This window comes from Stutzerimonas nosocomialis, from assembly GCF_005876855.1.
GTDB classification, from domain to species: domain Bacteria; phylum Pseudomonadota; class Gammaproteobacteria; order Pseudomonadales; family Pseudomonadaceae; genus Stutzerimonas; species Stutzerimonas nosocomialis.
This window is the reverse complement of the sequence record NZ_QLAE01000031.1, coordinates 1-56635: the sequence shown is the minus strand read 5'-3', so window position 1 is coordinate 56635 and position 56635 is coordinate 1. Positions and strand designations below refer to the sequence as shown.

Below are 56635 nucleotides of genomic sequence, written 5' to 3'. Positions count from 1 at the left end.
CGCATCGGCGATGTTCTGTTCGTAACCAGCGGCGGTCACCACCGTGGTCGGCTGCAGCTCGAGCGGTTGTTGTGCGTGAGCCGGTGCGCTCATCCAGGTTGCGATCGCGATGGCGCCAGCCAGCTGGTTCCGATTGAAAATCACCATGTACTGCACTCTCCTCGATTCCTTCGTAATCCGCGGCTCCGGCCGCTTCGCCAGTGCGAATGCTAAGAATTCTCATTCGAGTGTAAAGATCATTTACAAAACATACACATTCGCCTGACACAGGCCGGCGCAGGCGGGCCGTGCTTCCGCGACACGGGCGCCGCCAGGCGCAGGCAACCTTTGGAGGAAGCGATTCGCGGTCGTCGAAGCGTTGGTCGCTGGCAGCGCGCTGCGTCGTGCCTGCGCGGTGGCGCGCGGGCCCCGTTTACAAGGGGCGGGGGAATGCGCCGGAAGCCTCGGCGCGCGTCGAGAACGTGACAAGCGCAGCGTCCTCGCGCAGCATCCAGCAGACCGGCCGGGCGTCTGCCCGGCGATCGCTACTGACATGACGGAGGATTCCATGCGTGCCCTGTCGTTCGTTCTGCTTCTCGCTGCACTGCTGCCGGTCGGCTCGCGGGCCGATGAGCCGACGCAGCTGATCCAGTCGGTCAACGCCTATCGCGCGCAGGTGCAGCGATGCGCCGATGACGCGAGCGTGGCGTTGCCCGCCCTGACAGCCGACTCACGACTGAAGCTGTCGGTGCAGGGTGCCGGCGACCTGCAGCAGTCGCTGACCCGTTCCGGCTACCCGCTGGTCAACGTGCGCGCCATCAGCCTGTCGGGCCCGCGCGATGCCGAGGCGGCGATGGCGGCGCTGCGTGAGAGTTTCTGCCAGGTACTGCTCGATCCGCAGTTCGTCGACATCGGTGTGAGTCGGGAAGGACGCGACTGGCGCATCGTGCTGGCGCGGCCGATGCTCAGCGGCGGCCTGGGCGACTGGCAGGCCGAAGGGCAACGACTGCTTGCGCTGATCAACGCCGCACGCGCCGAGCCGCGCCGGTGCGGCGCCCAGGCGTTCGCCGCGGCGGGGCCGCTCGCCTGGGAGCCGGTGCTCGGCGGCGTCGCCGAATCCCACAGCCGGGCCATGGCCAACGGCAACTTCTTCGACCATCTCGACGGTGGTGGGCGAACCCCCGGCGACCGCGCCGAACTCGCCGGCTATTCGGGGCAGCAGGTGGGCGAAACCATCGCCGCCGCGCAGGACACCCCGCAGCAGGTGCTCGAGGCCTGGCTGACCATCCCGAGCCACTGCGCCACCCTGATGAACCCGCACTTCAGCGACCTGGGCGCCGCCTACGCGGTCGATCCGCAAAGCGATGCGGGCATCTACTGGACGGCGCTGTTCGGCGGCGGCTGAACTAGGCAGCGATCCCGTTAGCCGAGCGTCAGCCGTGGGTGCAGGCGCCGCGGTTCATCGGGGTTCGCTTCAGTGGTCCGAGATCGCATCGTCGGGTCGTAGCTCCTGCAGCGCTTGTCGAGCTACCTGAATCGCCGCGCTGATCGCCAGCACCCCCATGAAGGTCGCCACGATCAGATCCGGCCAGCCGCTACCGGTGCCGAGCACACCCAATGCCGCCAGCATCACCGCAAGATTGCCGAGTGCGTCGTTGCGGCTGCACAGCCAGACGCTGCGCATGTTGCTGTCGCCCTCGCGGAATGCGTAGAGCAGTCCGGCTACGAGCAGATTGGCGAGCAGTGCCACTATCCCGATCACACCCATTGTCGGCGCATGCGGCACGCTGCCGTCGACGAAGTTGGAGATCGCCATAACCAGGATGAACGTGCCGAACGCCGCCATCGTCAGGGCCTTGAGCAGTGAGGCTCGTGCCCTTACAACCACACCCAGCCCGAGTACCCAGAGGCTTACGCCGTAGTTGGCGGCGTCACCGAAGAAATCCAGCGAATCGGCCAGCAGCGATACCGATTCGGCGCGCAGCCCGGCACCGATCTCGACAACAAACATCGCCAGGTTGATGGCCAGCGCGATCCAGAGAAGGCGCCGGTAGCGCCCAGTGGCGGCTGCGCTCGCACAACCGTGATTGCAACAGTTTCCTGCCATGACGCATGTCCCGATGAACAAGATGCGGCTACGCTAAACCCTGTAGCGACTACAGGGTCAAGCGATGACATTGACGATCGGAAAGCTGAGCAGGACTACCGGTGTGAACGTGGAAACCATCCGCTATTACGAGCGCATCGGCCTGCTCACGACCGCTATGCGCACCGAATCTGGCTACCGCACCTTCGGCGAGCGCGAAGTGGCGCGGCTGCGTTTCATCAAGCGCGGGCGCGAGCTGGGCTTTTCCCTCGACGAGGTCCGCACGCTGGCGGAGCTGGCCGACCAACCCGGCCAGCCCTGCGCCGACGTCGACCGCCTGGTGGCGCAGCACCTTGTCGAGGTGCGCCAGCGCATCGCCGACCTGCAACGGCTGGAGTTCGAGCTGGAGCGGTTGGTCGGCTGCACCGAGTCGTCGGTCAAGGAGTGCCGCATCGTCGAGGCGCTGAGTGGCGGAGCCGTCGTTGGCGACTGTCGGGCCTGACCGGCCGCAGCAGCCGCAGCCGGAGCAGTGGCCTGGCTGACCCGGTCATTGCTCACTTCAGCGACCTGGGCGTCGCCTACGCGGTCGGCCCGCAGAGCGATGCGGGCATCTACTGGACGGCGCTGTTCGGCGGTTCCTGAAGTCGCCTCACTGCGCCGGCTTGGCCAGCCAGGCGTCGGCGATGCGCTGGTACTCGCCGGTGGCCTTGGTCAGGTGCAGCCACTGGTCCACGTAGGCCTTGAAGGCGCTGTCGTCGCGCGGCAGCAGAAAGGCCTTCTCGCTGTACTGCAGCGGCTTGTCCGGGTTCACCGCGCACAGGGTCGGGTAGTTGCGCTGCTGGTACAGCGCCTCGGAGGCGTCGGTGATCATCACGTCCGCCTTGTTCTCGGCGACGTGACGGAAGATCACCGTGTTGTCGTGATACAGCTCCAGCTGGGCCTTGGGCAGCTCGCGGTGGACGAACGCCTCGTTGGTGCCGCCCGGCGGCTCGATCAGCCGCACCGAGGGCTGGTTGAGCTGGGCGATGGTCTGGTATTTGTCCACGTCGTCGCAGCGGACGAAGGGGATCTTGCCGTCGACCGTGATGGGGTCGCTGAAGAAGGCTTTCTTCTGCCGTTCCAGTGAAATGGAAACGCCGCCGACGGCCATGTCGCACTTGCCGGCGAGGAAGTCGGGCATCAGCGTCTTCCAGGTGGTCGGCACCCACTGCACCTTCACGCCCAGGCTCCTGGCCAGCGATTCGGCCAGCGCGATGTCGATGCCTTCGTAGCCGCCGTCCTCGCGCAGGAAGGTGTAGGGCTTGTAGTCGCCGGTGGTGCAGACGCTCAGCGTTCCGCGTTGCTGGGCCGCATCGAGCAGCGAGGCAGAAGGGGCGGCGAACGCGGCCCCGCTGGCCAGCAACAGGCCGGCCGAGATCAGAGATTTCATCGGGATTCCTTGCAGGGCAACGCCATGGCGTACCGTGGTTATTGTTCTTGGGCGGCGAGCGAGCCGCCGACAGAACGTACCGGACGCCGCCACGCCTCACAAGCCGCAGGGATGCGGGGGAATGAACGGGCGTGCGCAGGTGCCGGAGCAAAAGATCGCGGTCAAGACCGCTCCCACGAAGCGAGGCGTTGCCGGCTTGCGAGTGCTGTCAGTTGCGTAGGGTGGATGGCGCTCTTTCCATCCACCGTCCCGTCGAATGGTGGATCGGTGAAGCGTGATCCACCCTACGAAACTTGGTGCCCGGTCTGGCGATCACGCCGACCCAGCACAAAGGGACAGCCGGGCCGTCCCGCCATCAGCTCGGCTAGACGAACGTAGCCCCTCGCGCGTTGACGAACAGCGAGTAGAGTGCGTGGCTGCTTGCCATGAACAACCGGTTGCCCTGGGCTCCGCCGAAGCACAGGTTGGCGCAGCGCTCCGGCAGGTGGATATGGCCGATGGCTTTGCCTTGCGGATCGAACACCCGCACGCCATCGAGCCCGTCGGGGTTGGCCTCCGGCGAGCCGGAGCTGCCCCAGCCGCACCAGAGATTTCCGCCCTCATCGCATTTGATGCCATCGAGCGCACCGTGACCGGTGGCTTCGACGTGCTGGGTGCGCTCACCCAGCGTGCCGTCGTCGTTGACCGGGTAGGCCCAGATCAGCCGGTTGGGTCTGGCGCGCCCTTCAACCACGTACAACCGCTTCTCGTCAGGCGAGAAGCACAGGCCGTTAGGGCCGGCGATACCCTCGATCACCCGGGTGACCGAAAGGGTTTCCCCATCGATGCGATACACCGCATCGGGTAGCTCGGTTTCGATCTTGAAGCCTTCGTAATCGTTGCCGGCCTGAAAGGGTGGGTCAGTGAACCAAATCGAGCCGTCACGCTTGACCACGATGTCGTTCGGCGAGTTGAAGCGTTTGCCCTCGAAGTTGTCGGCCAGCACCGTGATTCGCCCGTTGTGCTCGGTACGTGTGATGCGGCGGCCCAGTTCGTGGGTGGTCGAACCTTCGCAGGCAATCAGGCGGCCCTGCCGATCCCGAGTCAAGCCGTTGGAGAAATTGGACTGCTCCCGGTAGACGCCCAGCGTCTGGCTGATTTCGTCCCAGCGCACGATGCGGTTGTTGGGAATGTCGCTTAGCAGCAGATAGCGTCCGTCACCCACCCACACCGGACCTTCGGCCCAGCGCAAGCCGTCGGCCAGTTTCTCGATGCTGGCGTTGAACAACCTCAGTTGCATGAAGCTTTCGTCCAGCACCTCGACCGAAGGGTCCGGATAACGTCGGCTAAGCAGTTCGGCGGACTGGGCGACGCGGGGCAGGAGGGTGCTGCTGGCCAGAAGGGCGGCCGAGTAGTTCAGAGACAGCTTGAGGAAGCGACGACGCGAATCCTGGGAAGGTTGTTGTTCTGACGTCATGGTGGGTCCTTGTTCTTATGAGCCGTATACGCACGGTGAGAGCAAGCGTAGTAGAGGTATGATGACTTGCAAAAACGCGACAGCACGTCTTCGTGCTGGACCTGCGGTATGGCGCGTGCTCCGAGGGTTTCAGGCGGTCGGGAGTGATTTGAAGGCCCACGAGCTTTCTCGGGTCATACGATGACGACGTAGGAGCGGGGACTTAACGCTACGAGGTTGGGCGGGCTGAGCGGTTCTCCACGAACACGCAAGCGCTGGACACCCAGCGCCTTGCCCACGGTACGATTCGCGACCCAGGCCTCGTTACGGCTGAGAGAGACGATCGTGAAAAAGAAGAAACCCGTGGATCCCGTCCGCCAGCAGCAGAAGAACCTTGCCCATCGCATCGGCTGGGCGATCGCCCTGGCCGGAATCCTGTGTGGCTTCGCCTTGCTGGCGGTGAAGCCGGCTTGACCGGCGCGCAATGAAGGTCGCGCGATGCGAGCGCGTGGTCATCGTCGGGATTGCGTTGTAAGGTGCGAAGCTTCCTTCGCCAGCCAGCAAACCGATGAGAACCGACAGCCGCCTCTCCCGAATGCTCCACGTCCTGTTGCACATGGCGCGTGATGAGCGGCCCGTGACCTCGGAGCAGATCGGCCAGATGCTGGGCACGAACGCCGCCGTGGTACGGCGCACCATGGCGGGCCTGCGCAAGGCGGGCTACGTCCGTGCGGACAAGGGCTACAACGGCGGCTGGACCCTGTCGGCCGACCTGAACCAGGTCACCTTGCTGGACATCTTCCATGCCGTCGGAGGGCCGAGGATATTCGCCATCGGAGCGGACCGGGACAACCCCGATTGCCTGGTCGAGCAGGTGGTCAACGGCGTGCTCGCCGATGCGTTGCAGGAAGCCGAGGCGTTGCTGCTACGCAGGCTCGGGGCGTCGACGCTCGCTGACCTGTCGAAGCAGTTCAACGCACTGTACGGCCGCTGCCAACCGGCGCCATCCGGCATCGGCTCTCACTAGCATCCTTATCCGACAAAGCACCCGTAACGTCCTTTCGTAGTGCTCGCCTGTTAGTGTAACTTCAAAAGGTACATTAATCGGGAGGGCGATATCATGGCGTATGACGCAATCATCATCGGAGGCAGTTACGCAGGTTTGTCGGCAGGGCTGCCGTTGGCCCGGGCCCGCCGAAAGGTGCTGGTGATGGATGCGGGCCAGCGCCGCAACCGCTTCGCCGGCGCCTCGCATGGCTTCCTGACGCAGGATGGCGTGCCACCCGGCGAGATCGCCGTCAAAGGCCGTGCCCAGCTCATGGAGTACGGTTCGGTGGATTGGGTCTCGACCGAGGCGGTGAAAGCCGAACGGGATGCGGACGGCTTTCGGATCACCGACAGAAGTGGCAAGCAACACAGCGCGCGCGTGCTGATTCTGGCAACGGGAATCGTGGATGTACTCCCAGACATACCCGGTGTGGCAGAGCGCTGGGGCGCCAGCGTGTTCCATTGCCCTTATTGCCATGGTTACGAACTTCACCAGGGCCGCATCGGCGTGCTGGCGACGTCACCCCTGTCGATGCACCAGGCCCTGATGCTGCCGGACTGGGGCGCCACCACCTTGCTCTTGAACGAGGCCTTCGAGCCCGACGAGGACGAGTTGGCCCAGCTCGCTGCACGGGGCGTCGTGCTCGAGCGCACCCCGGTGTCTCGCCTGGACGGCGATCCGCTCGAGGTGCTGCTTCAGGACGGTCGCCGGCTGAGCTTCGCCGGGCTGTTCCTCGCGCCGCGGATGCGCCTTCCCGAACTGGTGGGGCAGCTGGGGTGCGAAACCGAAGAAGGGCCGCTGGGCCTGTTCATCAGCACCGATCCCACCAAGGCGACATCGGTGCCGGGCCTGTTCGCCTGCGGTGATGCCGCACGCGCCGCAGGTTCGGTGCCGCTGGCCGTGGGGGATGGTGCGATGGCGGGCGTGGCGGCTCATCGCGCACTGATGTTTGGGCAGTAAACGCCGGGTTCGACAGGGAAACGGCCCGGTTGCGGAGCTATCAACGGCTCGTATTTTTGCTGCGGTTCACAGTTTGGATGGTCGTCTACGACGAAGGTCGAATTTGCAAGCTTTCAGAAAGCTACATGCAGTGCAATGCGTGGCCATGATGGTGCCGGGATGGCAATCCCCGCGCCAAGCCACTTTCGTACCTGAGAGGATTCACCGTTGATCAAGAAGACCTTCCGTGCACTGTTGTTGGGCTGCAGCCTGTTGAGCGCCACCTGCTGGGCCGAACTCTCCCCGTTGGAGGTCATGAACATGGCCGGCCTGCAGCGCAGCCTCGGGCAGATCGTGGCCAAGGATTACCTGATGATCGGCTCCGGCGTGAAGGTCGACGAGGCCATCGAGCAGCGGGACAAAAGCCTGGCGCTGTTCGAGAACCACCACGCCCAGCTCAAGGCCGTTGCGCCGAACGACGCGATCCGGGCAGCGCTGGATGCGGTGGACCAGCTCTGGGCCGACTACCACGCCCTGGCGTCCGCGACCCCGGACAAGGCCCAGGCACCGGTGGTGTTGGCCAAAGCCGAAGAGCTGGTCAAGCAGTGCCAGGCGGTGACCGACCTGTTCGAGCAGCACAACGGTGACGCGGCTTCCCATGCGATCAACCGAAGTGGCTGGAACCGCGTGCTGACCCAGCGCACGGCGATGTTCTACATGGCCCGCGCCTGGGGTGTCGAGGCGCCCGGTCTGGATGCCAAGTTCGAGGCCTCGGTCAAGGAGTTCGACGCCATCATGGCGGAGCTGCAGGCAGACGGTGCGCCCAACGCCGAAATCGCCGAAGCCCTGCGCAAGGCCGAAGCCCGCTGGCAGTTCGCGAGCCGCGCCTTCGCCTCCGAAGAGTTCGTGCCCACCATCGTCGCGGTCAATGCCGAGTCGATGTTCCGCCAGCTCAACGAAATGACCCGCCTCTACGCCGGCCTGCGCGAATACAAGCTCTGATCGGCCACCGATGCGCCTGCTGCCTTCTAAGGTCGCAGGTGCACCGGCGTTGTCGGGTCGAGATCCCGCAGCGGCACGGCCTGTTCCTTTCACGGCGAATCGGGCATGGCCATTTTCGGGCCAAGCCGCCGCTCCGCTTTGCCAGAGTTCCCCCGCCGGCCTTGCAGGCCGCCACCTCAATGCGCTCAGTCGCGCCCGGCCAGTCCTGCCGAGCAGGCGCATCTCCCCCCTGACGGACCGGCCGCCGCACCCGCACACGACTGGCAGCCATTTCTCGTCGAGGCCGAAAGCCGGAAGTAGGGCGCGGGCATGTTGCTGCTGAAATGCGGAAGCAGCCAGTGGCTGATCCAGTGCATCAGGCGCTCGGCCCTGGGCGAGCCGCTCTGGAACGCCAGGTGATGGGCGTTGCGTACGTCGATCCAGATCGTTGGCCGTGGCTGGTTGCCGAAGGCGATGCCCTCGATCCGGCAATGGTCATGCAGCGCGCCGAGGTCGTCCGGATAGCCGAGCACCTGCGCCACGGCCGGACCCTCGATCAGCACCACGCCATCGGGACGATGCAGCACGGGAATGAGGTGGCCGTCGAACCTCAGGTGGCGAAGGGCGGACATGGTTTATCTCTCCGTGGTTCGGCAGTTCTGGCTCGCCTGCGAGAGGCCAGCCAGCGCTCCGGCTGATCCCGGCAGCGTCTCCTGGCAGGAAAGGCGGGACGCGCGTGCCGCGATCCCTGTCGAGAGGCTGTCATTCGATTGATGAAATCATGAATTTCATTTTTAATGCAACATAATGTTCAATCAAGCATGGAAGCGGAATTTAACGTCCGCCTCCATGAACGAAAAAACCGAATTTGCCCAGCGTCTGCGCAGCGCCATGCTCGCTGCCGGCTACCCCGATCGTCCTGCCGTCCTTGAACGGGAGTTCAACTCCCGTTACTGGGGACGGTCGGTCACCTTCCAGGCCGTTTCACGCTGGCTGGGCGGCAAATCCATTCCTTCCCAGGACAAGCTGCAAGTGATCGCTCAATGGCTGAAGGTGGAACCCCAGGCGCTGCGTTACGGCGAACAGGCCGTATCGGCCATCCGCGAGCAGCGGGGGCGGTGGGAGGACCCGGCGTTCTACCCTGAGCGCGAGGCCGTCGAGGCGTTCCTGGCGCTGCCGGCCGAACAGCGCAAGGTCGTCCGGGACGTGATCAAGGCCTTCGCCAAGGCCAGCCAGGTGCGCGGTTCGGCCGACAAGAAGAACTGATCCCGGCGCATCCGGCGAGCGCCGACGGCGGGCCTTTCGTAAAGCGCCGGCGTTCCCATCGCTTCGTCGCGGCACCATCGAGCGCCGCATCATCTTGCAGAGACCCCGCGATACGCGGCTGTACGGTCGCACTCGCCGGTGACTGTGCCTGTTCCGCTCGCGCTCGCGCTTCGACAATGGGGATTGGCTTTCACGGACGGAATTCCCATGCACATCGCCATCCTCACCTTCGAAGGCTTCAACGAACTGGATTCGCTGATCGCCTTCGGCATCCTCAACCGCATCAAACGACCGGGTTGGCGCGTGTCCCTGGCCTCGCCCGGCGAAACGATCGTTTCCATGAATGGCGCGCTGTTGCTGCGCCAGCTCCCGCTCGAAGAGATCGACGGATGCGAGGCCGTGCTCGTCGGCAGCGGCAGCAAGACCCGCGAGATCGCCGAAGACGCCTCGATCATGCAGGTACTCGCCCGGCTCGACCCGGCCCGGCAACTGATCGGCGCGCAATGTTCGGGCACGCTGCTGCTGGCCAAGCTGGGACTGCTCGAAGGCATCCCTGCCTGCACCGACCTGCTCACCAGGCCCTGGGTGATGGAGGCGGGCGTCGAGGTGCGGGAGCAGCCGTTCTTCGCCCGGGGCAACCTGGCGACGGCAGGCGGCTGCCTGGCCTCGAGCTACCTGGCGGCCTGGCTGCTGGTGCGACTGCTGGGACGCGAGGCGGCCGCCGAGGCGCTGCACTATGTCGCGCCGGTGGGGGAGAAGGAGGCCTTCGTCGAGCGGGCGCTGGGGCACGTGGCGCCGTTCATTCCCTGAACCAGGGCGACGGCCGCGTTCAGAGCATCGCGAGCAGGCCCGCCAGCAGAGCGCCGGCCAGCGGCAGGCCGAGCGCCAGGCGAGGTGCGTAGGGCAGCAGCAGGAGCAGGGCCAGGCCGCCGAGGGAGATCAGCCCGAACCAGGCGACCACTGCCATGCCGCCCGGCCAGGCGAAGGTGGCGGCATGGATGGACAGGCCGAGCAGGCCGCCGCCCAGCGGTGTACAGAGGCGTCGGCAGAAGGCCGGCAGGCGCGGGCTGGCGAGCTGTTTCCAGTGCCGCTCCATGCCCAGGCAGAGACCGAGCATGCCGGCATAGGCCAGCGCCAGGCTGGCGATCAGTGCAAGGCTCATCTCAGCGGGCCTCCGCCACGGGGTTGGTCGAGGAGCGTGCCGGGCGCGCCTGCCGCGGCTGGCCAACTTTCCAGCAGGTCCAGGCCAGCAGCGCGCCGAGCGCCACTACGCTCGCCTCCAGCCACAGATGGTTGCCCCGGACGGGACCGGCCAGGTTCAGCAGCGGCAGGCCGATGCACAGCGCCGCCGCCAGGCCGAGCTGTTCGCGCCAGGCCTGCAGCCAGGGGCGGACGATGGCGTGGCCGAGGGTTGCCAGCCAGACCAGGAAGAACACCCGCACCTCCCAGTCGCCGCGCTGTGCCAGCTCCACCGGCAACAGGCGATTGGCCCAGAGCAACGCCACGCAGGCCACTGCCAGTCCCGCCACTACGGAAACGTTGAGGCGTTCGACGACGCGGTACAGCAGGGCGCCGAAGATGCCTTCGGACTCATGCCGGCGGCGGCGCTTGACGGTGAACAGCACCAGCCCGGTGGCGATCATCGCGCAACTGACCAGGCTGCAGAGGAAATACAGCCAGCGCATCGGGTAGCCACCGAACTGGGCGAAGTGCAGACCGGCCATGACCCGCTGGGTCAACTGGCTGGGACCGCTCTGGGCCGGCATGCGCAACACGGCGCCGGTGACGCCGTCGAACTGCATGCTCTGGCCCTTGGTCAGTTCGATGCGGTTGCCGAGCACCGGGCGCGCCTCGATGCGCGCGTCGTGGCGGCCGGGGTTGCGGATCGACAGCCCGGCGACCGGCCCGATGACGCGCTCGGCTTCGGCCAGCAGCAGGCCGAGCGCGGTCAGTGGCACCGGCTCGCCCGTCGGCCTGGCGCGTTCGTCACCCGTGCGTTCGCCGCGCCCGGCCGGCCGCTCGGCGGAAGCGTGCTGCGCTCCGGCGTGCTCGCCTGCCCGCTCGGCCCGCTGTTCGACCGGCGCGCCGCGCAGCTCGCGGAACAGCGCCTCGCGGTCGCCCTCGAACAGCGCGTCCATCGCCGCCGGCATGTAGACGAGGTAGAAGATCACCAGGCCGGTGTAGGTGATCATCAAGTGGAACGGCACCAACAGCACGCCGGTGGCGTTGTGCGCATCGAGCCAGGAGCGTTGACCCTTGGCCGGACGGAAGGTGAAGAACTCCTTGAAGATCTTCTTGTGGATGACGATGCCGCTGATCAACGCCACCAGCATCGCCATCGCAGCCAGGCCGACGATCCAGATGCCGATGTTGCGCGGCATGTGAAGGGTGAAGTGGAAGCGGAAGAAGAAGCCGCCGCCGGCCGTTTCCCGCACTTGGAGGGGTTCGCCCGTGTGCGGATCGAGGGGCTGGCCGCCGCCGCGGCGCTGTTCGCCGGCGGAGACGCTCAGGTTCGGTGAACGCTCGGTGGGCAGGCCGATGTTCCAGGCGCCGGCCTCGGGGTGCCGCGCCGCCAGGTAATCGAGGGCGCGCTGGGCCGCCTCGGCCTGGTCGACGAGCCGGGTCGGCAGCTCCGGGCGCATCCAGCCGTCGATCTCCTTGTCGAACACCGCCAGGGTGCCGGTGAGGAAGATCGCGAACAGCAGCCAGCCGAAGACCAGTCCGCCCCAGGTGTGCAGCCAGGACAGCGATTGGGTGAGGGTTTTTCGTTTCATCCCAGCGTCTCCAGCAGTTGCGGCCAGAAGCCGATGATCGCCAACGGCAAGGCCAACGCCAGCCCTGCCCAGGCCCGCCGGGCGCTGCGGCAGCCGAAGGCCCAGAGAATGGCCAGGGTGTAGATCAGAAAGGCCGGCAGGGTCGCGACCACGACCGCATCGGCTTTCCCCAGCGGCAACAGGCGCGCCAGCGCCGCGGTGAAGGCATAGGTGAACAGATAGCCGCCGAGCAGGGCGGCCAGGATGCGGGAAACCACCGGCCAGGGTGGGGTGGTGGCTTTCATCGGGTGTTCTCGTCGGTTGTCAGGCGTAACGTCGGCAGGAGGCCGGCGGCACCGGGACCATGGCGCTCCTGCTGCAATGTGAACCCCGCGCGCGCGCGCGCGCCGTACGGCCGACGTGTCGGGTGCGCTCACGACCCGCGCGGGTCGGTGCAAATAGTATTAATTATCATTTGTTAGTAAAGATCATTTACAAACTATACATCGTGGGCGAGACATCACCGTGCGAGGCGCCAACGCGGGGCGTGGCAGGCTGTCGGGCCTGCTGCGAAAGGACGTGTGATCGTGGTGAGCTGTGAGGAAACCGAAACCGGAAATAGAGCGCTGGGCAAGGCGGTGAGCGACCGCCTGCCCCAACCTTCACTTATCCGACCTCACGATCGCCCGGACGAATGTGGAAGGGATCTGCACCGTTCGTTCGTCGTCGGTGCGGAACACCAGGTGCTCGCCCAGTGACCAGACCACGTGGATGTCGGTCAGCGCGCAGCCATCGTCCAGCGGTAGCTGCTCGGCTGCTATCGCGTCGCAGTAGCTTCGCTCCAGCAGAAGCGTCTGCGCGCGATAATGGCCGAGCCCCAGCGCGCCCACCGTTTTCTCCGGAAGCGTGGTGAGCGCTCCGCTGTAACCGGCAATGGCCAGCGCGAAAAAGGCGGCAAAGTGCAGGGCGACATTCCAGCCGGCAATGAAAATGAACGAACACATCGCGGCGATGAACGACAGCACGATCATGACCAGCCCATACACCAGCCACTTCCACGCACCGATGTCGAACCCTTCGATGATCGGCGCGCTTTGGATCAGGACGACGGTGACGAACCCACCCACGATCATGACCGCCACGTCCGTCGTCCACAGGTAGCGGATAAAGCTGAACCTGGGCAACCCGAAGGCAGCTTGGACGATCAGCCCGACGAGCAGGCACGTCAACACCGGAACCAGCATGACCGAAAGGGCGAACAGCTTCGGCGCCAGGAGCAGCACGGTCACCAGTCCTGTCGTGCAAGCCAGATAGGGCAGCCAGTACACCAGGCAGCCTAGCTTGAGGACCCACCAGCCCCGCTCGTGATCGAGGTATGGGCGCGAATACCGGAGCTCGTCCTTGATCGCCTTGTGGTCGAGAAACTGGCTGAAGATCCAGGCGCCGGGCAGGAACAACGGCACCACCAGCACACCGATCACCACGAAGCCGATGGCGGCTGCGGCCAGCAGCAGTGAGGTGAACTGGAACAGGTCGAAACTCGGGTAGAAGCGGTTACGGTAGAAGTACAAGACGAATATGGCAAAGCCGAACAGCGGTGGCGCCACCTTGGCCACCAGCCAGAGGTGGCGGCGAAACAGGCCGTTCGAGCCTTCGATCGCCAGATCGATCCATGCCGTGTCTTCAGTAGCCGGGCGGTCGAGCCATTTCTTTTGCATTCAACGTCCGTGTCTTTCGTCTGAGGGGGAAGAGGTTTTTCGCAGGTAACGAAGCGCCAGGATCGAGGCGACAAACACTGCTAGCTGCGGTTTGATCAGCGTCCTCTTGGTCGATCTCCGATCGGCCTCCTGGGTGTCTCGGTGGTCGTAGATCTTGTTGTTGGAATAAAGCGCAATTGCCCGATAGTGGGCAGGCTCTGCCCTGGGCGTGCTGAGTTTGGTTTTCTTCGTGATCCAGAGGCCGCTTCCGTAGCGTGTTCTTTTCAGGCGCTGGATCGTCCTGTCGTCATTGTCGGGGCGGATGAGCGAAGGTGTGTCTTTGAGCTTGATGTAGTAAATCACCGTGCTGCTCTTGCCTGTCCTGACGCGCTTTTTTATCAACCCATCGTAGATGCCGAACATCTCATCGGTCGGCGCGGGAGGCGCAAGCAGCCTATAGCCGCTATGGCACGCGGGCAGCAAAGCGCCCAGGCATACGCAGATCATGGCGTGGTACAGCGTGTCAGCCATCTTGGGCTGTTTCGACGGTTCAGGTTTCATCGGTCAGCGGGTCAGTCCTAAGGGCATCAGGGCGTTGCGTGTGGGCAGGGGGCAATCGCAGGCCGCTGCGATCGTCCCCGCGCACCCGGCCTCACAGCTCCTTGGCGAATCGTCCGACGGCGCTGACCACCTGCTTGGCGGCATCCTGGATCTCGACGATGACGGCGCCGGCCTGGTTGGCGAGGTCCAGCCCCTGCACGGCCTGCTCGCGGCTGGCGAACATGTTGTGCACGGCCTCGTCCGCCAGCGCCTGGTTCTGCTGCACCACGGTGACGATCTCGTCGGTGGCCGCGCTCGTCCTGCCGGCCAACTGGCGGACCTCATCGGCCACCACCGCGAAGCCGCGGCCCTGCTCGCCGGCCCGCGCGGCCTCGATGGCGGCGTTGAGCGCCAGCAGGTTGGTCTGCGCCGCGATGCCACCGATGGTCTGCACGATCGAGCTGATCAGCAGCGACTGCTTGCCGAGGGCTTCGATCCCGTCGGTGGCCGACTGCACCTGGTCCGCGATCTTCTGCATGGTGACCAGGGTTTCCTTCACCACGCTGGCGCCGCGTTCGGCGCTGACGTCGGTCTGCAGCGAGATGTCGTAGGCGATGCCGGCCGCTTCCCGCACTTCCGCTTCGCGTACTACCTGATCGGACACGACGGTGGCGAACTTGACCACCTTGCAGAGCTTGCCTTCGGTGTCGTGCACCGGGTTGTAGGTCGCTTCGAGCCACACCTCGCGGCCGTGGCGGTCAATGCGCTTGAAGCGGTCGGCGACGTATTCGCCGCGGTTGAGCTTCTGCCAGAACGCCTTGTAGCCCGCCGTGGCGGCGTCGGCGGCTGGGCAGAACAGGCTGTGGTGCTTGCCTTCGATTTCGACGAGCGAGTAGCCCATGGTGCGCAGGAACTGGTCGTTGGCCGTGACGACGGTGCCGTCGAGGTTGAACTGGATGACGGCCGTCGAGCGGAGCAGGGCTGCGATGAAGGCCTCGTTCTCCTTCGCCCGGTAGACCGCTTCGCTGACGTCGGTGGCGAAGCCCTGGATGTGCGAGAGCTTGCCGTCCGGCCCCGCGATCGGATACCAGTGGATCTTCAGCCAGGCGAGGCTGCCGTCGGCACGCAGGTAACGGTAGTTGTCGCTCACCGCCTCGAGCTTGGCCACCGCGGCGTGGAAGGCGTGGAAACACGGCAGCGTCTTCACGTAGGGGGGAACGATCTCCCCGAGATGCCGCCCCTGCAACTGGTCGCGGGAATAACCCAGGGTCCGCGCGAAGCGATCGTTGAAGGCGGTGATCCTGATCCCCGGGTCCAGCGTGAGCGAGAGCATGTCGCCGTTCATCTTGCTCATGAGCTGGCGCAGGGTGGCCAGCTCCGCGTCCTTGGCGTCGAGTTCCTTCTTTAAACGGCTATTAAACATTCCTGGCGTCCCTATCATGCTGGCGATGCGGGTCATATCGGCCGCCCGCCGTTGCGCTTGAGCGGCGCTGATCGGAACCTTGCCGGGCGCTTCGGAGCGAGGGCAGGGCAGGCATAAAGGTCGTGGTCATCCGCCGGGTCGGGAAGCCGTCGCCCTTCGTCCGCGGGCGCCCGGGCTACTGGTCGCAAGGCCGATACTTTCTGCAGGCGGGGCGAGCTATGATGCGCGCCCGCCAACGCCGCACTTGAACATCTCCAGGTCACCATGCCCGGCAACGCCCTCTATACCGACCTGTCGGGTTACTACGATCTGATGTGCGCCGATATCGACTATCGCGCCCAGAGCCGCTGTGTCCAGCGGCTGCAGCAGCTGTTCGGCAATGCCGGAACCAGGCACCTCGATCTCGCCTGTGGCACCGGGCCGCACGTGCGGCACTTCATCGATGCCGGCTATGAAAGCGGCGGGCTCGACATCAACCAGCCCATGCTGGACAAGGCGGCCATCCGCTGCCCGGAAGCGCAGTTTTCCGTGCAGGACATGTGCGGCTTCAGCGTCGATCGGCCGCTCGACCTGATCACCTGCTTCCTCTATTCGATCCACTACAGCGCCGGGATCGAGCGATTGCAGGCCTGCATCGCCAGCGTGCATCGCGCCTTGGCCCCGGGCGGGCTCTTCTGCTTCAACGCCGTCGACAAGAACCGGATCGACAACGACTCGTTCGTCTCGCACAGCGCCCGGCACCCGGATGGCCTGTTCAGCTTCAGCTCCGCCTGGAGCTACGTCGGGCATGGCGAGCGGCAGTCGTTGAAGCTGCGCATCGAGAAAACGGCGGCAGGCGAATGCCAAACCTGGCACGACGAACACCCCATGGTGGCCGTCAGTTTCGTCGAGCTGGTGGCGCTGCTCGAGCCGCACTTCGAGGTGCAGGTGCTCGAGCACGATTACGAGCGGATCCTGCCCTGGAACCAGACGTCCGGGAACGCGATTTTTGCCTGCGTGAAGCGTTGACCCGAGGGGCGGGGGCGCCTCCTTCGTGCCGTTTCCATCGAGCGCTTCGAAATACGGCACTTTACCGGCCACGCAGGCCACTTCCGCATGGGGGTAACGCGCGACCATCGCCTCGACCATGGCCCGGCCGATGCCCTGGCGCCGATGGCTGGCCTGCACCGCCAGATAGACCAGCGCGCAGGCGTCGGGGTCATCCACATAGGGCAGATACAGCGCGAAGCCGAGCAGGCGCGCCGGGTCGTCGGCCTCCAGCGCCATGATCAGCTCGGGCTTGCCCGCCTGCGCGCCATCCATGCTGTCCAGATAACGATGCACCTCCAGTCCCACCACGTACTGATACAGCTGGTACAGCGGGTTGCTCGGCGTGAGCGATACCGGGCTGATGTCGCCGAGGTAGTCCACCACCCTCTGCAACACCTGGATTTTCATCGACTCCGGCGGCGGGGTGTTCAGGTGGACGAGGGTGAACATGGGCGGGGCTCCGGATCGGTGCGGCAAAGCGGGCATTGTACGCGGGATGGGTATCGGGCGCGGAAGAGAGGCTCGGTAGGCCGATCTTCCTCAGTGCGCGCTGTCTGTGGCATGGGACGCTTTGTTGAGGGTGGCGGGCGGAGCGGTCAGTAACGCATCTCCAGGGTGATCTCGGCAGGCTGGTCGGCCGTCACCTCGAAGGCGCTGTCTTCGAACGAGGGCGGGCCCATGACCTTGGGATTGTTCGACAGCCCGTAGCCTTCCGTGGGGATCATGCCGAAGCGCCGGTCCAGCTCGCCGTTGTCGTTCTCGTCATGGTAGGCCAGCACCGCGTAGCGCCCGGGCGGCACGTCGCTGAACACCAGCGTCACCACTCCCTTCTCGGCCTTGGCCTTCTGCGCGGCGAAGGCCTGGTTCTCCTTGCGGAAGGTCTTCGGGTCGGCATACACCGCCACGGCCACCTGACCGTTGTCATGCTGAAGTCCGCTGAGCGTGACCTCAAGCTCCTGTGCGTAAACCGTGGGTGCTGCGAGAAGGGCAAGGGCGAGCCCCAGGGTGGGAAGTGCTTTCATGTCGTGCTCTCGAATTCGGGATAGCGAGTCGCCGGGCGGATAGTCCGCCATGGCGGTGTATGGAGGTCGATGGCCGACATACTCAGGGAACGGGCGAAGCGTTGTCCACGGGAGAGCGTGGGATCGGTCAACGCGTTGAGTCGGCTAGTTCGGTGAGCTGATGGCCTGAGAATGTATGACAAAACCAGAGCGGCCTGGGTATTGCGGTTCGTGCCCTTAAGGCCTGCGGCCTGTGGCGCAGGGAAAGCGTGGCGATCGTGCAGACTGCCGTGCAGGAATAAGCCTGCTCTTTTTGTTCGCTCTACTCTCGGTAAGTTTGAGCAGGCCAACACCTTAGAGCGTCCCCACGCGAAGCATGGGGGCGTGCATAGCCATTACAGCGCGTCAAATAACAAGTTCCGCGATGTTGGGTTACGCTTTTGATTGGATCTTCTTGGCTGATTTATTTGCATGCCATCCAAATGAGAGGCTGAGCATTAAATAATAGAACAAGGTGACTACGGTTATTATGACGAGTCCCGTCAACGTAAAGAGCGCGGGAAGGATTGTGGTTATTTCAGTAAGCGCTTGTGGGCCTAGTGCAACGGAAATTAATATCGCAAACCCAGCAGCCGATATGGTAAATGATGATATTAGACAGCCTATTGTTAACTTATTTTTTTCTGCGTTATTTGGGGCTCTTTTGTTGGTTGTTACAAATTTGTTTGAGGTGATAATGGACGCTCCCATAAGCATCGCTATGTTTGCTCCGGAGCCGAGGTCAATGTCGAAACCGTGCGCAAGCACGTTAAAAAATAGCATTAATAAGGCGTTTAGTAATGCAAACAATCCTACATATTTGGTGACTGATACTTCGTTTTTCGATGCCATGGTGACTTCCTTGTATTTGCATTGTTAAATTGATAAGTGAGCAAAAAAATCAGCTCTTGTAAGTCCTTGCGAAGCGACCGCTGAGTGTGGTGATGGCGGTGTGTCGCAGTCAGTCCGCCGTTAGCTTTAGCAGGCCGACTGCCACAAGGAGCCAAGTCATACCGGCCAAGCATAGCCACCAGGCCATGACCATGCGGCGTTTGATGAAGCGGGGCAAGCTGCGAACCTCGCTCTCCAAAAGGTCTCCTCGGTTTATGTGGCCTTTCGGAAACAATGCTACAGCTGCCAAACTGCTGGTTAGAATAAAGCGGGAGCAAAGGTCGCTATTACCCCAAAGCATTTTCTGTCGTAGCACATATTTGCTGTTCGGGAACGTGTGGAGAATCGTGTCGAGATGTCGGTATGTCATGCCAAGAATCATGAGCATGCCGGAGAAGCCAATTGCGAAAGGGGCCAGCATAAAAGCGAATGCCCACCAAGAGTTCCAGAACTCAGTCATGGCTTAGTCTGCCCGTACAAGAATTCTCCCATCCACTCACCACCTGCTGCACCACCGGCACCGCCAGCAACCGAAGCCCCGCCAACCACTATCAGACCGCAGGCAACACCGCCTAGTCCGGCTGTTGCTACTCCAAGAGCGACACAAATCGAACCCGCAGCAGGACTAGCAATCGCCACAGCTAGCGCCCCACCACCCAGCGCCCCGGCAAAGCTCCCCGTCTCGGTAAATCGAATCTTCTGACACGCCTGAGTTTCGCCTGCCTGACAAACCTCTTTGACCTTCAACGTAGAGGCCGTACCGCCCAGAGCAATACCGATATGGCCACCATACTTGAGGTACTTGGCTGCTTTGGCGATTTCGTCCATGTGGGTGGCGTAGCCAGGAATCTGGCCGGGTGTGCCGCCTCTGCTCCAGTGATGCACCAGGCTTCGGGTGGATATGCCGAGGTCTTGGCGCAGCGCAGGGTAGCTGCCCAGGCCAAGTTGCTTACCCAGGAAGGTCGCTTTCAGCTGATTATCGAGCTGGCGGTACAGCTGCTGGCGCGAAGCGAAGAACTGCTGACTTTGCAGATGTCCATGGGTGGCGAACTCACGTTGATGCAGGAATTCGATGTCACGCAGCGTGCTTTCGATCTGCTTCAAACCTTTGCCAAGCATAGCGGTGCCGATCCCGAGCGATTCGCCGGCGCCGCCCACCATCAGGGCGATTTCGGCCTGATGCTTCATCATGAAATCGGCCTCGCCCTCGCTCAGCGGTTCCAAAGCCGTACGCACCTCGGCGGCGGCCACCATCAGGTCGGCTTCTTCGCGCGAACAGGCGGTAGGGTTGATCAGGTTGCCCAGAACGAACATTTCCCCGGCTTTGAAGCCCTTCGCAAAGGTGGGGTTTAGCGCCTTGATGCGGCTGACCAAATGATTATGGGGCGTATCGGCAAACAACTTGGCGAGCACCTGCTCACCAGGCATGCTGCGAGGCACGACGTAGAAACCGGGCGGCAGAGCCTCGGGGAGCTTGAGGATGCCAGGCGGCGGCCAGTCGGAAAGCTCCTGCGTGGCTTCGGCCTTCTGCTCCCACGCAGCGAAGGAGGCGCCGCCGTTGCCTCGCTCGGTCTTCGGCAGCTGCGCCTGACGGCCCCATCCCCGGTCAGGCATCCAACTGGAGTCGCGGTTGCCGGCATTGTCCGCCTTCCAGCCGGTGTCCATGTCCCAGCCTTGATCGAACGGGTAGGCCGGGTCCTTAAGGTTGTCCATTCCCATGAAAATCTCCCTGTAGTGCTGAATCGGGTCGCAGTCTATCCGTTCAAGGCGGCGTTCGATCAGCGCCTGTTCACGGCTCGGTGAAGGGCGGGCGATGTGTTCAGGGCGGGTTTCCCAAGCCAAAAGCCCATCTCTATCAAACGCGCTAGGTTCCGGTTTGCCCTGTTGCGCCGCCCGCAAGGACGGCGCAAAGGCGTCATCTCACCGTCCGGCCTATGTCGAAGGCCTCGACGACATCCCGCATTCGTATCCACCAGTCGTCCTGCCAGTCCAGGATTTGCAGTTGGCGGCCGAAGAGGTGCACGCAGCTCGATTTCGGGTTGCAGAGCTGGGGCAGGAGGCGGTGGGTGAGCCACGCGCTAAAGCGCGGCGCGTAGGCAGAGCGGCTGGCGAAGGCAAGACGATAGACGTTTTCCAGATCCAGCCGAGGTTCGGGGTGGTCGCCTTCGCCGAAGCTCAGGCCTTCCACCCGGCAGTACTGGTGGATCGCAAGCGCGCCGTCGGAGTAGTCCAGCAGACGGGCGACTTCGTTGCCGTCGAACCAGAGCCGGCCGTCATGTTCATGGTGAACGGAAAGACGCATTCCCTCGAAGCGAGGGTGATGGGGAGTTGGCATGTCCTTTACCTCTACGTGAAATCAGCTTTCTTAGGGCTGGGTGCCGGGAGCTAAGAAACCCCACGTAGAGGGCCGGACATATTCCCCTTTCGGGTCTTGTATTAGCCCACTCCCGACGTCGCAGAGGTGTTTTTCTTGCGCGCACGGGCGGGCCGCAGGCGCAAAAAAGCCGCAGATGTCGGAAGCGGGCTAGCCGCTACGTGAGGCGTTTCTTAGGCGCCGAACGCGGAGGGTAGGAGGTAACGGGGAAGGGGTCAAGGCGGTGCGGCAAGGGGTAACCGTTCGCAGGCGACAGCGGCGAAGCCTTTGCAGGCCTCGCTACCCTCGTCGCTTCAGCCAACCGAAAGCGGTGCTGCCTCGAAGGTCGGCAATATGGAGGCACTGCGGGTCGGGTAAACCCTGGTCATCACTGCCCATTGCAGCGGCGGCGCCGTGTCCAGCATGAGTGTGCCAATCGCGAGCTGGACGTGGGCCGGGTCGTTGCCGGCGTATTCGACCGCCTCGTTGATGGCCTGCCGCCAGGGCTGTTCGTCGAAGCCTGCCCCCAGCAGGATGGCGCTTCCCGTCGAGGCCGACTGGTCGCCCGCCAAGAGCCGTGACATGTACCAGAAGTCATCCGAAGCGCTGAGGAACAGCTTGCCCTGGTTGTAGTTGGCGAACGGGACTTTCAGTTCGATGTAGTGGTAGTAGTCATGCGCGTCGGCATCGCGTGCCCACAGGTCGCACTGCTTCGTCTCCCGGTCCATCTGGCCGCGCCGCTGATCGAGCCAGACCTTGTACTCGACCCCGACGTCAACCCCGGCCCGCAGTCCGTGGCGTTCGATAAGCCAGAGATACAGTTCGATCTTCAGCCAACCTTCGAAGCCGTTACGCAGCTGGGAGAGCTCGGGCAATGCCTGCGCTCGGCGCGTCTGCAGGTCGGCAAGAAACATCTGAAACGTACGGGCGACATGGCTGATGCCGGGCATGGAAATTCCTTTTCTCGAGTGCCGCTGGCGGCGGTGAGGCGGACTACGGACGTTACGTGTTCTTGGGAGTTAACGGCAGCAGGCCCTGTCCACGTAGGTCTTGTTGCCGTTGCGATTGATGTAAAAGCAACCGCCCTTGGGGCCTTGCTGCAACGTAGCGCCGCTCGGGCCACAGCCTTTGGCCGATGACAGCTGAGGCGTTGAGATCAGAGCCAGGCCGAGGAGTATTGCCGCACAGAACGGCAAGCGGGATTTCAAGGCAGATCTTTTAACGGTGCTCATCAAGCGTCTCCGACATTGGGGCTTCATCTGCGGGCGCTGCTCTTCGCGCTCCAACCGTTATCGGCGACGCTCCAGGTTTCTCAAGGAATGAGGTGGTTCGCTCCCGCAGACGAAGCGGGTAGGGTGGAAAACGGCGAAGCCTTTTCCACGCGTTTTTGCCGGCTACCTCGGCGCACCGCACCAGTCGCTGGGATAAAGGCCAGCCGTGACGGCGCGATGGAAGCTGGAGTAGGGCCAGTCCGATACGCGAGTAACCAACCCGTGCTTCAGCGGGTTGAAGTGCACGTAATCCACATGGTGCCGGTAAATCGCGCTCGTCACGGATCAGATGCTCCCAATAACGCCGTTGCCAGAGCCCTCGCTCGCCGCGGGCTCGTTGCGTTGCGGTCAGGGCCTCGGTTTTCGGCAGCCGCCTGGCAAAGGCGAACTTGATGACCTTCCAGCGCAGCGCGAAATCGGCGTCGCCGTCGGGTAGCGTCCAGACGCAGTGCATATGGTCAGGCAGGACGACCCAGGCATCGATGCGAAAGGGGTGGCGGTCTTTGGTGGCGCGAACCGTCTCGCGCAGCAGGTCGACATGGCGAACAAGGAGGTCGCTTCGGCGGTCACGCAGATTGACGGTGAAGAAATAGGTAGCGCCCGGCACTTGGGCGCGGCGGTATCGAGACATGCGGCTCATCCTTGAGCGTTGTGTTGGCGACAGGGTTCGTATCGGTGGATAAGCGAAGCGTTATCCACCCTACGTCAACGTACCCACCCATTCCGCCGGCACATCGGCGTAGGGTGGAAAACGGCGAAGCCTTTTCCACGCGTCACTTCCAGGCTACCTCGCTCGGTTTTTGGCAGTCGCTTGGCAAACGCGAACTTAATGACCTTCCAGCGTAATGCGAAATCGGCGTCGCCGTCCGGTAGCGTCCAGACGCAATGCATGTGATCAGGCAGGACGACCCAGGCATCGATGTGAAACGGGTGGAGGCTCTTCGTGGCGCGAACGGTTTCACGCAGCAGGTCGACATGGCGAACAAGAAGGTCGCTTCGACGGTTGAGTAGATTGACCGTGAAGAAATAGCTGGCGCCCGGCACTTGGGCGCGGCGGTATCGAGACATGCGGCTCATCCTTGAGCGTGGTGTTGGCGGGAGGTAAGTATCGGTGGATAAGCAAAGCGTTATCCACCCTACGCCAGCTCACCCGCCCATACCGCCGACGCATCGACGTTGCCGGAGCGTAGGGTGGAAAACGGCGCAGCCTTTTCCACGCGTCTCTTCCAGGCTACCTCGCTTTCCAGACAGGTCTACCCCGGAATAGCGAAGTTTTGTTATCCAGGGATTAACCACCTTTTGAATAAATAGGGCACCAAAATACAGAATTATTGTCGTGACAATACCGCTAAAGACGCCGGTGAATACATTGTCGAACGAGGTCAATGCTTTAGTCCTTTTTGAAGATTCCAGAAAAGGTTGAATCTACCTGTAAGGCTTTAGATCGAGCAGAGCGTCAAGATAGTTCTGACGCTTTTCAAAAAAAATCTGTCTCCTTTTATGCTCGTCGGTACGCTAACTCGCTAGTTTTGGTTTATCCGGCTTATAGAGCCCAACGGCTAATAGGTTTACGTCTGCAGTGCTGAAAGCTTGCTGGTCCGTTCCCATATATTTGGCGTTCCGGCACGAGCAGCACGTCGTCAATGGTGCGGAGCAGATTATCAGTTAATTACACTTGGGCGCGGCGGTATCGAGACATGCGGCTCATCCTTGAACGTTGTGTTGGCGGGAGATCCGTATCGGTGGATAAGCAAAGCGTTATCCACCCTACGTTATCTCATTCGCCATTCCATCGGCGCATCGGCATTGCGTAGGGTGGAAAAACCTCGAAGCCATTTCCACGCGCTTTCCAGTGCTACTCGCTTCCAGCTACTTGCTACGTGAGCGCACCCAACCATTCCGCCAAGGCATCGGCGTAGGGTGGAAAACGGCGAAGTCTTTTCCACGCGCCATTTCCAGGCTACCTCGCTCTCGACAAAGGCATCATCAACTGCGCATCACCTTGTTCCAGTCGATATCGTGGCCTGCTGCCGCCAGTTCGCGAGCAAGGGCTTGCTTCCAACCGCTGCCACTGTCCATCTGTTCCCAAACGACGCCTGCAAAGTCACTAGGGATCTCTAGCGTGCCCCGCTTGAGGGCGCAGACCTTATCGCGACCCAGGCGGCCAATAAAGTAGCCCAGCTCCAGCAGAACGTTTTGTCTGGCCCGCGGTTCAGGATTTCCACCCTTCGCACAGCCTTCGTCGTCGGGGGTGAGCAGGACCACGGCAAAGCCGACATCACCGTGCGCAATCACTTTTTCGATAACGGTACGGCCTTGATTAGCCTGCTCGTGCAGGATGATGGCTTCTAGCCCGATACGCTCCAAGAAGCGCGCCACTGTTTCGCGCGCCCCATCATCGTGCCCATGCACAATGAAGACTTTGCTTGAAAGAGGAGGCTTTAACACGGGTTGGGTGTTTCCTTTGGCTTGGACGTAATTTCTGAAGTCACGAACAAAAGGAATGATGAGTTGCCCAGTTAAAGAGTGGATGCCGGCGATAACCTTTTTCCCAGAATAGAAAAAGTGATGGCTGAAATTGATTGCATAGCGCGGGTTATCACCCAGCTTCTGGATGAGAAGTAAAGTCAATCCGAGCTCTTCCTTAGGGTCATCTGGAAAGGCCAGTTGGGCGCTTCCCACAAAGCTTCCGCCGGATTTTTCGCTTTCCTTGAGAAAGAGGTCCAGATCTAGCCCCTCTGTCAGCTCACTGGTGTAGGGCGCGAGCTCAGGGTGCCTCAACAATTGAGCGAGCTTTTTCAGTGGGCGTTCATATGTTTGAAGTTGCGAAGCCTGCAGATCAAGAACTGCGTTGTTGATTTCAGCAAAGAGGTCCTGAGCCATCATTCATCCTCTTCGACTTGAAGCCTAGCCTCGGCCGCTTTCTGAACAATGTTCTCTCGATATGATTCTTTTATGTGGTCAGTTAGCGAGCCTACGATCGGATTGGATGAGTATTGACCAACCCGACTATCGATCATTTGGCAAACAGACTGAATTGCGGTCTCGATGCTTGCAGGGTCGTGCGGATCGAACTGGACGGTTCCTAACTCACCATCCAATTCGTCTAACGCACGCTGGGCTTGGTCCAACTCTCTTTGTAGCTTATTCAGTCCCTGGATCTCGAACATAAGACTCCCTCCTATAAAAAGCGATGGTCGCCGATCAATCCCAGCTCAACGCCCCACCCGTCTGATACTCAATCACCCGCGTCTCAAAGAAGTTCTTCTCTTTCTTCAAGTCCATAATCTCGCTCATCCACGGGAACGGGTTGGTGGTGCCTGGGTACTCTTCCTTCAGGCCGATCTGGGTCAGACGGCGGTTGGCGATGAATTTGAGGTAGTCCTCCATCATCGCGGCGTTCATGCCGAGGACGCCGCGGGGCATGGTGTCGCGGGCGTATTCGATTTCGAGCTGCGTACCCTGGAGGATCATCTGGGTCGCTTCGTCCTTCATGGCGGCGTCCCACAGGTGCGGGTTTTCGATCTTGATCTGGTTGATCACGTCGATGCCGAAGTTCAGGTGCATGGACTCGTCGCGCAGGATGTACTGGAACTGCTCGGCGGTGCCGGTCATCTTGTTGCGGCGGCCCATGGAGAGGATCTGGGTGAAGCCGCAGTAGAAGAAGATGCCTTCGAGCACGCAGTAGTAGGCGATGAGGTTGCGCAGGAACTCTTTGTCGGTCTCGACGGTGCCGGTGGTGAAGTTCGGGTCGGAGATCGAGCGGGTGTACTTGAGGCCCCAGGAAGCCTTCTTCGCGACGCTCGGGATCTCGTGGTACATGTTGAAGATCTCGCCTTCGTCCATGCCCAGCGATTCGATGCAGTACTGGTAGGCGTGGGTGTGGATCGCCTCTTCGAAGGCCTGGCGCAGGATGTACTGGCGGCACTCGGGGTTGGTGATCAGGCGGTACACGGCCAGCACGAGGTTGTTGGCGACCAGGCTGTCGGCGGTGGAGAAGAAGCCGAGGTTGCGCTTGACGATGCGGCGCTCGTCTTCGGAGAGGCCGTCCTTGCTCTTCCACAGGGCAATGTCGGCGTTCATGTTCACTTCCTGCGGCATCCAGTGGTTGGCGCAACCATCCAGATACTTCTGCCAGGCCCAGTCGTACTTGAAGGGGACGAGCTGGTTGAGGTCGGCGCGCGCATTGATCATGCGCTTCTCGTCCACGCGTACGCGGGCCGATTCGCCTTCGAGTTCGTTGAGGCCTTCCTGGATGTCCAGGTCGTCGAGGGCTTTCTTGGCGCGTGCGACGGCGTCGGAGTCGTCGGCGGCGACGGCGCGGGCTTCTTCGACCGAGCCTGCGGCTTCGTTATCGAGACGCGCGTTGCCGTCGGCAACGGTCGGTTGCGGCGCGACGGCCGGGGTGGTGCCTTCTTCGGGTTTGTCGAATTCGTCCCAGCTCAGCATGTGCGATTGCTCCTGATTGGGGACCGGTCATGGCCGGTCGGATATGTTGGGGTGGCTTCTGGTTTGCACGCAAAAGCGCGGAATCTGTAGGTCGCTGTCGACCATGAGTGGGCCGCATCGGTGGATGCGAAAAGCGGCATCCACCCTACGAATCAGGCCACTCGGTGTAAGGGCGAAGCTGGGCGAGTGAGCGCAAGGCGCCTGTCGAGTCGGAACCCCTGAGCGTACAGCTGTACGTGATGGGGTCCGGCTCGGCAGGCAACGCAGCGCTCGCCGCCCAGATGCGTCCGCCTTCCTTTATTACTGGCAGGCTTCGCAGTCCGGGTTATCGATACTGCACGCCAGCGGCACCGGTGCCGGCTTCGGCTCTGCTGCCGGGGCGGCGGCGGGGGCCGGCGCGGCGCTGAGGCCGTCGTTGCCACCACTGGACACGGCGTTGAGCTTGCCGGTGTTGATGGTGGACTTCTCGGTGCTGGTCGCGGCCAGGGCACGGAGGTAGTAGGTGGTCTTCAGGCCACGGTACCAGGCCATGCGGTAGGTCACGTCGAGCTTCTTGCCCGAGGCACCGGCGATGTACAGGTTGAGCGACTGCGCCTGATCGATCCACTTCTGGCGACGGCTGGCAGCATCGACGATCCACTTGGTCTCGACTTCGAACGCGGTGGCGTAGAGGTCCTTGAGGTCCTGGGGGATGCGCTCGATCTGCTGAACGGAGCCGTCGTAGTACTTGAGGTCGTTGACCATGACCGGGTCCCACAGGCCGCGCGCCTTGAGGTCGCGCACCAGGTAGGGGTTGATCACGGTGAATTCGCCCGAGAGGTTCGACTTCACGTAGAGGTTCTGGTAGGTCGGCTCGATGGACTGCGACACGCCGGTGATGTTGGCGATGGTCGCGGTCGGCGCGATGGCCATGATGTTCGAGTTGCGGATGCCTTTCTTCACGCGCTCGCGCACCGGGGCCCAGTCCAGGGACTCGGCGAGGTCGACGTCGATGTACTTCTGGCCGCGCTGCTCGATGAGGATCTGCTGCGAGTCGAGCGGCAGGATGCCCTGGCTCCACAGCGAACCCTGGAAGCTCTGGTAGGCGCCACGCTCGTCGGCCAGGTCACAGGAGGCCTGGATGGCGTAGTAGCTGATGGCTTCCATGGACTTGTCGGCGAAGTCCACGGCCGCGTCCGAGCCGTAGGGAATGTGCTGCAGGTACAGCGCGTCCTGGAAGCCCATCAGGCCCAGGCCCACCGGGCGGTGCTTGAAGTTGGAGTTCTGCGCCTGCGGGACCGAGTAGTAGTTGATGTCGATGACGTTATCGAGCATGCGTACCGCGGTCTTGACGGTCTTCTCCAGCTTGGCGAGGTCCAGCTTGCCGTCGACGATGTGGTTCGGCAGGTTGACCGAGCCCAGGTTGCAGACGGCGATCTCGTCCTTGTTGGTGTTCAGGGTGATCTCGGTGCAGAGGTTGGAGCTGTGCACCACGCCCACGTGCTGCTGCGGGCTGCGCAGGTTGCACGGGTCCTTGAAGGTCAGCCACGGGTGGCCGGTCTCGAACAGCATCGAGAGCATCTTGCGCCACAGGTCCTTGGCGGGGATGGTCTTGAACAGCTTGATCTTGCCGTACTTGGTCAGCTCTTCGTAGTACTCGTAGCGTTCTTCGAAGGCGCGGCCGGTCAGGTCGTGCAGGTCCGGTACGTCGGACGGCGAGAAGAGGGTCCACTGGCCATCGTCGAACACGCGCTTCATGAACAGGTCCGGAATCCAGTTCGCGGTGTTCATGTCGTGGGTGCGGCGACGGTCGTCACCGGTGTTCTTGCGCAGCTCGATGAACTCTTCGATGTCCATGTGCCAGGTTTCGAGGTACGCGCAGACCGCGCCCTTGCGCTTGCCACCCTGGTTGACCGCAACGGCGGTGTCGTTGACCACCTTGAGGAAGGGCACGACGCCCTGGCTCTTGCCGTTGGTGCCCTTGATGTAGGCGCCCAGCGCGCGCACCGGGGTCCAGTCGTTGCCCAGGCCGCCGGCGAATTTGGACAGCAGGGCGTTGTCGCGGATGGCGTCGTAGATGCCGCCCAGGTCGTCCGGGACGGTGGTCAGGTAGCACGAGGACAGCTGCGGACGCAGGGTGCCGGCGTTGAACAGGGTCGGCGTCGAGCTCATGTAGTCGAAGGACGACAACAGGTTGTAGAACTCGATGGCGCGCGCTTCCTTGTCCTTCTCTTCAGTGGCCAGGCCCATGGCCACGCGCATGAAGAAGATCTGCGGCAGTTCGAAGCGGGTGCCGTCCTTGTGGATGAAGTAGCGGTCGTAGAGGGTCTGCAGGCCCAGGTAGGTGAACTGCTGGTCGCGCTCGTGATCGATCGCCGCGCCCAGGCGCTCCAGGTCGAAGTCCTTGAGGTTCGGGGCCAGCAGCTCGAACTCGACGCCTTTCTCGACGTAGGCGGGCAGGGCCTTGGCGTACAGCTCGGCCATTTCGTGGTGGGTGGCGCTTTCGGCCACGCCGAGGAAGCCCAGCGCTTCGGCGCGCAGGGTGTCCATCAGCAGGCGGGCGGTCACCTGGCTGTAGTTCGGCTCGCGCTCGACGAGGGTACGGGCGGTCATCACCAGGGCGGTGTTGACGTCCTTCTCGGCGACGCCGTCGTAGAGGTTCTTCAGGGTTTCGCGCTCGATCAGCGCGGCGTCGACCTCGGCTAGGCCTTCGCAGGCTTCGGCGATGATGGTCTGCAGACGGCCCATGTCCAGCGGGCTCAGGCTGCCGTCGGCGCGGGTCACGCGGATGGTCGGGTGCGGCTGGGCGATCTCGCCACCGGCGGCGCTGACGCTCTTGCGCTCCTGGGCGCGGGCTTCGCGGTAGATGACGTAGTCGCGGGCGACCTTCTGCTCGCCGGCGCGCATCAGGGCCAGTTCGACCTGGTCCTGGATTTCTTCGATGTGGATGGTGCCGCCCGAGGGCATGCGGCGCTTGAAGGTGGTGGTGACCTGTTCGGTCAGGCGGCGCACGGTGTCGTGGATGCGCGAGGAAGCGGCGGCGTTGCCGCCTTCCACTGCGAGGAACGCCTTGGTGATGGCTACGGTGATCTTGTCGTCGGTGTAGGGGACGACGGTGCCGTTGCGCTTGATCACGCGCAGCTGGCCCGGCGCGGTGGCTACCAGATCCTGGGTGGCATCGGCGCCCTTCGGCGCGCTGGCCTGCGGGTTCTCGCGAGTGGTCTCGGTCTGCATTAGGGTCTCCACTGTTTCTGATTTATCGACACTTCGGTGTCGCCTGGTTCAACGCGGCGTACCACTCGGGACGCCGCCCCTCCGATCACAGGCAAGCACGCTGCGAAGTGCCTTCCTGGCTTTCAAGTCCGCTTGTGCCTTGCACGTGACAACCACAACCCCTTGTGTTGCGCGCCGGCCTGTGGCACGGCTGCAACCGGATGGGCCAGGCGATAGCCATGCGGCCCGCGGCCGTGCGTAACGGCCGCTGGGGTGTCGTACAACGCTGCACTCGATGGGCCGAAAAGCACGTCGAAAGGGCTTTTCTTTGGCAACCAATTTGTGCTTGTGTTTCGTGCCAAAACCCAACATGTAGGTGTGTTTGGCGATGGGGATACAAGATAGTGTTTGGGTGGGTGTCTGGCAAGCGCCTAAATGCTGTGGATAACCTGTGGGTTTCCATGGGGTAAAACGCTGCAGGCGGCGTCGATCCTAAGCCCGCGCCATGACAGTTCTCTTATTGCCGCGGGCCGGTTGCCCGAGGTTTTTTTTAAGACTGAGACGACCACTACATCTTGTGTTTCCAGGCGCTTCGTGGTGGTGCCTGTCGCAGGGGCCGGCCGTTGCTACAATGCCGTCCGCCTGGCGCAGTGGCTGCGCCCTCAAATGTGGAGAAAGACGGTGGAGCACGAAGCCTGGCAGATCCTCATCGTCGAGGACGATCAACGTCTGGCGCAGCTGACTCGCGAGTACCTGGAGCTCAACGGCCTGCGCGTGGCCATCGAGGCCGACGGCGCCCGGGCCGCCGAGCGCATCCTGGCCGAGCGGCCGGACCTGGTGGTGCTCGACCTGATGCTGCCGGGCGCCGACGGCCACAGCATCTGCCAGCAGGTTCGCCCGGACTATGACGGCCCCATCCTTATCCTCACCGCCCGCGATGACGACCTCGACGAAGTCCTCGGCCTGGAAAACGGTGCCGACGACTACGTCTGCAAGCCGGTCAGGCCGCGAGTCCTGCTGGCGCGTATCCGGGCGCTGCTGCGCCGTCGCGAGGCGCCGGACAACACGGCGGGCGCCTCGGCCGATCCCCGGCGGCTGCAGTACGGCCCGCTGGTGGTCGACAGCGTGCTGCGCGAGGCCTGGCTGCGCGGCGAGGGCATCGAGCTGACCGGCGCGGAGTTCGACCTGCTCTGGCTGCTGGTTTCCAACCCGGGGCGCACGCTGTCGCGCGAAGAGATCTTCGTCCAGCTGCGCGGCATCGAATACGACGGCCAGGACCGCTCCATCGACGTGCGCATCTCGCGCATCCGGCCGAAGATCGGCGACGACCCGGAGCATCCCAGGCTGATCAAGACGCTGCGCGGCAAGGGCTACCTCTTCGTCGCCGAAGCGGCCGAGGCGCTGGTGTGATGCCGTCCCGATGAAATCCATCTTCCTGCGCATCTACGGCGGCATGCTCGCCGTCCTGCTGCTGGTGGCGCTGCTCGGTGTCGGCGGGGTGCAGCTGCTCAACCAGGTGCGCTCCGACCAGCACCGCGAGCGGCTGGCCAGCGGGACCTTCAACCTCATGGCCTACAACATGCGGCAGATGACCCCGGTGGATCGCCGTCAGGCCGCCAACCTCTGGGGGCGGCTGCTGGGCATTCCACTGCGGGTGCGCACCCTCGAGGATGTCCGGCTCGAAGGGCGGCTGGAGGCGCGCCTGCTGCGCGGGCAGGTGCTGGTGGAGCAGACCCGGCCGCACGCGGTGACGGTGTACAGCCTGGTCAGCGCCGAGGACGGCCTGGTGCTCACCGGCGAGGTCGAGCAGGTCAGCGAACAGCTGGCGCGCGCCACTATCTATCTGCTGATCGACGAGCTGATCCGCTACCCGCAGGAGGAACAGGCGCAGCGTCTGGCCGAATTGAAGGAGGCGCGGCAGTTCGGTTTCGAGCTGCAGCTGGTGACCCGCGACAGCGCCAGCCTCGACGACGATCAGCGCCGGCGCCTGGATGAAGGCGACACGGTGATGGCGCTGGACCGCGGCGGCGATGCGATCCGCGTGTTTGCCGCCATCGCCGGTACGCCTTGGATCGTCCAGCTCGGGCCGTTGTATCAGATGAACCCCTATCCGCCGCAGCTGCTTGCGTTGATCGCGGCGCTGGGGCTGTCCCTGATCGGCCTGACGGTCTACCTGCTGGTGCGCCAGCTGGAAAACCGGCTTCGCCAGCTCGAACGCGCCGCGACCCGAATCGCCGACGGCGACCTGGCGACCCGCGTGCCCGACGCCAGCCCCGACTCGGTCGGCCGGCTGGCCGCGGCGTTCAACGGCATGGCGCTGCACCTGCAGCGGCTGCTGAACATCCAGCGCGAGATGGTCCGCGCCGTGGCCCATGAGCTGCGCACGCCGGTGGCGCGCCTGCGCTTCGGGCTGGAGATGGTCGGCCAGGCGCAGCAGCCCGAGGCACGCGAGAAATACCTGGAGGGCATGGACGCCGATATCGACGACCTCGACCGGCTGGTGGACGAAATGCTGGTGCTGTCGCGCCTGGAGCAGGGTTCGCCGGCGCTGACCTTCGAAGCGGTCGACGTGCAGGCCCTGGTCGACCAGGTGATCGCCGAGCTCGCGCCGTTGCGTCCGGACGTGCGGGTCGAGCGCGGCGTCGGCAGCGTGCCGCAGGACGGCCGGGCCTGGGCCGACACCGAACCGCGCTACTTGCGCCGCGCGCTGACCAACCTGATCACCAACGCCATGCGCCACGCCGAATCGCGGGTGCGGGTGAGCGTCCACATGGAGGCCACCCACGCCCGGCTGGATGTCGAGGACGACGGCCCCGGCGTGCCGGAAGAGGCCTGGGAAAAGGTGTTCACGCCGTTCCTGCGCCTGGACGACAGCCGCACCCGGGCTTCCGGCGGGCATGGCCTGGGGCTGTCCATCGTGCGGCGCATCATCTATTGGCATGGCGGCCGGACGCATCTCGATCACAGCGAACTGGGCGGCGCCCGCTTCAGCCTCGTCTGGCCGACGAAGCAGGGGTAAGGGCGGTGAGGGCAAGGCCCTGCGCTCGACAGCCTGGTGTTTGGATTGGGACGGTCGACCGGGCATGAGCGTCCGGCACGCCCTCAGCCTGGGGGAGAGGCAGGCAGGTCTCTTTCGTTGCCCAAGTCCATTCGCGATCAAGACCGTTCCCACGCTGGGTCTGTGGCGCGCTTGTGTGGGGAAAATATTTCCGCAGGGGGCTGGAGTGACAAATCGCAGGTGGGCGAATGGTTTACGTCGCGGGGATGCCGACCAGGCTCAGCAGGTAATTCTCGAAGCATACGAACTGTCCGTCCAGTTCGGCCCCCCGGTGCCACCCGGGCGAGAGGTCGGTGAGCAGGCGCAGGCGGGCGCTGCCGTCCTGGCCGAGGTGGACGAGTTCGGCGTGTTCGAAATAGAAGCGTGTCTGCACCAGCGGGTAGAGCGCCTTGAACAGGCTTTCCTTCAGCGAGAAGGTGACGGTCACCTTCAGGGCGCGTTCGGCGTCGTCCAGGATGGCGTAACCCTCGCGCTCGGCGGGGGTGAGGATTTCTTCCATCAGGCGATCGGCGCGCCCGGCGTCGAGTCGCCTTTCCACGTCCAGGCCAAGCCCGCGCCAGTGCGAGGCCTGCCCGACGACCGCGCCCGCCCAGCCGCCGCCATGGGTGATCGAGCCGACACAGCCGGCCGGCCAGGCGGGGGATCGGTCTTCGTTGGACTGGACCACCGCGCCGTTGCCATGGGTCAGGCGTAGCGCTTCATGGGCGCAGAGGCGGCCGGCGAGGTATTCGGTCTGCCGCTTGCCAGCCCCGCGTGGGGCCGCGATGCCGCAGCGGCCGAAGTCCTCGGGGTCGAGGCGTGCCGGATCGAAGCGCGTGCTGACCAGTCGCGCGCCCCTTGCCGGAAAGGGGAACGGCCAGTCGCTGGACAGCGCCGTGCAGCAGCGGGGCAAGGGGAGAGGTGGGGTCGTCATGGGGGGATTCTGACGTAAAAGCGGCGGTTGGGGTGAGGCTAGAGCGGTCGGTGGGTTTTCGTGTGGGGATCGGTAGACGGTGGGGAGCTCATTCGCGGTCAAGACCGCTCCCTCGGGCATTGGTGCTTCTGGTGCTTTTGTCGGGCTCCGGGCTCTGGCGCTTAGTGGACCGGGTCCGCTGGTGCGGTTTGTTTCGGAGCGGTCGGGGACGCCTGCTTGACCGAGTCTTCTGAGCGGTTCTCGCATGGGAGTCGCCCGGGACGTCTGCGCAAGCGCCCCGGGCGATCAGGCGCGCTGACAGGTCAGAGCATGCTCTCCGCCTCGTCTTCCAGGCGCTCGATGGCGGTGTTGAGTTCGTCCAGGGCGGCGTCGGTCATGGGGTGGTTCTGCTTGAGCAGGGTTTCGCTGCGCTGGCAGGCGGCCCTCAGCTGGGGGACGCCGCAGTAGCGCGTGGCGCCGTGCAGGCGGTGGATGCGTTCGAGCAGGGCGTTGCGGTCGCCGGTCTGGCGCGCGTTCTGGATGGCCAGTCGATCGGCGTCCAGCGAGGCGAGCAGCATGCGCAGCATGTCGGCGGCCAGGTCCGGTTTGCCGGCGGCCAGGCGCAGGCCTTCCTCGGCGTCGAGCACGTCGAGGTTGTCCTGCAGGGCCGGCAGTTCGCCCATGTCCGGCGCCTGGTTGCGCAGCGCGAGGCCCGTCCACTTGAGCACGACCTGCGCCAGCTGGCGCTCGCTGATCGGCTTGGTGAGGTAGTCGTCCAGCCCGCTCTGCAGCAGCGAGCGCTTCTCGTTGGCCAGGGCGTGGGCGGTCAGGGCGATGATCGGCAGCGGCGGCTGGCCGTTGGCGCCTTCCCACTGGCGGATCGCCTCGGTGGTCTGGCGGCCATCCATGCCGGGCATCTGGACGTCCATGAAGACCATGTCGAAGGCCTGTTCGCGTACCGCCTCGATGGCCGACTGGCCGTTGTCCACGGCCTCCACCTCGGCGCCCAGGTCGCTGAGCAAGGTCTGCACCAGCAGCAGGTTGGCCGGGTTGTCGTCCACGCACAGGATGCGCGGCGGACGGCTCGGGGCGACGTGCAGGTTGGTGCCGAGCAGCGAGAGTTGCGGGCTGACCAGTTCCAGCAGGGCGCGTTGCAGCTTGCGCGTGCAGGCCGGCTTGGCCTGCAGCTGGGCGTGGGCTTCGGGCAGCGCTTCGTGGTACAGCGCCTGCTCGGTGGTGGGGCAGAGCACCACCGTTTTGCAGCCGGCCTTTTCCAGCTCCCAGAGCATCTGCCCGAGCCGCTGCGGCGGGAACTCCACCTGGCTGACGCCGAGCACGGCGAGGGTGATCGGCTTGTTCTCCAGCCGTTCGGCCGCCACCGCCTGCTGCAGGGTGTCGAAGGTTTCGAAGGTCAGCACCTTCAGACCGCAGTCCTCCAGTTCGTGTTGCAGGGCCTGGCGGGCCAGCGGATGGGGTTCGATGACGGCGACGCGGCGGCCGATCAGCGGGGCGCGGGGCAGGTCCTCGATGTCGTCGCGGGCCTTGGGCAGGCTCAGGCTGATCCAGAACTCCGAGCCTTCTTCGGGAATGCTCTCGACGCCGATTTCGCCGCCCATCTGCTCGATCAGGCGCTTGGAGATGACCAGCCCGAGCCCGGTGCCGCCCGGTTGGCGCGAGAGCGAGTTGTCGGCCTGGCTGAAGGCCTGGAACAGCGCGCGAAGGTCCTGGTCGGTCAGGCCGATGCCGGTGTCCTGGACGCTGATGCGCAGCTGGGCGCGGTCGCTGCTTTCGTCCTCGACCATCGCCCGCACGACGATGGTGCCCTCGTAGGTGAACTTGATGGCGTTGCTCACCAGGTTGGTCAGCACCTGCTTGAGGCGCAGCGGGTCGCCGACCAACGACAGCGGCGTGTCGCGGTAGATCAGGGAGACCAGTTCGAGCTGCTTGGCGTGGGCGGCCGGGGCGAGGATGGTGAGGGTGTCTTCGATCAGGTCGCGCAGGTTGAAGGGGATGGCCTCGAGCACCAGCTTGCCGGCCTCGATCTTCGAGAAGTCGAGGATCTCGTTGATGATGCCCAGCAGGCTGTCGGCCGATTTCTCGATGGTCGAGAGGTAGTCGTGCTGGCGCGGGGTGAGGTCGCTTTTCTGCAGCAGGTGGGTGAAGCCCAGGATGCCGTTGAGCGGCGTGCGGATCTCGTGGCTCATGTTGGCGAGGAATTCGGACTTGATCCGGCTGGCTTCCAGCGCCTCCTTGCGTGCGAGGTCGAGCTCAATGTTCTGGATCTCGATGGTTTCGAGGTTCTGGCGCACGTCCTCGGTGGCCTGGTCGATGCTCTGCTGCAATTCCTCGCGGGCGCTGAGCAGCGCCTCGGCCATGCGGTTGATGCCGGCGGCCAGTTCGTCCAGCTCGTAGCTGCCGAGGGCCGGCAGGCGGGTTTCCAGGTGGCCGTCCTTGAGCTGCGCGACCGCCAGCTTGATGCGCTGCAGCGGGCGGCTGATGGTGCGGCTCATGCGCAGTGCCAGCAGGGCGGTGACGATCAGCCCGGCACCGACGATCAGCAGGCTGGCGAACAGGCTGCGATAGCCGCGCAGCAGGGTGTTGTGGTGGGACAGCTCGAGTTCGAGCCAGCCGATCAGGCGGTCGTCGTTGCCGCGGATGTCCTCGGCGAGGTTCTGGTGACGGCTGAGCACCGGCATCAGGATGCGCGTGGTGTCCAGGCTGCTGACCTGGGTCAGGCCCAGCGGGTCGCCGGGTGGCGAGGGGGTGAGCATGCTCGGGCCGGAGTAGGCGCGCAGGCTGCGGTCGGAGTCGAGTATCGCGACGGCGCGCACGTCGGGCTGGTCGAGCACCTGGTTGAGGATTCGCTGCAGGCGGTTGCCGTAGCCCTGGGCCATCGCCGGTGCGGCCAGGGGCGCCAGCTGGCGTGCGATCAGCTGGCCACGCTCGTTGAGCTCCTGGCGCATTTCCGACAGCTGCATCCAGGTGAAGTAGGCGCCCAGGCCCACCGCGAGCAGGGTGCTCGGCAACAGCGTGAGCATCAGCACGCGGCCTCTGATTCCTAGATGTCTGAGCACGGTCTTTCTATCCCCGGATTGGCAGCGGACAAGTGTAGCGATTAGGCCGATGGGAATCTGCGGCAGCTTTTGCAACAATGCCGATCAGGAACCATTCCCATTCGCAGGTGAGAAATGATCGCTCCCCTTTTGGCGGCCAGCCGGGTGCTGGTCATCGAAGACGACCCCGTGCTGGCCGGGCATCTTGCCAGCCACCTGACCCAGGCCGATTACCAGGTGACCCTGCGCCACGATGGCGAAGCGGGGTTGCGCCTGGCCTGCGAGGAGGTCTTCGACCTGATCCTGATGGACATCATGCTGCCGGGCCAGAGCGGCCTGCAGGTCCTGTCACGGCTGCGGCGCGAGCATGCCGTGCCGGTGATCCTGATGTCCGCCCTGGGCGCCGAGCAGGATCGCATCGCCGGTTTCAGCCAGGGTGCCGACGATTATCTGCCCAAGCCCTTCAGCATGGGCGAGATGCGGGTGCGCATCGATGCGGTGCTGCGCCGTGTCGCCTACGAGCGCCGCCAGCAGGAGCCGGTGAGGGACAACCCAGAGCTTGCGTTCGACGGCAAGCGCAACGATGTCTGCCACGCCGGCGCCTGGGCGGGCCTGACCGCCACCGAGTACCGGTTGCTGGAAATCCTCGCCCGCCACGCCGAGGAAGTGCTGAGCAAGCCCTACCTGTATCAGCAGGTGCTGCACCGCGGCTACGCCAGCCATGACCGCAGCCTGGACATGCACATCAGCCACATCCGCCGCAAGCTGACCGCCATCGGATACACCACCGGGCGGCTGGAGACGGTGTGGGGCAAGGGCTACCTGCTGACGCGGATCACCGCTTGAGCCTGCCGGGGCGTCATTCGCTGTTCTGGAAGCTGGCGGTGCTGCTGATCGGCTTCTGCCTGACGGCGATCTGGCTGAGCTGGTCGATCGGGCAGTACGTGCAGCGCCAGGGGCACCGCCTGACCGCCGATGCGCAGGCGCAGCTGAGCGCTCATGCGGCCAAGGCCCAGGCGGTCTGGCGCACGGGTGGGGCGGATGCGATCGACCGCTGGCTGGCGGACCTCGCCGCGCGCGAGCACACCTGGGCGGTGGTGGTCGGGCATGATCTGCAGCCGCTGGGCAACCGTGGGCTGAGCGCCGAGGAGCGCGAGCACCTGACCTTCCTGCGCCGGCTCGATTGGCCGATGAGCCCACGCGGCGCGGGGTTTCCCTACCTGGGCATTCCCTTTCCCGACGAGCCGGAGCAGGGCCAGCTGGTGATCCAGCTGCCCGAGCGCTTCAAGCCCGACGGTTACCACCTTTCCTGGCAACTGCTGGTGCACGGCGTGCTGCCCGCGGCGATGGCGCTGCTGTTCTGCGTGCTGCTCTACCGGTTGCTGATCGCGCCGCTGGAAGATCTGCGCGAGCAGGCCAACGCCCTGCGCGGCGAACGCCTGGGGACGCGCGCGCCGCCGCAGGTCAGCCGCCGCCAGGATGAGCTGGGCGACCTGTCGCGCGCCTTCGACCATATGGCCGGTCGGCTGGAGAACACCCTGGTGTTCCAGCGCCAGCTGCTGCGCAACCTGTCCCACGAGCTGCGTACGCCGCTCAGCCGCCTGCGGGTCGCCGGCGAGAACGAGCAGGACCTGGCGGCGCTGCGCCTGCGCCTGGAGCGCGAGGTCCAGGGCATGCAGCAGCTGATCGGCGACACCCTGGAGCTGGTCTGGCTGGACACCGAGCGACCGCAGCTGCCGCTGGAGCCGATCGAGGTCGGCGCGCTGTGGGAGATCATCGCCGAGGATGCCAGCTTCGAGAGCGGCTGGTCGCGTCAGCAGCTGGTCAGCGAGCTCCCGGACGACTGCCGGGTGGTCGGCAACCTCAATGGCCTGGCCCAGGCGCTGGAGAACGTGCTGCGCAACGCCATCCGCCATTCGCCGCAGGGGGCGACGGTACGCTTTGGCGGCGAGCGCCACGCCAGCCAGTGGGACCTCTGGCTGGAGGATCAGGGCGGCGGGGTGCCGGAGGCCGATCTGGAGCGCATCTTCGACGCCTTTACCCGGCTCGACCGCGCGCGGCCGGGCGGCGAGGGCTACGGCCTGGGGCTGTCGATCGCGCGCAGCAGCCTGCATCTGCAGGGCGGCCAGCTATGGGCCGAGAACCGGGGCGGCGGCCTGCGGGTCACCCTGCGCATGACGGCGGCCTGAAGGCATCATCGGACTACGGCAGCCCATGGTTTGCCGGTATCATGGGCGTCTTTCCTGCCGTCCGGATCCGATCGACGCCATGACCCCGAAGTACCCCACAATCGCCGATTGCGTCGGCAATACCCCGCTGGTGCGGTTGCAGCGCCTGCCCGGCGATACCTCCAACGTCCTGCTGGTCAAGCTTGAGGGGAACAACCCGGCGGGCTCGGTCAAGGATCGCCCCGCGCTGTCGATGATCGCCCGGGCCGAGGCGCGCGGCGACATCAAGCCCGGCGATACCCTGATCGAAGCCACCTCCGGCAATACCGGCATCGCGCTGGCCATGGCGGCGGCGATCAAGGGCTATCGCTTCATCCTGATCATGCCCGACAACTCCAGCGCCGAGCGCAAGGCGGCGATGACCGCCTACGGTGCCGAGCTGGTGCTGGTCAGCAAGGAAGAGGGCATGGAAGGCGCCCGCGACCTGGCGGTGAAGATGGCGGCCGAAGGGCGCGGCAAGGTGCTCGACCAGTTCGCCAACGGCGACAACCCCGAGGCGCACTACGCCAGCACCGGCCCGGAGATCTGGCAGCAGACCGGCGGCACCATCACCCATTTCGTCAGTTCCATGGGCACCACCGGGACCATCATGGGCGTGTCGCGCTACCTCAAGGAGCAGAACCCGCAGGTGCAGATCGTCGGGCTGCAGCCGATGGAAGGCGCGTCGATCCCCGGCATCCGCCGCTGGCCGGAGCAGTACCTGCCCAAGATCTACCAGCGCGAGCGCGTCGACCGGATCGTCGACATGGCGCAGAGCGAGGCCGAGCACATCATGCGCCGGCTGGCCCGGGAAGAGGGCATCTTCTGCGGCGTTTCGAGCGGCGGCGCGGTGGCGGCGGCGTTGCGGCTGTCGCAGGAAGTCGAGAACGCGGTGATCGTCTCGATCATCTGCGACCGCGGCGACCGCTACCTGTCGACCGGCGTCTACGACGAGCCCCGCTAGACCCCTGGCGCGTCGTCCGGCGCGCCCTTTCATTGCAAACCGGTAATCGAACATGGCCAAACGTAGCGGCGGCCTGCGCTTCCAGCCCAGTGGCGGCGAGCGCAAGGCGCAGGTGCCGACCGGCAAGAAACAACGCCTGGAGATCGACCGCCTGGCCCACGACGGGCGAGGCATCGCCTTCGTCGACGGCCGCACCTGGTTCGTCGAAGGCGCCTTGCCCGGCGAACAGGTCGAGGCACGGGTTCTCAACGCCCGCGCCCAGATCGTCGAGGCGCGCGGCGAGCGCATCCTGACCCCCAGCCCGAGGCGTCGCACCGAGCCCTGCCGGCACGCCCGCGTGTGCGGCGGCTGCACCCTGCAGCACGCCAGCGAAGAGGATCAACTGGCGCTCAAGCAGCGCACCCTGGCCGAGCAGCTGCAGCGTGTCGCCGGGCTCGAGCCCGAGCACTGGGCCGCGCCACTGACCGGGCCGGCCTTCGGCTACCGGCGCCGCGCCCGCGTCGCGGTGCGCTGGGATGCCGCTGCCGGCCGGCTCGATGTCGGCTTTCGTGCCGGCTCCAGCCAGACCATCATCGCCGTCGAAGAGTGCCCGGTGCTGGTACAGCCCTTGCAAACGATCCTGCTGGCATTGCCCCAGGCGCTCGCGGGGCTCGACAAGCCGCAGGCGATCGGCCATGTCGAGCTGTTCAGCGGCACGGACGAGGCGGTGCTGGTGCGCCACACCGCGCCCTTGGGCGAAGCCGACCTGGATCGCCTGGCGGGTTTCTGCGCCGCGCAGGGCGCGCAGCTCTGGTTGCAGGGCAGCGCCGAGCCGCAGCCCCACGATCCGTCGCGCGGGCTCGGTTATCGGCTGGCGCCCTGGGGGCTGGAGCTGCACTGGCGACCGGGGGATTTCATCCAGGTCAACGAGGCGGTCAACGAAGCGATGGTGGCGCAGGCGCTCGACTGGCTGGCGCCACAGGAAGGGGAGCGGGTGCTGGATCTGTTCTGCGGGCTGGGCAATTTCTCCTTGCCGCTGGCCAGGGCAGGTGCCCGGGTGACGGGTGTCGAAGGTGTCGAGGCGATGGTGCAGCGTGCACGCACCAATGCGGAGCATAATCGTCTGGAGGACGTGCACTTTTACCAGGCCGACTTGTCGAAGGCGCTTGCCGATGCCCCCTGGGCCCGGGGCGGATTCCCCGCGGTAGTGCTCGATCCACCGCGGGACGGGGCGCTAGAAATGGTGAAACAAATGGCGAGTCTGGGGGCGCGGCGCGTGGTCTATGTTTCGTGTAATCCTGCCACCCTGGCCCGTGACGCGGCAGAACTCAGCCGCCAGGGCTACCGGCTCGTACGGGCCGGGATGATGGACATGTTTCCGCAAACGGCGCACGTCGAGGCGATGGCGCTGTTCGAGAAGCCAGGCGTGTAGTGGCTCATACGGGCACTGGCCTGTGGTTCAACCAACCGGCACACAGATGCCGGCGAAGTCGGCGCATCCGCGCAGGGGAAGGTCTAGATGGTACAGGTGAGGGCGCTTCAGCCTATCAACACCGATGGCAGCATCAATCTCGACGGCTGGCTCGATCATGTGCTGAGCATGGATCCGGCGCTGGACCGCGAGGCGCTGAAGCAGGCATGCGAGTTCGCCAAGATGGCCGAGCAGCAGGCCAACGCCGCGCAGAACCTCTGGGGTGAAGGCACTTCCAGCTACCAGACGGGGCTGGAGATCGCCGAAATCCTCGCCGACCTCAAGCTCGACCAGGATTCGCTCGTGGCGGCCGTGGTCTATCGTGGCGTCCGGGAGGGCAAGATTCCGCTCGCCGACGTCGCCGAACGCTTCGGGCCGGTGGTCGCCAAGCTGATCGAAGGCGTGCTGCGCATGGCGGCCATCAGCGCCAGCCTCAACCCGCGCGAATCCCTGGTGCTGGGCACCCAGGCGCAGGTGGAAAACCTGCGCAAGATGCTCGTGGCGATGGTCGACGACGTGCGCGTCGCGCTGATCAAGCTCGCCGAACGGACCTGCGCGATCCGCGCGGTGAAGAGCGCCGACGACGAGAAGCGCCACCGCGTCGCCCGCGAGGTGTTCGACATCTATGCGCCGCTGGCGCACCGCCTGGGCATCGGCCACATTAAGTGGGAACTCGAGGACCTGTCGTTCCGCTACCTGGAGCCCGAGCAGTACAAGCAGATCGCCCAGCTGCTGCACGAGCGCCGGCTCGACCGCGAGCAGTACATCGCCAACGTCGTCCAGCAATTGAAGGACGAGCTGGCCGCCACCGGCGTCGTCGCCGAGATCGACGGGCGCGCCAAGCACATCTATTCGATCTGGCGGAAGATGCAGCGCAAGGGCCTGCAGTTCAGCCAGATCTACGACGTGCGCGCCGTGCGGGTGCTGGTGCCGGAAATGCGCGACTGCTACACGGCGCTCGGCATCGTCCACACGCTGTGGCGGCACATCCCCAAGGAGTTCGACGACTACATCGCCAACCCCAAGGAAAACGGCTACCGCTCGCTGCACACCGCCGTGATCGGCCCGGACGGCAAGGTGCTCGAGGTGCAGATCCGCACCCACGCCATGCACGAGGAAGCCGAGCTCGGCGTCTGCGCCCACTGGCGTTACAAGGGCACGGACGTCAAGGCCACCTCCAGCCACTACGAAGAGAAGATTTCCTGGCTGCGCCAGGTGCTCGAATGGCACGAGGAACTGGGCGACATCGGCGGGCTGGCCGACCAGCTGCGCGTCGATATCGAGCCCGACCGCGTCTACGTCTTCACCCCCGACGGCCACGCCATCGACCTGCCCAAGGGCTCGACGCCGCTGGACTTCGCCTACCGGGTGCACACCGAGATCGGCCACAACTGCCGTGGCGCCAAGGTCAACGGCCGCATCGTGCCGCTCAACTACAGCCTGCAGACCGGCGAGCAGGTGGAGATCATCACCAGCAAGCAGGGCTCGCCGAGCCGCGACTGGCTGAATCCGAACCTGGGCTACATCACCACCTCGCGCGCGCGGGCCAAGATCGTCCACTGGTTCAAGCTGCAGGCGCGCGACCAGAACGTCGCCGCCGGCAAGGCGATGATCGAGCGCGAGCTGGGTCGCCTCGACCTGCCGCCGGTGGACTACGACAAGCTGGCCGAGAAGGCCAACGTGCGCGCCGCGGAAGACATGTTCGCCGCCCTCGGCGCCGGCGACCTGCGCCTGGCGCACCTGGTCAACCTGGCCCAGCAGCTGGTCGAGCCCGAGCGCGGGTTCGACCAGCTGGAGCTGATCCCCAGGCGCGGCGCGCCGCACAAGCCGGGCAAGCGCGGCGACATCCAGATCCAGGGCGTCGGCAACCTGCTCACGCAGATGGCCGGCTGCTGCCAGCCGCTGCCGGGCGATCCGATCGTCGGCTACATCACCCAGGGCCGTGGCGTCAGCATTCACCGGCAGGATTGCGCCTCGGTGCTGCAGCTGTCCGGGCGCGAGCCGGAGCGGATCATTCAGGTCAACTGGGGGCCGATCCCGGAGAAGACCTACCCGGTGAACATCACGATCCGCGCCTACGACCGCGCCGGCCTGCTGCGCGACGTATCGCAGGTGCTGCTCAACGAGCGCATCAACGTGCTCTCGGTGAACACCCGCTCGAACAAGGAAGACAGTACCGCGCAGATGTCGCTGACCATCGAGATACCCGGCCTCGATGCGCTGGGTCGCCTGCTGGCGCGCATCTCGCAGCTGCCCAACATCATCGAGGCCAAGCGCCAGAGGGCGACTTGAAAAACAGCCATGAGCTGGAAGCCTGAAGCTGGAAGCAGAAGCGTTTCAGGGCAGGCTTTCCAGCTTCCAGCTTCCAGCTTCCAGCTTCCAGCTAAGAGCATTCCATGTACCAACTCAACGACCTGTTGCACCTGATGGCCCGGTTGCGCGATCCGCAGCATGGCTGCCCCTGGGACCTCGAGCAGGACTACGCGAGCATCGTCCCGCATACCCTGGAGGAGGCCTACGAAGTCGCCGATGCGATCGAGCGCGGCGATTTCGATCACCTGCCCGGCGAGCTCGGCGACCTGCTGTTCCAGGTCGTCTATTACAGCCAGCTGGGCAGGGAGGAGGGGCGCTTCGACTTCGCCACGGTGGTCGATGCCATCACCCGCAAGCTGGTGCGCCGCCATCCCCATGTCTTCCCGGACGGTGATCTGTACGGCTCGACCGGCCTGCCGCGCCTCGACGAGGCGCAGATCAGGCAGCGCTGGGAAGAGATAAAGGCCGAGGAGCGTGCCGAGAAGGCCGATGCCCCGCAGCAGCTGTCACTGCTGGACGACGTGCCCGCGGCGCTGCCGGCGCTCAGCCGCGCGGCCAAGCTGCAGAAGCGCGCCGCCCAGGTCGGCTTCGACTGGCCCGAGGCGCTACCGGTGGTGGACAAGGTGCGCGAGGAACTCGGCGAGGTGCTCGAAGCCATGAGCGAGAACGATCCGCAGCAGATCGCCGAGGAGATCGGCGACCTGCTGTTCGTGGCGGTGAACCTCGCGCGGCACCTGGGCGTCGAGCCGGAAGCGGCGCTGCGCAGCGCCAATACCAAGTTCGAGCGGCGCTTTCGCTTCATCGAGGACGCGCTGCGTGCAGCGGGGCGCTCGTTGCAGGACACCAGCCTCGAGCAGATGGACGCCCTCTGGGGCGAGGCCAAGAAAGCCGAGAAATCGGCGGCACCAGCCTGTTCGGGCGAGTGACAGGGGCGCGGATGGGTTGCTCCCGTCCCCCGGTCAGGCCCTACACTTGGCACCTACGGATTACCTTTCGGATTAGAACGAGTCGAACATGAGTCTTTCCCTTCGCGATCAATTGCTCAAGGCCGGACTGGTCAACGAAAAGCAGGCCAAGCAGGCCACCAAGCAGAAGCAGAAACAGCAGCGGCTGGAGAAGAAGGGCCAGGTCGAGAAGGACGACTCCCAGCGCGAAGCCGCCCTCAAGGCCCAGGCCGAAAAGCTCGCCCGCGACCAGGAGCTCAACCGCCAGCAGAAGGAAAAGGCCGACCAGAAGGCCCGCGCCGCGCAGGTCAAGCAACTGATCGAAACCAGTCGGCTGCCGAAGCTGACCACCGAGGATTACTACAATTTCGTCGACGAAAAGAAGGTCAAGCGTATCTCGGTCAACAAGCTGATGCGCGACAAGCTTTCGTCCGGCTCGCTGGCCATCGTGCGCCATGGCGGCGGCTACGAGATCATCCCTCGCGATGCGGCCCTGAAGATCCAGGAGCGCGACCCGCGCCGCATCGTGCTGCTCAACACCCAGACCGAAGAGCCTGATGGCGACGATCCCTATGCCGCCTACAAGGTGCCTGACGACCTGATGTGGTGATACTGGCCGGGCCTGATCCGCATGGCTCAGGTCCGGGGTGGATTCCCCCAGGCAGCTCCTCGCTCCACCGGCAGAGGGTTGGGCGTCGCCTCCCTTTTGCGCCGAACCGGCTCGCCTGACCTCACAGAAGCACTGCGCGCCCCTCAGGTCCCTTGCGGTTCCTGGAGGCTGGCGCTGGCGGTGGCGTCCGCCGCCTTTTCCCGTGGCAGCAGCAGGTCCAGCAGGATGGCGGTGAGGCCGCCGCAGGTGATGGCCGATTCGAAGAGGTTCTGCACCAGCGTCGGCATCTGATGCAACAGCTCCGGCTGCGCCGCGATGCCCAGGCCGATGCCCAGGGAGGCGGCGATGATCAGCATGTTGCGCCGGTCCAGCTTCACCTGGGAAAGGATGCGGATGCCCGCCGCGGCGACGCTGCCGAACATGATCAGGGTCGCGCCGCCGAGCACCGGCTTGGGGATCTGCTGCAGCACGGCGCCGAGCAGCGGGAACAGTCCGAGCACGAACAGCAGCGCGCCGATGTACAGCCCGACGTGGCGGCTGGCGACACCGGTCATCTGGATCACGCCGTTGTTCTGCGCGAAGGTGGTGTTGGGGAAGGCGCTGAAGGTGGAGGCGATCAGGCAGCTGACGCCATCGCCGAGGATTCCGCCGCGCAGGCGCTTGAGGTAGCTCGGGCCCTCGATCGGCTGGCGCGAGAGCATGCAGTTGGCGGTCAGGTCGCCGACCGTCTCGATGGTGCTGATGACGTAGATCAGCGCCACCGGGATGAAGGCCGTCCAGTCGAAGGCGAAGCCGAAACGGAAGGGCACGGGTACGCTCATCAGCGGCAGGTCGGGCAGCGGCTGCGGGACCAGCTTGCCGCTGAACCAGGCCGCCAGGCTGCCGACCGCCAGGCCGATGATGATCGCCGAGAGCCGCACCCAGGGTTGCTGCGAGCGGTTGAGCAGGATGATGGTCAGCAGCACCAGCGCGCCCAGCGCGAGGTTGCGCGGCGCGCCGAAGTCCTCGGCCTTGAAGCCGCCGCCGAGGTCGGTGATGCCGACCTTGATCAGGCTGACGCCGATCAGGGTGATGACGATGCCGGTCACCAGCGGCGTGATGACCTTGCGCAACTGGCTGATGAAGCGGCTCAGCACGATCTGCACGAAGGCCCCCAGGAAGCACACGCCGAAGATCATCGCCAGGATGTCCTCCGGGCTGCCGCCGCGGCCCTTGACCAGCAGGCCGGCCGACAGCACCGCGCCGAGGAAGGCGAAGCTGGTGCCTTGCAGGCAGATCATCCCGGCGCCGATGCCCCAGGGGCTGCGCGCCTGGAGGAAGGTGCCGACGCCCGACACCATCAGCGCCATGCTGATCAGGTACGGGAGGTGATCGCCGAGACCGAGCACGGCGCCGATCACCAGCGGCGGGGTGATGATCCCGACGAAGCTGGCGAGGATGTGCTGCAACGCGGCGAACAGGGCTGGCAGCGGGGCGGGGCGATCGTCCAGGCCGTGGATCAGTTCTGATTCGGCGGGTTGTTGCATGGCAGTCACCTCGGATGCGAACAGCGAAGAAGGCGCAGGCTCGGGGTGCCTGTCTCGGTGTCGCCAGGCTTTTGCAAGAAGCTGACCAATCGCTTAGGTTTTTTGGTCGTAGCGCCGGCGCTACGCCTCGGAACGCCCCGTGCTGCGGGGCTTCGCGGCAATGCGGCGCATCTCGGCGAGCAGCGCGGTCGGATCATCCGGAAGGCTGCCGTGCCGCCAATGGCTGCTCCCGAATGGGGCAGGTCGCCCGCTTTTGTAGCGTTCTCCGGGTAGCGGTGGGGCTGCGAATGGCGGGACCGCCGGGCGGCGAGGCACCCTCGATCAGAAAAAAGGTGCAGACGCTCGAGGCGTACCCTTCATGCCGAAACGGGCGGCCCCGCTTCGCCTCGGCCTCCGACAAAGGGGGGGAATCTATGGCGCCGGGCGACCTCTACTGTATGAACCAATCATTCCCGGCATGCGGTCGGGAATAGTGGAGGGCTTTATGACCATCTTTCAAACCGCGCTCTTTCCCAGTGATCTCGGCACCGCCGAGGAAGCGATGCTTTCGACCTGTCTGGAGATGATGGGCGGCGTGCCTGGCGATCCCGACGAGCCCGGCGTACCGGATCTGCCCGCCGAGCCAGGTGAGCCCATGGTCCCCGATCAACCGCCACCGGCACCGGTGGCATGAAGACAAAGCCCGCTCTTGCCACCGCAGTAGCGGGCTTTTTCCATCCGGCCCCTCAGCCGTCGGTGATCTGGCGGGCCGCCGCGAGCAGGGCACACACCTCGCTGTCTTCCAGCTGATCGAAATCCAGGTAGTGCTGGCCGACGCCACCAAACGGCTCGGGCGTCGCCAGGCAGACCAGATCGTCCACCTCGCCACGCAACTGCTCCGCCACCTCGCGCGGCGCCACCGGTACGGCGAGGATCACCCGTTGCGCCGCCGATTCGGCCAATCCCAGCAGCACCGCGCGGACCGTCGCGCCGGTGGCGATGCCGTCGTCCACCAGGATCACCGTCCGTCCTTCCGGCGAGGGGGCTGGCCGTTCGGCGCAATACACGCGGCGACGGCGCCGGAGTTCGGCCAGCTGTTCGTCCAGTTGTTCGTCGAACCAGGCGTCGGGCGTGGCGAGCCGTGCGATCAGGGCCTCGTTGGCGACCCAGAGCGGCGGCTCGGTATCGATCACCGCGCCCAGGGCGAGTTCGGGATTGCCGGGCGCGCCGATCTTGCGGACCAGCGCGACATCCAGCTCGGCCTTCAGCGCGACGGCGATTTCATAGGCCACCGGCACGCCGCCACGGGGCAGGGCGAGCACCAGCGGGTCGTCCGCCGCATGGGGCTGCAACCGTTCGGCGAGGGCGCGCCCGGCGGCGCGGCGGTCGGTCAGCGGCAAAGCGGTCATCTTCATTCTCCAGACGGATAGGTATCCGGCACGCCGTCCTGCTGGGGGTTCTCGGGGCCGAGCGGGGCGACCGCGTCGGTCTGTTCGAACCACAGCAGCGCGTCGAACTGATCGGCCAGCACGGCGCGAAAGTAGTGGCTGTGCAGCTCGGTCTCCGGCCGGTAGATCACGCCGATGGCGCGTTCGAGCCGGGCCTGCGCCAGCGCGCCGCGCAGCTCCGGGTCGCGGTCGGCGCGCCAGTCGGTCAGCGAGACCGGGTGGCCGGCCTTGAGAAACAGCTGCTCCCAGCTGTCGGGACGCGAGGGCCTGACCTGTTTGACCTGCATCGGCTCGTCCCAGTTGCTGGCCGCGGCGACCCGGCCGCGGTCGGTGGCCATGCCGAGCAGCACGGCCTGGTTGCCGAACGCGGTGCGGCAGAGCTCGCCGATGTTGAATTCGCCGCCCCAGCCCATCGCGGTGGCCGCCGCGTTGCCGATATGCGAGTTGTGCGCCCAGACCACGGCCTTGGCGTCGTCGCCGCGACGTTCGAGCAGGGCCTTGAGGGTGTCGAACATGTGCCGGTCGCGCAGGTTCCAGGACTCGGTCGAGCCGCGATACATGGTCCGGTAGTACTGTTCGGCCGCCATCACCACCCGCGCGTTCTGCTCGGCGTTGAAGAAGCCCTCGCCGTCGGCCTGCATGTAGGTCAGGCGCTGGTCGAGCAGGTCGCGCAGCTGCGCGATCACTGCTTCCTCGCAGGAGGGTTCGCCGAACAGGGTGACGTTGTGGCCGTATTCGGCCGGCTCGTGCTGCCAGGGCGTCAGGCAGCCGTAACGCCGCCGGGCGACGGCGGCGGCGTCCGGGTCGACGCGATCGAGATAGCCGAGCACCTCGGTCAGCGAAGAGCCCAGGCTGTAGACGTCCAGTCCACGGAATTCGGCCTGCTCGGCACCCGTCCGGTCGGCATTGTACTGGCGCAGCCAGTCGACGAATTCGGCCACTTCGCGGTTGCGCCACATCCAGGTGGGGAAGCGCTTGAAGGCGTCCTGGAGCCAGGTAGAGGGTTGCCCCTGGCGCACGTGGCGGTCGATCCGGGCGGCGTCCGGCCAGTCGGCTTCGGCCGCGACGATACGAAAGCCATGTCGCTCGATCAGCCGCCGGGTGATGGCCGCGCGGGCGCGGTAGAACTCGGAACTGCCGTGGCTGGCTTCGCCGATCAGCACCACCCGCGCGTCGGCGAAGCGGTCGAAGGACGCGGCGAATGCCGGGTCGTCCAGCGCGGGCAACGGTTCGCCCCGTTCGCGCAGCAGTGCGACCAGCTGGTCTTCGTCGAGCGTGGGCGCCTTCATGTTCGCGGTCCTCTGGCCTGTTGTTCGGCTGACTCGATGGCGCCGGGCCTTGTTCCGTCGGCTCGACGGAAGGCGGGGAGCCGGTCGCTGAACTGGTTGCCCGTGCTGGGTACTAATTCGGTACAGGTCCACGCTTCAGGCCCGTGAATGCGAAGGCGGCCATCCGGCGGCGAACAGGGCGAGTAGCGAAGACATGGCGTGGCGCAGGGCTGCGACGGCGAGGCCGTCGGCAGCACCGCGCACGGGTCAGGAATGCAGGCACGGCTGAGGCAGGGTTTCCCATGACTGACGAGGGCATTACATGACTACCTGGATCATCGCGTACAGCAAAGACGGCAATACCGCGACCCTGAAGACCGATTCCGAGCAGAAGCCGGACATGGATCGGGCCATCGAACTGGTGACCGCGAAGGCCGAGAAGGAATACGTCGAGCAGGACGTCGAGCCAACCTCGGACGAGGAGCAGACCCCGGCCACCCGCCTGGCCGATCGCTTCGGCATCACCATCACCGGCATCTCACAGGCCTGAGCCGGTTCCCACCGCCCAAACACCGCCATCACCGACCACGAACAGGCGCCGCCCGGGTGCGGCGTCGACCTCCATCGCGCCGGTGAACTCCCCGAACGCCGGCAGCAGGCTGACCTGCGCCTCGAAGCTGAAGCAGGGCAGGCGCAGGCGTTGCCGGCCCTTGCCCAGCAGGCAGAAGGCCGGATGCAGATGCCCGGCCAGCACCGCGTGGGTCGGGTGCGGGCGCGGTTCGTGCTGCAGCGCGAACGGGCCACGCAGCAACGGCTCGTCGACCACCTCGACGGCGAGATCGTCGGGTGGATCGCCGGCGCGCTGGTCATGGTTGCCGCGTATCAGCGTCAGCCGCAGCTCGGGGCAGGCCTGCCGCCACTGGCGCAGCGCGGCGAGTGTCGCCTCGCTCCGGGATTCGGGGGCGTGGAGGAAGTCACCGAGAAAGATGATCTCCCGGGCCGGATAGCGCGCCAGCAGCCCGTCGAGCCGCTGCAGGTTGGCGGCGGTGGTGCCGTGGGGAACCGGCTGGCCCAGGCGACGATAAGCTGCGGCCTTGCCGAAGTGGATGTCGGCGATCAGCAGCGCCTGCTGTTCGGGCCAGTAGAGTGCCTTGTCGGCCAGCAGCCAGAGTTCGGCGCCGGCATGTTCGATGCGCAGGGGTTCGGTCATCGGCACAGTCTACCGTCAGGGCCGGCGATTGGGCGCGCCTCAGGCAAGGGGCTTCTTGCGCCTCGGCGTGCCGTCCTTACCCGCCCGGGGCTTGCGCTTGGGTGCGCTGTCGCGCTCGACGTTCAGCGGCGCCGAAGGCTCGGGCTGGTAGCCGCCGGGGCCTGCTGCCTTTTCCAGATCCGCGACCATGCGGCGGATGCGGTCGGCGAGTTTTTCGGAACTCATGCTCTCGCGAAAGCGCTCGACCATCAGCGGAAACCCCAGCGGCGTGGTGCGCCTGATCGCATGCAGGTCCAGCCTGCGGGCCCTGAGGCGCGCCAGGGTCTGCTCCAGGCGGCGCACGTCCAGCTCCTGGCGCAGCACTTCCTGCTGGGCCTGGTCGAGCAGCAGGTTCTGCGGGTCGTACTGGCGGAACACGTCGAAGAACAGGCCGCTGGAGGCCTGCAGCTGGCGGGCGCTCTTTTGCGCACCGGGATAGCCGGAAAATACCAGCCCGGCGATCCGGGCGATCTCGCGAAAGCGCCGCCGCGCCAGCTCGCCGGCGTTTAGGCTGCCGAGCACGTCGTGCAGGAGGTCGTCGCTGGTCAGCAGTTCGGGCGTGAGCCAGCGGGACCAGTCCACTTCGGTCGCGCTGAGCAGCTCCAGCCCGTAGTCGTTCACGGCAATGGAAAAGGTCAGCGGCGTGCGTTGCGCGATGCGCCAGGCGAGCAGGCTGGCCAGCCCCAGGTGCACGTGGCGGCCGGCGAAGGGGTAGAGGAACAGGTGCCAGCCTTCGCGCGACTTGAGGGTCTCGGCCAGCAGCGTGTCCTCGGATGGCAGTCCCGACCAGTCCAGCTGCACCTGCAACAGCGGCTGCACCAGGCGCATCTCGGGGCTGTCGAACTGGCCCATGGCGGCCGACGCGAGGCGCCTGACCACCGCGTCCGCCAGCTCGCTCGACAGCGGCATGCGCCCGCCGTTCCAACGCGGCACCGCCGCCTTGCGCCCGGTGGCGCGCCGCACGAAGGCGGTCATGTTCTCGACCCGGACCAGTTCCAGCAGCCGTCCGGCGAACAGGAAGCAGTCGCCGGGGCGCAGGCGGGCGATGAAGCCTTCCTCGACACTGCCCAGCGAACCGCCCGCGCTGCCCTTGGCCCAGTACTTCACGTGCAGGCTGGAGTCGCTGACGATGGTGCCGATGCTCATCCGGTGGCGCAGCGCGACGCGCCGGCTCGGCACCTTCCAGACGCCGTGCTCGTCGGGCTCGACCCGCTGGTAGTCGGGGTAGGCGGTGAGCGAATGGCCGCCGTGTCGCACGAAGGCCAGTGCCCACGCCCACTCGGCGTCGGACAGGGTGCGGTACGACCAGGCGGTGCGCACTTCGGCGAGCAGCTCGTCAGGCCTGAAACCGCCGCCAAGGGCCATGCTGACCAGGTGCTGGACGAGCACGTCGAGCGGCTTGTCCGGCGCCTCGCGGCCTTCGATCCGGCGCTCGGCCACCGCGTCCTGAGCGGCGGCGGCCTCCACCAGCTCCAGGCTGTTGGTCGGCACCAGGGTGATGCGCGAGACGCGCCCCGGCGCATGCCCGGAACGCCCGGCCCGTTGCAGCAGCCGCGCGATGCCTTTGGGCGAGCCGATCTGCAGGACACGCTCGACCGGCAGGAAGTCCACGCCCAGATCGAGGCTGGAGGTGCACACCACGGCCTTCAGCGCGCCCTGTTTCAGGCCCAGCTCCACCCAGTCGCGCACTTCCCGCGACAGCGAGCCGTGGTGCAGGGCGACCAGCCCGGCCCAGTCCGGACGCTCGTCCAGCAACGCCTGGTACCAGAGCTCCGATTGCGAGCGGGTATTGGTGAAGACCAGCGAGGTGGCGGCGGCATCGATTTCGGCGACCACCTGCCTGAGCATGCGCAGGCCGAGATGGCCGGCCCAGGGGAAGCGCTCGACGGCGGGCGGCAGCAGGGTGTCGATCTTCAGGTCCTTGGCGACCCGGCCCTGCACCAGGCGGCCTTGGCCGTCGGGCAGCAGTACGTCCAGGGCATGGGGCTGATTGCCCAGGGTGGCCGACAGCCCCCACACCATCAGCGGCGGATGCCACAGGCGCAGCCGGGCAAGCGCCAGTTGCAGCTGCACGCCGCGCTTGTTGCCGAGCAGCTCGTGCCACTCGTCGACGATCACCATGCCGACCTGGGCGAAGGCCTGGCGGGCGTCTGCGCGGGTGAGCAGCAGCGTCAGGCTTTCCGGCGTGGTGACCAGCGCCGAGGGCAGCCGGCGTCCCTGCCTGGCGCGCTCGCTGCTGGACGTGTCGCCGGTGCGCAGCCCGACGCTCCAGCCCAGCCCAAGCTCATCCAGCGGCGCCTGCAGCGCCCGCGCGGTGTCGGCCGCCAGGGCACGCATGGGGGTGATCCAGAGGACGGTCAGGGGCGCGGGCTGCGAGCCTCTCGCCGCGGGCCGCGCGTGCTCGGCGAAGCGGGTCAGCGCGCCGAGCCAGACCGCGTAGGTCTTGCCGGCGCCGGTGGTGGCATGCAGCAGCCCCGACTCGCCGGCGCCGATCGCCGCCCAGACCTCGCGCTGGAAGGGGAAGGGCTGCCAGCCCTTGCCGGCGAACCAGTCTTCGCCCAGGGTCACCGACACCTCTCCAGGACCGGGGCCGGCCTGTTCGCGGTCAAGACCGCTCCCACAGGAATGGCGGGGAGCCTGTGTGGGCTCGACCAGGAATCCCCGGACTGCGCCGAGGGCTTGTGTGGGATCGGTCTTGACCGCGAATGGGGTCGAACACCTGCGCCCAGCTTCATGGCAACAATGCCCGTAGGGTTTCCAGCGTGTCGGCTTCGTCCACTGGCTTGTCGTGGCGCCAGCGCAGCATGCGCGGGAAGCGCACCGCGATGCCGCTCTTGTGGCGGCTGCTGGCGGCGATGCCTTCGAAGCCGAGTTCGAAGACCAGTGTCGGCGTGACGCTGCGTACCGGGCCGAACTTTTCCACGGTGGTCTTGCGCACGATGGCGTCGACGCGGCGCATTTCTTCGTCGGTCAGGCCCGAGTAGGCCTTGGCGAAGGGCACCAGCCTGCGCTCCGGATCGCCCGGCGCGCCGTCCCAGACGGCGAAGGTGAAATCGGTGTAGAGGCTGGCGCGCCGGCCGTGGCCCCGCTGCGCATAGATCAGCACGGCGTCGACGGAGTAGGGGTCGATCTTCCATTTCCACCAGACGCCGACATCCTTGGTCCGCCCGACGCCGTAGTGGGCCTCGCGCGCCTTGATCATCATGCCCTCGACGCCCAGCTCGCGGGAGGCTTCGCGCTGGCGCGCGAGATCCTCCCAGCGGTCGCCGTGCAGCAGCGGCGAGACCATCAGCACCGGGTTGGGGCAGTCGCGTACCACCGCTTCGAGCTGCTGGCGCCGCGCGTGCTGTGGCCGTTGGCGCCAGTCCTCTCCCTGCCACTCGAGCAGGTCGTAGGCCAGCAGGGCCACCGGCGCCTGTTCCAGCACCCTGGCGTTGAGCGTCTTGCGGCCGATGCGTTGCTGCAGCAGGGCGAACGGCTGGATGCCGAACTCGCGCGGCAGCGCATCGACGGCCGCCTCGTCGCCTCGGCAAAGGGCTTCGGCCTGCTTGGGCGCGCTCTGTCGCGCCAGATCGGCCTCGTCGTCGAGGCTGGCCTGGCGCTCGGCCGGCTGCGGAGGATGTTTCCAGACGACGATTTCGCCGTCGATCACGCTGCCGTCCGGCAGGCATCCGGCCAGCGCGCAGAGTTCCGGGAAGCGCTCGCTGACCAGCTCCTCGCCGCGCGACCAGACCCACAGCTGGCCATCGCGCTTGACCAGCTGGGCACGGATGCCGTCCCACTTCCATTCGATCTGCCAGCCCTCCGGCGGGCCCAGCAGGGTGTCGAACGCTTCCACCGGGGCTTGCAACGGGTGGGCGAGAAAGAACGGGTAGGGCTGGCCGCCGCGCTGGGCGTGCTCGTCGTCCGACTCGGCGGCGATCAACGCCCGGAAGCCTTCGGCGGTCGGGCGATGGGACAGGTCGGTGTAGCCCACCAGGCGCTGGGCGACGCGCTTGGGATCGATGTCGGCCAGGGCCGCCAGCGCGCGGGTCACCAGCAGGCGCGAGACGCCGACCCGGAAGGCGCCGGTGATCAGCTTCAGGCAGGTCATCAGGCTGCGCTGGTCGAGCTGTTGCCAGAGGACCGGCAGGCGGGCGGCGAGCTCTTCGGGCGGCAATCCGCGCAGCGGCAGGAGTTTGTCCTGCATCCAGCTGGCCAGGCCCTCGTCGGCGCTGTGGGTCGAGCTGGGCAGCAGCAGGGAGACCGTTTCGGCCAGGTCGCCGACCGCCTGGTAGCTCTCCTCGAACAGCCATTCGGGGATGCCGGCGACGCGTATCGCGGTTTCGCGCAGCACCCGGGTGGGGACCAGCTGGCGCGGTCGGCCGCCGGCCAGGAAGTACACCGCCCAGGCCGCGTCCTCGGCCGGCACCTGGGCGAAGTAGGCGCGCATGGCGGCGAGCTTGGCGTTGCTCGAGGTGGTGGCGTCCAGCCGCGTGTAGAGTTCGGCGAAGGCCTTCATCGGCGGGGCTGCCCCCTGTGGGTGCGGTCGGTCATGCGGCGCCTTCCTGCGTGTCGGTGTCGTCCTCTTCGCCGTATTCGGTCTCGAAGGCCTGGGCATCGAGCCCCTGTTCGCGCAGGTAGCGCACCAGCACCGCGACCGAGCCGTGGGTGACCATCACGCGCTGCGCGCCGGTCTGCTCGATCGCCCAGAGCAGGCCTGGCCAGTCGGCGTGATCGGACAGCACGAAGCCGCGATCGACCCCGCGCCGCCGGCGGGTGCCGCGCAGCATCATCCAGCCGCTGGCGAAGGCGTCGGAGTAGTCGCCGAAGCGGCGCATCCAGGTGCTGCCGCCGGCCGAGGGCGGGGCGAGCACCAGGGCGCGGCGCAGGCGCGGGTCGGTCTTTTTCAGGTCGCCGGCGTACAGCGTCGGCGGCAGGTAGACGCCGGCCTCGCGATAGACCCTGTTGAGCGGCTCCACCGCGCCGTGCGCCACCACATCGCCGATGCTTTCGTCGAGCCCGTGGAGGATTCGCTGCGCCTTGCCGAAGGCATAGCAGAACAGCACGCTGGTGCGGCCGGTCGCGGCGTTGGCCCGCCACCAGTCGTTGATGTCGCTGAACACCTCGGCCTGGGCCGGCCAGCGGTAGATCGGCAGGCCAAAGGTGGATTCGGTGATGAAGGTGTGGCAGCGCACCGGCTCGAACGGTGTGCAGGTGCCGTCCGGCTCGACCTTATAGTCACCCGAGGCGACCCACACCTCGCCCTTGTGTTCGAGCCGTACCTGCGCCGAGCCGAGCACGTGGCCGGCCGGGTGGAAGCTGAGCTTCACGCCGTGGTGATCGAGCGTCTCGCCGTAGGGCAGGGTCTGCAGCGGCATGTCCGCGCCGATGCGCGAACGCAGGATGCCTTCGCCGGGCGCGGCGGCCAGGTAGTGGGTCATGCCCCAGCGCGCGTGATCCCCGTGGGCGTGGGTGATGACGGCGCGTTCCACCGGCCGCCAGGGGTCGATGTAGAAGTCGCCGGGCGGGCAATAGAGCCCTTCCGGGCGGGCGATGACGAGGTCCATTGAGGCCTGCAGGCTTTGGGGGCTTGAGGCTTTGGAGCGCGGGCAGCCCTTCGGAGTTCGTCGGGCGGCCCGGGGAGGCGGGTTACTGCAGCTTCAAGTGGGAGGTGTCCGGGACGGGGCCGGCAGCGGCGCGGGGCTTCTCGCCCATGTCGCTGCCGACCGGCGCCAGGCTGAACTGGGAGAGGTCCACGGCCGGCGGCGAGGCGTCCGGCTTGCTGTCCTGCAGGTCGGCGCCGACGGGGGCGATGCCGAAGTCCGGTGCCTGCACGTCGCTGAAGGCCGCCATGTATTCGTCGCGAGGCGCCACCTTGAGCGGGGCGGGCG

Annotated in this window: 49 protein-coding genes and 4 pseudogenes (1 of these 53 cut by a window edge); 19 read left to right on the top strand and 34 right to left on the bottom strand. The window is 65.5% G+C overall.

Annotated features, from left to right (window positions below):
• The coding region annotated (locus DN824_RS17385) for a TonB-dependent receptor domain-containing protein (protein WP_138409668.1) crosses the window boundary (this coding region is incomplete at its 3' end): on the bottom strand, positions 1-147 show 147 of its 1926 nt. Its footprint begins 1779 nt before the window's first position.
• Positions 148-547: 400 nt separating this feature from the next.
• Between DN824_RS17385 and DN824_RS17380 the strand changes: the two genes are divergently transcribed.
• Entirely contained in the window at positions 548-1384 is an 837-nt protein-coding gene (locus tag DN824_RS17380; RefSeq protein ID WP_138409667.1) for a CAP domain-containing protein, read from the top strand.
• A 69-nt stretch (positions 1385-1453) separates the two neighbouring features.
• Here DN824_RS17380 and DN824_RS17375 read toward each other — a convergent pair whose 3' ends face one another.
• The gene (locus DN824_RS17375; protein ID WP_138409666.1) at positions 1454-2086 is read right to left on the bottom strand and encodes a cation efflux transmembrane domain-containing protein; all 633 of its coding nucleotides are present in this window, start codon (positions 2084-2086) and stop codon (positions 1454-1456) included.
• Between the two features lie 64 nt (positions 2087-2150).
• Between DN824_RS17375 and DN824_RS17370 the strand changes: the two genes are divergently transcribed.
• Positions 2151-2567 (top strand): MerR family transcriptional regulator, encoded by a 417-nt coding sequence (locus DN824_RS17370; RefSeq protein ID WP_138409665.1) that lies wholly within the window; start codon positions 2151-2153, stop codon positions 2565-2567.
• Between the two features lie 147 nt (positions 2568-2714).
• Here the strand turns inward: DN824_RS17370 and DN824_RS17360 are convergent, their stop codons facing one another.
• Both DN824_RS17360 and DN824_RS17355 read right to left on the bottom strand, forming a co-directional pair.
• Positions 2715-3494: a transporter substrate-binding domain-containing protein gene (locus DN824_RS17360; RefSeq protein ID WP_138409663.1), complete on the bottom strand. Its 780-nt coding sequence runs from the start codon at positions 3492-3494 to the stop codon at positions 2715-2717.
• 364 nt (positions 3495-3858) lie between these two features.
• Positions 3859-4950 (bottom strand): SMP-30/gluconolactonase/LRE family protein, encoded by a 1092-nt coding sequence (locus DN824_RS17355; protein WP_138409662.1) that lies wholly within the window; start codon positions 4948-4950, stop codon positions 3859-3861.
• Positions 4951-5497: 547 nt separating this feature from the next.
• On the opposite strand from DN824_RS17355, the gene DN824_RS17350 reads away from it, so the two are divergent.
• The 3 genes from DN824_RS17350 (at position 5498) to DN824_RS17340 (ending at position 7918) form a co-directional block, all read left to right on the top strand.
• On the top strand, positions 5498-5956 hold the full coding sequence (locus DN824_RS17350) for an Rrf2 family transcriptional regulator (RefSeq protein WP_138409661.1): 459 nt from the start codon (positions 5498-5500) through the stop codon (positions 5954-5956).
• A 93-nt stretch (positions 5957-6049) separates the two neighbouring features.
• On the top strand, positions 6050-6937 hold the full coding sequence (locus DN824_RS17345) for an NAD(P)/FAD-dependent oxidoreductase (RefSeq protein WP_138409660.1): 888 nt from the start codon (positions 6050-6052) through the stop codon (positions 6935-6937).
• 207 nt (positions 6938-7144) lie between these two features.
• Positions 7145-7918 carry a type IV pili methyl-accepting chemotaxis transducer N-terminal domain-containing protein gene (locus tag DN824_RS17340; RefSeq protein ID WP_138409659.1) on the top strand — a complete coding sequence of 258 codons (774 nt, stop codon included), beginning with the start codon at positions 7145-7147 and terminating at the stop codon, positions 7916-7918.
• A 185-nt stretch (positions 7919-8103) separates the two neighbouring features.
• Here DN824_RS17340 and DN824_RS17335 read toward each other — a convergent pair whose 3' ends face one another.
• Entirely contained in the window at positions 8104-8529 is a 426-nt protein-coding gene (locus DN824_RS17335; RefSeq protein ID WP_194150428.1) for a BRO-N domain-containing protein, read from the bottom strand.
• Between the two features lie 217 nt (positions 8530-8746).
• Here DN824_RS17335 and DN824_RS17330 point away from each other — a divergent pair, with 217 nt between their 5' ends.
• Entirely contained in the window at positions 8747-9163 is a 417-nt protein-coding gene (locus tag DN824_RS17330; protein WP_138409658.1) for a transcriptional regulator, read from the top strand.
• A 207-nt stretch (positions 9164-9370) separates the two neighbouring features.
• Complete coding sequence (locus DN824_RS17325; protein WP_138409657.1) at positions 9371-9973, top strand: DJ-1/PfpI family protein; 603 nt, start codon at positions 9371-9373, stop codon at positions 9971-9973.
• A gap of 19 nt (positions 9974-9992) precedes the next feature.
• On the opposite strand, the gene DN824_RS17320 is transcribed toward DN824_RS17325, so the two are convergent.
• The 6 genes from DN824_RS17320 to DN824_RS17295 all read right to left on the bottom strand — a co-directional run bounded on the left by DN824_RS17320 (position 9993) and on the right by DN824_RS17295 (position 15576).
• Positions 9993-10325 carry a DUF3325 family protein gene (locus DN824_RS17320; protein WP_138409656.1) on the bottom strand — a complete coding sequence of 111 codons (333 nt, stop codon included), beginning with the start codon at positions 10323-10325 and terminating at the stop codon, positions 9993-9995.
• 1 nt (position 10326) lies between these two features.
• Positions 10327-11937 carry a PepSY-associated TM helix domain-containing protein gene (locus DN824_RS17315; protein WP_138409655.1) on the bottom strand — a complete coding sequence of 537 codons (1611 nt, stop codon included), beginning with the start codon at positions 11935-11937 and terminating at the stop codon, positions 10327-10329.
• The gene (locus tag DN824_RS17310) at positions 11934-12221 is read right to left on the bottom strand and encodes a DUF3649 domain-containing protein (RefSeq protein WP_138409654.1); all 288 of its coding nucleotides are present in this window, start codon (positions 12219-12221) and stop codon (positions 11934-11936) included. The genes DN824_RS17315 and DN824_RS17310 overlap by 4 nt, the downstream gene beginning before the upstream one ends.
• 357 nt (positions 12222-12578) lie before the next feature.
• The gene (locus tag DN824_RS17305; protein ID WP_138409653.1) at positions 12579-13634 is read right to left on the bottom strand and encodes a hypothetical protein; all 1056 of its coding nucleotides are present in this window, start codon (positions 13632-13634) and stop codon (positions 12579-12581) included.
• Positions 13635-14144 (bottom strand): hypothetical protein, encoded by a 510-nt coding sequence (locus tag DN824_RS17300; protein WP_138409652.1) that lies wholly within the window; start codon positions 14142-14144, stop codon positions 13635-13637.
• A gap of 121 nt (positions 14145-14265) precedes the next feature.
• The gene (locus tag DN824_RS17295; protein WP_138409651.1) at positions 14266-15576 is read right to left on the bottom strand and encodes a methyl-accepting chemotaxis protein; all 1311 of its coding nucleotides are present in this window, start codon (positions 15574-15576) and stop codon (positions 14266-14268) included.
• Between the two features lie 264 nt (positions 15577-15840).
• On the opposite strand from DN824_RS17295, the gene DN824_RS17290 reads away from it, so the two are divergent.
• A complete protein-coding gene (locus DN824_RS17290; RefSeq protein WP_138409672.1) occupies positions 15841-16584 on the top strand; it encodes a class I SAM-dependent DNA methyltransferase in 744 nt (247 codons plus the stop codon).
• A gap of 39 nt (positions 16585-16623) precedes the next feature.
• On the opposite strand, the pseudogene DN824_RS17285 reads toward DN824_RS17290, so the two are convergent.
• From DN824_RS17285 to DN824_RS17225, 13 genes and pseudogenes are all read right to left on the bottom strand, one after another.
• A pseudogene (locus DN824_RS17285) lies at positions 16624-17055 on the bottom strand (GNAT family N-acetyltransferase); the annotation flags it as partial.
• A gap of 146 nt (positions 17056-17201) precedes the next feature.
• Complete coding sequence (locus tag DN824_RS17280; protein WP_138409650.1) at positions 17202-17627, bottom strand: DUF2141 domain-containing protein; 426 nt, start codon at positions 17625-17627, stop codon at positions 17202-17204.
• A gap of 411 nt (positions 17628-18038) precedes the next feature.
• Positions 18039-18497: an ABZJ_00895 family protein gene (locus DN824_RS17275; RefSeq protein WP_138409649.1), complete on the bottom strand. Its 459-nt coding sequence runs from the start codon at positions 18495-18497 to the stop codon at positions 18039-18041.
• Positions 18498-18606: 109 nt separating this feature from the next.
• Positions 18607-18996, bottom strand: coding sequence for a hypothetical protein (locus DN824_RS17270; RefSeq protein ID WP_138409648.1), 390 nt, complete (start codon positions 18994-18996; stop codon positions 18607-18609).
• On the bottom strand, positions 18993-20378 hold the full coding sequence (locus DN824_RS17265; protein ID WP_241666725.1) for a hypothetical protein: 1386 nt from the start codon (positions 20376-20378) through the stop codon (positions 18993-18995). Before DN824_RS17265 ends, DN824_RS17270 begins: the two co-directional genes overlap by 4 nt.
• 73 nt (positions 20379-20451) lie before the next feature.
• Entirely contained in the window at positions 20452-20838 is a 387-nt protein-coding gene (locus DN824_RS17260; RefSeq protein WP_158295397.1) for a BRO family protein, read from the bottom strand.
• A 365-nt stretch (positions 20839-21203) separates the two neighbouring features.
• Positions 21204-21839: a hypothetical protein gene (locus DN824_RS17255; RefSeq protein ID WP_138409646.1), complete on the bottom strand. Its 636-nt coding sequence runs from the start codon at positions 21837-21839 to the stop codon at positions 21204-21206.
• A gap of 444 nt (positions 21840-22283) precedes the next feature.
• Positions 22284-22791: pseudogene (locus DN824_RS17250) on the bottom strand (REP-associated tyrosine transposase).
• Between the two features lie 161 nt (positions 22792-22952).
• Positions 22953-23228: pseudogene (locus tag DN824_RS17245) on the bottom strand (REP-associated tyrosine transposase); the annotation flags it as partial.
• A 918-nt stretch (positions 23229-24146) separates the two neighbouring features.
• Complete coding sequence (locus DN824_RS17240; protein WP_282097008.1) at positions 24147-25046, bottom strand: nucleotide-binding protein; 900 nt, start codon at positions 25044-25046, stop codon at positions 24147-24149.
• The gene (locus DN824_RS17235; protein ID WP_138409645.1) at positions 25043-25330 is read right to left on the bottom strand and encodes a hypothetical protein; all 288 of its coding nucleotides are present in this window, start codon (positions 25328-25330) and stop codon (positions 25043-25045) included. Before DN824_RS17235 ends, DN824_RS17240 begins: the two co-directional genes overlap by 4 nt.
• Positions 25331-25364: 34 nt before the next feature.
• Entirely contained in the window at positions 25365-26609 is a 1245-nt protein-coding gene (locus tag DN824_RS17230; RefSeq protein ID WP_138409644.1) for a ribonucleotide-diphosphate reductase subunit beta, read from the bottom strand.
• A 300-nt stretch (positions 26610-26909) separates the two neighbouring features.
• Positions 26910-29822 (bottom strand): ribonucleoside-diphosphate reductase subunit alpha, encoded by a 2913-nt coding sequence (locus DN824_RS17225; RefSeq protein WP_138409643.1) that lies wholly within the window; start codon positions 29820-29822, stop codon positions 26910-26912.
• A 660-nt stretch (positions 29823-30482) separates the two neighbouring features.
• Between DN824_RS17225 and DN824_RS17220 the strand changes: the two genes are divergently transcribed.
• Positions 30483-31211: a winged helix-turn-helix domain-containing protein gene (locus tag DN824_RS17220; protein ID WP_138409642.1), complete on the top strand. Its 729-nt coding sequence runs from the start codon at positions 30483-30485 to the stop codon at positions 31209-31211.
• 10 nt (positions 31212-31221) lie between these two features.
• Positions 31222-32820 carry an ATP-binding protein gene (locus DN824_RS17215; RefSeq protein ID WP_138409641.1) on the top strand — a complete coding sequence of 533 codons (1599 nt, stop codon included), beginning with the start codon at positions 31222-31224 and terminating at the stop codon, positions 32818-32820.
• A 232-nt stretch (positions 32821-33052) separates the two neighbouring features.
• Here the strand turns inward: DN824_RS17215 and DN824_RS17210 are convergent, their stop codons facing one another.
• Both DN824_RS17210 and DN824_RS17205 read right to left on the bottom strand, forming a co-directional pair.
• Complete coding sequence (locus DN824_RS17210; RefSeq protein WP_138409640.1) at positions 33053-33772, bottom strand: 4'-phosphopantetheinyl transferase family protein; 720 nt, start codon at positions 33770-33772, stop codon at positions 33053-33055.
• Between the two features lie 302 nt (positions 33773-34074).
• On the bottom strand, positions 34075-36825 hold the full coding sequence (locus tag DN824_RS17205; RefSeq protein WP_194150427.1) for a response regulator: 2751 nt from the start codon (positions 36823-36825) through the stop codon (positions 34075-34077).
• Between the two features lie 114 nt (positions 36826-36939).
• Between DN824_RS17205 and DN824_RS17200 the strand changes: the two genes are divergently transcribed.
• The 7 genes from DN824_RS17200 to DN824_RS17170 all read left to right on the top strand — a co-directional run bounded on the left by DN824_RS17200 (position 36940) and on the right by DN824_RS17170 (position 45292).
• Complete coding sequence (locus DN824_RS17200; protein ID WP_138409639.1) at positions 36940-37650, top strand: response regulator transcription factor; 711 nt, start codon at positions 36940-36942, stop codon at positions 37648-37650.
• Positions 37651-37652: 2 nt separating this feature from the next.
• Positions 37653-38993, top strand: coding sequence for a sensor histidine kinase (locus tag DN824_RS17195; protein WP_241666726.1), 1341 nt, complete (start codon positions 37653-37655; stop codon positions 38991-38993).
• Positions 38994-39072: 79 nt separating this feature from the next.
• Complete coding sequence (gene cysM / locus DN824_RS17190) at positions 39073-39975, top strand: cysteine synthase CysM (protein WP_138409637.1); 903 nt, start codon at positions 39073-39075, stop codon at positions 39973-39975.
• Between the two features lie 52 nt (positions 39976-40027).
• Positions 40028-41386 carry a 23S rRNA (uracil(1939)-C(5))-methyltransferase RlmD gene (gene rlmD / locus DN824_RS17185; RefSeq protein WP_138409636.1) on the top strand — a complete coding sequence of 453 codons (1359 nt, stop codon included), beginning with the start codon at positions 40028-40030 and terminating at the stop codon, positions 41384-41386.
• Positions 41387-41473: 87 nt separating this feature from the next.
• Complete coding sequence (relA, locus tag DN824_RS17180; protein WP_138409635.1) at positions 41474-43717, top strand: GTP diphosphokinase; 2244 nt, start codon at positions 41474-41476, stop codon at positions 43715-43717.
• A 104-nt stretch (positions 43718-43821) separates the two neighbouring features.
• On the top strand, positions 43822-44664 hold the full coding sequence (mazG, locus tag DN824_RS17175; RefSeq protein ID WP_138409634.1) for a nucleoside triphosphate pyrophosphohydrolase: 843 nt from the start codon (positions 43822-43824) through the stop codon (positions 44662-44664).
• An 88-nt stretch (positions 44665-44752) separates the two neighbouring features.
• Positions 44753-45292 (top strand): DUF2058 domain-containing protein, encoded by a 540-nt coding sequence (locus DN824_RS17170; protein ID WP_138409633.1) that lies wholly within the window; start codon positions 44753-44755, stop codon positions 45290-45292.
• Between the two features lie 143 nt (positions 45293-45435).
• Here DN824_RS17170 and DN824_RS17165 read toward each other — a convergent pair whose 3' ends face one another.
• Positions 45436-46818, bottom strand: coding sequence for a uracil-xanthine permease family protein (locus tag DN824_RS17165; RefSeq protein ID WP_138409632.1), 1383 nt, complete (start codon positions 46816-46818; stop codon positions 45436-45438).
• A 484-nt stretch (positions 46819-47302) separates the two neighbouring features.
• Between DN824_RS17165 and DN824_RS17160 the strand changes: the two genes are divergently transcribed.
• The gene (locus tag DN824_RS17160; RefSeq protein WP_138409631.1) at positions 47303-47491 is read left to right on the top strand and encodes a hypothetical protein; all 189 of its coding nucleotides are present in this window, start codon (positions 47303-47305) and stop codon (positions 47489-47491) included.
• A gap of 52 nt (positions 47492-47543) precedes the next feature.
• Here the strand turns inward: DN824_RS17160 and DN824_RS17155 are convergent, their stop codons facing one another.
• Positions 47544-48206, bottom strand: a complete 663-nt coding sequence (locus DN824_RS17155; RefSeq protein ID WP_138409630.1) for a phosphoribosyltransferase — start codon at positions 48204-48206, stop codon at positions 47544-47546.
• A 2-nt stretch (positions 48207-48208) separates the two neighbouring features.
• Positions 48209-49534, bottom strand: coding sequence for an erythromycin esterase family protein (locus tag DN824_RS17150; RefSeq protein ID WP_138409629.1), 1326 nt, complete (start codon positions 49532-49534; stop codon positions 48209-48211).
• 301 nt (positions 49535-49835) lie between these two features.
• Between DN824_RS17150 and DN824_RS17145 the strand changes: the two genes are divergently transcribed.
• A complete protein-coding gene (locus DN824_RS17145) occupies positions 49836-50063 on the top strand; it encodes a hypothetical protein (protein ID WP_138409628.1) in 228 nt (75 codons plus the stop codon).
• Here the strand turns inward: DN824_RS17145 and pdeM are convergent.
• The 5 genes and pseudogenes from pdeM to DN824_RS17120 all read right to left on the bottom strand — a co-directional run.
• The gene (gene pdeM / locus DN824_RS17140; RefSeq protein ID WP_138409627.1) at positions 50052-50723 is read right to left on the bottom strand and encodes a ligase-associated DNA damage response endonuclease PdeM; all 672 of its coding nucleotides are present in this window, start codon (positions 50721-50723) and stop codon (positions 50052-50054) included. The two genes, DN824_RS17145 and pdeM, sit on opposite strands and share 12 nt — an antisense overlap.
• A 39-nt stretch (positions 50724-50762) precedes the next feature.
• Positions 50763-53330, bottom strand: a complete 2568-nt coding sequence (locus DN824_RS17135; RefSeq protein ID WP_349751788.1) for a ligase-associated DNA damage response DEXH box helicase — start codon at positions 53328-53330, stop codon at positions 50763-50765.
• 163 nt (positions 53331-53493) lie between these two features.
• A complete protein-coding gene (locus DN824_RS17130) occupies positions 53494-55263 on the bottom strand; it encodes an ATP-dependent DNA ligase (protein ID WP_138409625.1) in 1770 nt (589 codons plus the stop codon).
• Positions 55264-55294: 31 nt separating this feature from the next.
• Positions 55295-56311, bottom strand: coding sequence for a ligase-associated DNA damage response exonuclease (locus tag DN824_RS17125; RefSeq protein ID WP_138409624.1), 1017 nt, complete (start codon positions 56309-56311; stop codon positions 55295-55297).
• A gap of 82 nt (positions 56312-56393) precedes the next feature.
• Positions 56394-56635: pseudogene (locus DN824_RS17120) on the bottom strand (hypothetical protein); the annotation flags it as partial.

What these genes read in the sequence shown, in the direction of transcription:
- DN824_RS17380 (WP_138409667.1), top strand. Translation starts at nt 548, where the DNA reads ATGCGTGCCCTGTCGTTCGTTCTGCTTCTCGCTGCACTGCTGCCGGTC.
- DN824_RS17375 (WP_138409666.1), bottom strand. Translation starts at nt 2,086, where the DNA reads ATGGCAGGAAACTGTTGCAATCACGGTTGTGCGAGCGCAGCCGCCACT.
- DN824_RS17370 (WP_138409665.1), top strand. Translation starts at nt 2,151, where the DNA reads ATGACATTGACGATCGGAAAGCTGAGCAGGACTACCGGTGTGAACGTG.
- DN824_RS17360 (WP_138409663.1), bottom strand. Translation starts at nt 3,494, where the DNA reads ATGAAATCTCTGATCTCGGCCGGCCTGTTGCTGGCCAGCGGGGCCGCG.
- DN824_RS17355 (WP_138409662.1), bottom strand. Translation starts at nt 4,950, where the DNA reads ATGACGTCAGAACAACAACCTTCCCAGGATTCGCGTCGTCGCTTCCTC.
- DN824_RS17350 (WP_138409661.1), top strand. Translation starts at nt 5,498, where the DNA reads ATGAGAACCGACAGCCGCCTCTCCCGAATGCTCCACGTCCTGTTGCAC.
- DN824_RS17345 (WP_138409660.1), top strand. Translation starts at nt 6,050, where the DNA reads ATGGCGTATGACGCAATCATCATCGGAGGCAGTTACGCAGGTTTGTCG.
- DN824_RS17335 (WP_194150428.1), bottom strand. Translation starts at nt 8,529, where the DNA reads ATGTCCGCCCTTCGCCACCTGAGGTTCGACGGCCACCTCATTCCCGTG.
- DN824_RS17330 (WP_138409658.1), top strand. Translation starts at nt 8,747, where the DNA reads ATGAACGAAAAAACCGAATTTGCCCAGCGTCTGCGCAGCGCCATGCTC.
- DN824_RS17325 (WP_138409657.1), top strand. Translation starts at nt 9,371, where the DNA reads ATGCACATCGCCATCCTCACCTTCGAAGGCTTCAACGAACTGGATTCG.
- DN824_RS17320 (WP_138409656.1), bottom strand. Translation starts at nt 10,325, where the DNA reads ATGAGCCTTGCACTGATCGCCAGCCTGGCGCTGGCCTATGCCGGCATG.
- DN824_RS17315 (WP_138409655.1), bottom strand. Translation starts at nt 11,937, where the DNA reads ATGAAACGAAAAACCCTCACCCAATCGCTGTCCTGGCTGCACACCTGG.
- DN824_RS17310 (WP_138409654.1), bottom strand. Translation starts at nt 12,221, where the DNA reads ATGAAAGCCACCACCCCACCCTGGCCGGTGGTTTCCCGCATCCTGGCC.
- DN824_RS17305 (WP_138409653.1), bottom strand. Translation starts at nt 13,634, where the DNA reads ATGCAAAAGAAATGGCTCGACCGCCCGGCTACTGAAGACACGGCATGG.
- DN824_RS17300 (WP_138409652.1), bottom strand. Translation starts at nt 14,144, where the DNA reads ATGGCTGACACGCTGTACCACGCCATGATCTGCGTATGCCTGGGCGCT.
- DN824_RS17295 (WP_138409651.1), bottom strand. Translation starts at nt 15,576, where the DNA reads ATGTTTAATAGCCGTTTAAAGAAGGAACTCGACGCCAAGGACGCGGAG.
- DN824_RS17290 (WP_138409672.1), top strand. Translation starts at nt 15,841, where the DNA reads ATGCCCGGCAACGCCCTCTATACCGACCTGTCGGGTTACTACGATCTG.
- DN824_RS17280 (WP_138409650.1), bottom strand. Translation starts at nt 17,627, where the DNA reads ATGAAAGCACTTCCCACCCTGGGGCTCGCCCTTGCCCTTCTCGCAGCA.
- DN824_RS17275 (WP_138409649.1), bottom strand. Translation starts at nt 18,497, where the DNA reads ATGGCATCGAAAAACGAAGTATCAGTCACCAAATATGTAGGATTGTTT.
- DN824_RS17270 (WP_138409648.1), bottom strand. Translation starts at nt 18,996, where the DNA reads ATGACTGAGTTCTGGAACTCTTGGTGGGCATTCGCTTTTATGCTGGCC.
- DN824_RS17260 (WP_158295397.1), bottom strand. Translation starts at nt 20,838, where the DNA reads ATGCGTCTTTCCGTTCACCATGAACATGACGGCCGGCTCTGGTTCGAC.
- DN824_RS17255 (WP_138409646.1), bottom strand. Translation starts at nt 21,839, where the DNA reads ATGCCCGGCATCAGCCATGTCGCCCGTACGTTTCAGATGTTTCTTGCC.
- DN824_RS17240 (WP_282097008.1), bottom strand. Translation starts at nt 25,046, where the DNA reads ATGATGGCTCAGGACCTCTTTGCTGAAATCAACAACGCAGTTCTTGAT.
- DN824_RS17235 (WP_138409645.1), bottom strand. Translation starts at nt 25,330, where the DNA reads ATGTTCGAGATCCAGGGACTGAATAAGCTACAAAGAGAGTTGGACCAA.
- DN824_RS17230 (WP_138409644.1), bottom strand. Translation starts at nt 26,609, where the DNA reads ATGCTGAGCTGGGACGAATTCGACAAACCCGAAGAAGGCACCACCCCG.
- DN824_RS17225 (WP_138409643.1), bottom strand. Translation starts at nt 29,822, where the DNA reads ATGCAGACCGAGACCACTCGCGAGAACCCGCAGGCCAGCGCGCCGAAG.
- DN824_RS17215 (WP_138409641.1), top strand. Translation starts at nt 31,222, where the DNA reads ATGAAATCCATCTTCCTGCGCATCTACGGCGGCATGCTCGCCGTCCTG.
- DN824_RS17210 (WP_138409640.1), bottom strand. Translation starts at nt 33,772, where the DNA reads ATGACGACCCCACCTCTCCCCTTGCCCCGCTGCTGCACGGCGCTGTCC.
- DN824_RS17200 (WP_138409639.1), top strand. Translation starts at nt 36,940, where the DNA reads ATGATCGCTCCCCTTTTGGCGGCCAGCCGGGTGCTGGTCATCGAAGAC.
- cysM (WP_138409637.1), top strand. Translation starts at nt 39,073, where the DNA reads ATGACCCCGAAGTACCCCACAATCGCCGATTGCGTCGGCAATACCCCG.
- rlmD (WP_138409636.1), top strand. Translation starts at nt 40,028, where the DNA reads ATGGCCAAACGTAGCGGCGGCCTGCGCTTCCAGCCCAGTGGCGGCGAG.
- relA (WP_138409635.1), top strand. Translation starts at nt 41,474, where the DNA reads ATGGTACAGGTGAGGGCGCTTCAGCCTATCAACACCGATGGCAGCATC.
- mazG (WP_138409634.1), top strand. Translation starts at nt 43,822, where the DNA reads ATGTACCAACTCAACGACCTGTTGCACCTGATGGCCCGGTTGCGCGAT.
- DN824_RS17170 (WP_138409633.1), top strand. Translation starts at nt 44,753, where the DNA reads ATGAGTCTTTCCCTTCGCGATCAATTGCTCAAGGCCGGACTGGTCAAC.
- DN824_RS17165 (WP_138409632.1), bottom strand. Translation starts at nt 46,818, where the DNA reads ATGCAACAACCCGCCGAATCAGAACTGATCCACGGCCTGGACGATCGC.
- DN824_RS17160 (WP_138409631.1), top strand. Translation starts at nt 47,303, where the DNA reads ATGACCATCTTTCAAACCGCGCTCTTTCCCAGTGATCTCGGCACCGCC.
- DN824_RS17155 (WP_138409630.1), bottom strand. Translation starts at nt 48,206, where the DNA reads ATGACCGCTTTGCCGCTGACCGACCGCCGCGCCGCCGGGCGCGCCCTC.
- DN824_RS17150 (WP_138409629.1), bottom strand. Translation starts at nt 49,534, where the DNA reads ATGAAGGCGCCCACGCTCGACGAAGACCAGCTGGTCGCACTGCTGCGC.
- DN824_RS17145 (WP_138409628.1), top strand. Translation starts at nt 49,836, where the DNA reads ATGACTACCTGGATCATCGCGTACAGCAAAGACGGCAATACCGCGACC.
- pdeM (WP_138409627.1), bottom strand. Translation starts at nt 50,723, where the DNA reads ATGACCGAACCCCTGCGCATCGAACATGCCGGCGCCGAACTCTGGCTG.
- DN824_RS17130 (WP_138409625.1), bottom strand. Translation starts at nt 55,263, where the DNA reads ATGAAGGCCTTCGCCGAACTCTACACGCGGCTGGACGCCACCACCTCG.
- DN824_RS17125 (WP_138409624.1), bottom strand. Translation starts at nt 56,311, where the DNA reads ATGGACCTCGTCATCGCCCGCCCGGAAGGGCTCTATTGCCCGCCCGGC.